The sequence below is a fragment of the Nocardia rosealba genome, assembly GCF_020216065.1.
In the GTDB taxonomy this organism is placed as follows: domain Bacteria; phylum Actinomycetota; class Actinomycetes; order Mycobacteriales; family Mycobacteriaceae; genus Nocardia; species Nocardia rosealba.
On sequence record NZ_JAIWNA010000012.1, the window covers coordinates 1 to 50247 of the forward strand.

Below are 50247 nucleotides of genomic sequence, written 5' to 3' on the forward strand. Positions count from 1 at the left end.
GCGGCCCCTGCGGGGCCGCGCGAACAGCGCTCGAGACTCGCGCCTGCGGCGCATGCGCTTCGAGCGCTGTTCGCGCGGCCGGGCCGCTGCGCCGCTTCGCGGCGGACCCTCCTCGAGGTCGGGTCGTGGGGGCTGGGAGTGCGGTCATGGCGGATTTAGGTGGTGCGGTAGCGGGCGGCTATGGCCTCGGTGATCGTCCGTAGGTGGGCGCGGAACTCGGGTGGAGCGAGGACTTCGATGTGGTCGGCCAGGGGGAGTAGGGCGTGGGTCAGTACTTCGTAGGATTCGGAGGGGATGGTGATGTCGGCCCAGCCGTCGGGGGCGGTGGGGCCGAGGGAGGCCAGTGCGGCGTGGACGGCTGCTGGGTCGTTCATGAGGTGCAGGAGGCCGAGGTGCTCGGTGGCGATCCGGCATTGTGCGCTGACTTTCAGCATGGACCGCCCGAAGTCGACCGCTGCTGCCTGCCAGTGGGCAGCGAGGTCGAAATCGGCTGGGCGGTCGAATGTTTCGCCGGTGGGGGCGGCCGTGTCAATTCGGCTTGCGCGGTAGGAGCGGATATCGGAGCGGACGCGCGCGACGAGATACCAGGTGCCCGCCTTCATCACCAGGCCCAATGGGTCGACCGTGCGTTCGACGACGTCGTCACCCCGCCGGTAGGTGATCGCGAGGCGGCGGTCGTGCCAGACGGCGTCGGCGATGGTTGCGAGGGTGGGGGTTTCGTCGGGGCGGTGGAACCAGCCGGGCATATCGATGTGGACGCGTTCGGCGATGCGGGTGGCCCGGCCGCGCAGTTCCGGTGGCAGCGCGGCCAGCATTTTCAGCTGTGCGGTGGCGAGGACGGTGCCGAGGCCGAGGTCGGCGGCGGCGCCCGGTAGGCCGGCCAGCAACACGGCGTCGGCCTCGTCGGAGGTGAGGCCGGTGAGCCGGGTTCGGTATCCGTCGACCAGTCGCACCCCACCGCCGCGCCCGGGTTCGCTGTACACCGGCACGCCCGCCGCCGACAGGGCCTCCACATCCCGGTACACCGTGCGCACCGACACCTCCAGCTCCCGCGCGAGCTCCCCGGCCGTTGCCCCGCCGTTGGCTTGCAGCAGGAGCAGTAGCTGTACCAGCCTGCTCGCTCGCATACTCCGAGGCTAGCCGCGAACCTTGACACAGGATGTCAAGGTTGCGTCGTAGCGTGGGCGTATGACCACTTGGAGCCAGTTCACCGAGGAAGCGCCGCGCATCTGCGAGCTGTTCCTGCGCAGACACCGAGCCACCGGCAATCTGTGCATGCTCGGCACCCTCCGCGCCGACGGATGGCCACGGATCAGCCCGATCGAGCCGATGGTCTTCGAGGACATGCTGGTGCTGGCGGGCATGCCGGACACGCGCAAGTTCGACGACCTCGCCCGCGACCCCCGCTTCTGCCTGCACACCGCAACCGTCGACACCAACGTCACCGAGGGCGACGCCAAACTCTTCGGCACCGTCACCGACCTGAAGGACGAATCCGTCCACGCCCGCTTCGCGCAGAAACTCTTCGACGACAGCGGTTTCGACATCCGCGGCCAGAAATTCGACCACTTCTACATCGCCGACCTCACCAGCGCCTCCACGGTCGAAGTCGCCGACGACCAGCTCGCCATCACCATCTGGAAACCCGGCGAGGGCGAACGAGTCGTCACCAAACGCTGAATCTCGCCACCGACCGCCGCTGGTCAGCCGATCACCACGCGCTGGTAGCGGCATTGTCCGAGAGCCGCCACCACGGCGTGGTGATCGCGCGTCCGACCGACTATGGACTATGGCTGACTGGTCAGTCATTATTAGCCCATGCCGAAGCGAGTGGATGTGGATGCGCGGCGGACCGAAATTCTGGAGGCGGCCGTCCGGGTCTTCGCCAGAAAAGGGTTCGCCGCATCGCGGATCGAGGATGTGGCGGCGGAGGCCGGGGTCGCGAAAGGGAGTGTCTACCTCGCGGTCAGCAGCCGGGAGGAGCTGCTCACCGCCGCGTTCGACCAATACCGTGCGCGCGCGGAACAACAACTCGCCGCGCCAGGAACCGGGCCCGCGTTGGATCGGCTGGCTCAGTTGATCCGGTCGACCGTGGCGATGCTGGCGGCCCACCCGGATTACGCGCGCGTGTTGCTGGACGTGTGGTCGGCCAGGACGCCGTTGGACATGGCGGCTGTCTACGAGGGCTACCGGGCGGCCGTCGCGGAATTGCTGCGCGCGGCCGACGCCGAGGGGCAATTGCGGGCGGGCATCGGCGACGCGCATGCGGCGGTGATCGTCGGCGCCATCGAAGGGTGCCTGGTGCAGTGGCTGGCCGACGACCGCATCGCGCTCACCGATTTGACCGAACCCCTCGTGCAAGTGTGCGTGGAAGGTATCCGGCGATGACGATCACCGACCGGCTGATCGCGCCGGGAGCGACGAGAAGCGAAGCAGCCCTGTGCTATTCGTCCGCGGTCTTCGGTGGGGTGACGGCTGCGCTGCTCGCGCGAAACGCAGGCGGCTCCGCGCTGATCGTCGCGGTGGTCGCCCTGATCGGCTTCGACCTCTTCGGCGGCGCCGTGGTCAATGCGACAGCATCGGCCAAAAACTGGTTCCACCGGCCCGGCCGAACCACCCGCCATCACCTCACGTTCGTCGCCGTCCACGGCCAACCGTTCCTGCTGGCGCTGGTGGTCCCGGGTTTCGGTTGGTGGGTCGCGGCGGCCATCTACAGCCTCGTCCTCGCGGCGGCCGTCGTCGTGCTCTCGGTGCCTGATCAGCTGCGCGTGCCGATCGCCTTCGCCGCCACAGTATTCGGCGTCGCGATCACCACGACAATGCTCACAGTGCCCACCTTCCTGCTCTGGTTCGGCCCGGTACTGCTGATCAAACTCCTCCTCGCGCACCTACAACCCGATACCGCCGCGTCGGTCCAGGCTATTTCGTGATCCCCAGCAATGCGGCCGTGAACCCGTAGTCCGGGCCGAGGTCATGCGAGTTCCCGGAACGGCAACCGTCGGAATGCATCTGGACACGCTCACAGAACAGACTGACCATCTCGCCGGAGAGCGTGGTCCCGATCAATGCGTGTGAGCGGAAGATCTTGCGCTCGGGGTCCATCGCGCCGTCGATGTTCTGCATCAGCAGGGGCGCGATATCGACGATCTCGATCATCGCGCCGGAGTTGGCGCGCAGCTGGTTGGTGACGTTCGTGATTCCGGTCAACGATTCCGACAACGTGTCGGCGTGCTCGCCGAAGGTCGTGGAGGTGTTGGCCAGGAACCCGTTGAGCTGGTCGAGGGTGGCCTGCAGGCCCGGAGCCTGTTCGGCGAGCAGCCCCGACATCTGGGTGACCTGGTTGCTGAAGTCGCGCACCGACTGGTCGTTGTCGGCCAGCATCGTGGTGAGCTCGTTGAGCTTGATGATGATGTTGGAGATCGCGTCCTTGTTGTCGATACCGACCTTCAGGGCCGAGGACAGGGCATCGAGGGTTTCGCGGATCTTCTGGCCGTTGCCGTTGAGTACCGGGTACAGCACCCGGCCCGAGAGCGGGCCGAGCCCTTCCTGGCCCTCTTCGGGCTCGAGTGCGGCGGCGAACTGGTCGATGGTCTTGATCATCGTGTCCAGCTCGACCGGTGTCCTGGTGCGCGCCTTGGGCAGGTGATCACCGGACTCGAGTGCCTCCCCACCGGTGTAGGGCGGGGTGATCTCGATGTGGCGGTCGGTGACGATCGAGGGGGAGATGATCGCGGCGATCGCCTCCTTGGGGATCTTCACCCCCGACTCGATGGTCATGTGGACCTCGACGAAGGTGCCCTTGGGCACGATCCTGCCGACCTTACCCACCGCGATACCGAGGACCATCACGTCGTTGCCCTCGAAGATCCCCGCGATGTTCTCGAAATCCGCAGTGATCTGGGTCGAGCCATCGCGTGCCTGCTCGGCGCCATGTAGCGAACAGCTCGCGATCATTGTCACCGCCGCTGCAGTGAGGAGGAGGCGAAACCGTCTGTTGTGCAGCAGCTTCACGATGCGGTCCTGCCTCCGTACGCCCTGGCCATGGCGGCCTCGATCACCCGGCGTGGCAACAACCGCTGAGCCAGGAACACGACAGGCGCATTGGAGCCGACGGCGTAGAGCGGCAAAGTGTGCTCGGCGTCGATAGCTTCGAGCACGGTGCGGGCGACCTCGTCTGCCGAGATCCCCGTGGCCTCCTTGGCATCGAGGGCGGCGATCGCCGCGGTGAACCGCGCACGGTAAGGGGAGTCGTCGCCCAGGTACTTCGTGCGGCGTCCGGACAGTCCGGTCGCGATGGAGCCGGGTTCGACGGTGGTGATGTCGATGCCGTACGGCTTCAACTCGTAGCGCGTGGCGGTCGCGAAACCTTTGAGGGCGGCTTTGGTCGCGACATAGGACGATCGGTAGGCGAGCGGGAAGCTCGCGAGCATGGACCCGATATTGACGATCTTGCCGCGACCGCGTTCCCGCATCCCCGGCAACAGCAGCTGGATCAGTTCGACCGCACCGAAGACGTTGAGCTGGAACAACCTCTGCACGGCGTCCATCGGCAGCTCTTCGAGCGGTCCACATTGACTCTCCCCGGCGTTGTTGACCAGCACGTCGACGGCTGTGCTGTCGAGTGCGTCGACGAAACGGGCGATCGAGCCACGATCGGTGAGATCCAGATCGCGGTAGTCCACCCCAGGCACGGGATCAGCCACGGTGGAACTGTCACGGCTCGTCCCGAGGACGTGGTAGCCGCGCGCGACCAGGGCGGCGGCCACGGCCCGCCCGATTCCGGAGGACGCTCCGGTGACGATCGCTGTCTTCATGCCGACTCCTGTCCGGCCGAACGAGCGCGAGCGGAAGACTCACCGGCCTGCGAATGATGTGGTCTACGAAGCACTTCGGTCTGCGGGCCGGTTCGACCAGGGTCTGCGGGCGCGGTCGACAGGGTGGGGCAACTCGGTACGCGGGTATGGAGGGAAGAGGCCGAGCGAGAAGCCGCCAGTACGGTTTTATCGGGGCGCACGATCGCGGCGCTCGCTCGTCCACGGCGCAGCCATTCGCCGAGCTCCGACGACGCCGATACCACCAATATCGCTGCACCGCGCCGGTCGAGTTCGGTCCGCTGTTCGCGGGAGATCGGGGCGGTCGCGACGAAGAGGAAACGCCCGGCAGCGATGTCGTCGACCCGCCTGCCACCCTCGACCAGGCAGTTCGGGCACAGCGATCCGGCCAGGTCGAGCGGCCGAAACGCGCGTCGCGCCACGAACATCGACCGGGTCAGTCGCGGTGTGGCGCTGTCGGTCAGCTTGGCTTCGAGGCCGGGAACCCGGCCGAGCACGGGCCACACCCACTCGCAGGCCAGGGCGCGGGTCGTCGCGCCGCACGTCATCGCCCATCCGACGGCGACGGCCAGCGCGATCATGGACCTGACGTGCGGTTCACGCTCGGTTCGATAAGAGTCGAGTGCGGCGTCGGGCAGTGCCGAGCCGAGGACGGCGACCAGCTTCCAGATCAGATTCTGGGCGTCGCGCAGACCCGCGCCCATGCCCTGCCCGATGAACGGCGGGGTGAGATGCGCCGCGTCACCGAGCAGGAAGATCCTGCGGTCCCGCCACCGGTCGACCACCTGGGCGCGAAAGGTGTATCCGGCGGACCGGATCAGCGTCAGGTGGGGATCGCTCACCTCGCGTAGCCAGGGGGACAGGAGCGGCTCGATGGCGTCGAGTGTGGCGAACTGGTCCGCGGACTCGTCGTCACGCAGACGGAACTCCCAGCGGTAGCGGGCGGCGCCGATGCGCATGTACGTCGCGGCCCGTTCCCGGTCGCACACCTGGTGCACGCCATCCCACTGCCCGAGGTCGGCGTCGGTGGCGATGTCGACCACCAGCCACCGCTGTTCCAGACCGAGATCGCGCATGCGTGCACCGATCGATGCGCGCACGACACTGTTGGCGCCATCGCAACCGAGCACGAAATCCGCTGTGACAGTGCGTGTTTCATCGGCTTCTGCAGTGAGGTATCGCACACGGGCGTGCTCGGGTGTGTTCGCCACGTCCAGCACCTCACAGCCGCCCCGCATTAGGGCGCCCGCCGTCGATGCCAGCCGCGACCGCAGCAGGACTTCGAGATCCGGCTGGTCGAACATGTTGGCCGGCGGGAATCCGTGTGGCATCCGGGCGGGATCGCGGTCGAACTCGGCGAGCGTGGCGATGGCGGAGTCGACCAGCCGAAGGCCGCGGCCGGGCCGGGAGATCCCCGCGAACGCGTCGCCCAGACCTAGGTCGGCGAGAATGCGGTACACCTCGTCGTCGAGGTGCACCGCCCGCGGCTGCGGATACACCTTCTCCCAGCGATCGAGGATCAGACACTCGATGCCGTACCGCGCCAACAGCAATGCGGCGGTCATGCCGGTCGGACCCGCACCGACGATCACGACCGGGTAGTGCTCGATCCGGCCTTGCTCAGTGCCCATAACGCACCCTGGTGCGCTGAACGCCGAGGTCGAGCGCGCCGTCCGGTGTCGAGACGGTCAGCTCGAGCACATCGCCGTCGTGCAGGTAGTCCGGGTTCGATGCCTGCTTGGCGAAGAAGATCTTCCACTTGAGCGCGGGCGGGATCAGTGACCCGAGAATCTCGAGGGGTTTGGCGGGGGCCTTCAAGGCGGTTCCGCCCGGGGTACCGGTGAGCAACAGGTCGCCCGGATCCATACGCTGGAAACCGGTCAGGGCGCGCAGGGTTTCGAGTGGGCCGTAGATCATGTCGGCCACCGTGCTGTGCTGGCGCACCCGGCCATTGACGCGCAATGTCAGGCACAGCTCGTCGAATCTGTCGAACTCGCCCGCTTCGAGCAGCAGCAACACCGGGCCGACCGGCGTGAAGGTGGGATAGGACTTACCCTCGTAGAACTGGGTTTTGGGCAGTTGGACGTCGCGGGCGGAGACATCGTCGGTGATGACCAAACCGGCGATGAAGCCCCCGATATTCGACGTGTCGAGTGTGGTGCCGACCGGCAGCGGCGCGCCGATGACGAGCCCGATCTCGATCTCGTAGTCCAGCAACCGCACGTGCGGCGGTTTGACGATGTCGTCCTCCGGACCGCTGATGGATCCGGACGATTTGCGGAAAAATGTCAGCGGAACCGTCTGCGGGTTCATCCCCGAATCCCGCACGTGCGACACGTAATTGGTCATCTGCGCGACCACCCGGCACGGCGCGGTCACCGGGGAGACCAACGCCAGGGTCTCCACCGGCGTGGTGTCGGTGCCGCGGCGTGCCGATTCGATCGCGGCGCGGTCGGCCAGCAGTTCGCCCGTGGTCACAGCCTCGGTGTCGATTCGGGCAGCGCCGTCTGGGGTCAGTACCCACCATGCGTCGTTGGTGCGCACCACGGAAATGCTCATGAGCCGGCTACTTTCAGAAGGCCCCGCAAGCGCTGGGCGTCGAATTCGTTGTCTCGGTTGAGCGAAGAGAAGAGGGAACGCAGTTCCCGCAGCGAGTTGCGGCTCGGTGCGATACCGAGGAAGTCCTTGGTCGCCGGTGGGCCCCACTGCGCCAGCCCCGAGGCCGTCATCGGTGCCCAGCCGGGTTCCAGTGAGCTGTCGAACAGGTCGCCGTCGGTGAAGTGCTCGACGAGGAAACCGTCGGGATCGCGCCAGTAGTCGAAGATCTGACTGCCCTGGATATGTCGTCCGATTCCCCAGGACCGCCGATAGCCACGTGCGGTCAGGAACTCGCCACCGGCCGCGAGCGCGTCGAGGTCGCACACCTGATACGCCGAATGCACGTAACGATCCGAGGGGCCGAGCGTCATGGCGAGGGTGTGATGGTCAGTCGGCGTGTTCCCGCGGTCGCAGCGGATGAAGGCCATCACCGGCCCGCGTGCGCGCTGTCCGTCGAAGTACAGAAAATCGCTCACGATCAGGCCGAGATGCTCCAGATACCAGTTCAGGTTCTCGAGGAAGCGGGTGCGCGAGACCACGACATGGCCGAGCCGCTCGACACGGGCAGGCACCCGCGGTGGTCGCTGCGTCGCGTTGATCCGTGGGGTGGATGCACCGACGTTGAGTGGGTGCGCGGTCTGCCCCGGTAGCTTTGGCAACTGATGCGTGCCCGCCACGACCCGGACGGTCCCGCCACCCGGGTCGTGCAAGGTGACGCCCGTTCCGCCGAGGCTCTCGGGTAGCCGTCGCACTTGATGACCTGTCGCCTCGGCGAGCCTGAGCAGGTCGGACTCCTCGGCGGCCTGGAACGCCGCGCCCGTGAAGTGAGAGCGCTCTGCCTTACGGACGATCACGCACGGCGTGCCTGCCTGCGTGCCGCGCAGGTGTATCTCCGCCGAGCTGCGGTAGGCGACCGAGAACCCGAAGGCCAGCGCGAACGCTTCGGCCCTCAGCAGGTCGGGCTTGCCGAACTCGAGCCAGGCGAGGCCGGCGACCTTGACGATCGGGTTTCCGGCGCGGCCGGGGTGCTCGCCCGGCAGCGCGCCCTGATCGACATGCAAGCCGCGATGTGTGTCGCTGTGGCCTACCGACATCTCGCCTCCTCCTCGGCATCCGCTAGTTCTGACGATATCGTCAACTATGACTATTCGTTCAGTCAAGGGTTCTGAGGAATTCGTCAGATTTGATGGTGGATAAGATCGCGGCAGGCCGAACCACTGTCGGAAGGTGACCAACGACGATGCCCACCGCAGCGAACCGGCTCGAACGCCGCAAAGCTCGCACCCGCTCGGCGCTGATCGCGGCCGGGCAACGCTTTATCGCCGAGGGCAGGCTCAACGCGCCCATCCTCGAGATCACGCAGGCCGCGGACGTGGGAATGGGCTCCTTCTACAACCACTTCGCCAGCCGGGAAGAACTCTTCGTCGCGGCGGTCGACAGCGCGTTGGAGTCGCTCGGCGACTACCTCGACGCACTGACGGCCGACCTCGCCGATCCGGCGGAGATATTCGCCAAGTCGTTCCGTATCGTCGGGCGACTGTTTCGGCTGCAGCCCGACCTCAGCCGGATCCTGATCAACTCCGCCGCCTCGCTGATCGAATCCGACCACGGCCTCGCGCCGCGCGCCGAACGAGACATCGCCGCCGCGACACGCGCGGGACGTTTCGTCGTCGAGGACACCGACCTGGCGATGGCACTGGTGACCGGATCGCTACTCGGCCTCGGACGCCTGCTGCTCCGGCAACCCGACCGGGACTGTGCCGTGACCGTAGACGAAATGACCGTCGGAATCCTTGTCGCACTTGGCCTCTCGCGTAACGATGCCGAGGAGTTGTGCAGTACACCGGTGTCGCTGGATGCCGTGCCCGGCACGGACCGTGACGGCTGACCGGGTGGTGCCACCCCCGTGCTGTCTTGCGCGGGACTCGCGTGGTCGCACGGGGACACAGGCGGTGCCGGGGATCGGGTGGTGGGCTGTGCCACGATGACCCGCATGGAGCTGCTCGCTTCCGCCGGTGCCGACGGGCCGACGCCGATCGTGTCGCTGTTCTGGATCGCGCTGGTCGCGGTGATCGCGCCGGTGGTGTCGCGCCTGCTGCGCGGATATCTGCCCGATGTGGTGATCCTGCTGGTCGCGGGTGCGGTGCTCGGCCCGTACGTGCTCGGGTGGGCGGGCACCGGGGGCGGCGTCGACCTCGTCAGCGAGCTCGGGCTCGGGATGTTGTTCCTGCTGGCGGGCTACGAACTCGACCCGGCGCTGCTGCGGGGGAAGTCTGGGCGAACGGCCTGGCTGGTCTGGCTGGTGTGCCTGGTCTTCGCGTTCGGGATCGTCACCCTGGCCACCGACCGGTCGACGGGCACCCGCATCGCCGTGGCCATCGCGCTCACCTCCACCGCGCTCGGCACGCTCCTGCCGATTCTGAAACAAGCCGGAATCGCCGACTCGCCACTCGGTCGCGCGGTGATGACGCACGGCGCGGTGGGTGAACTCGGGCCCATCGTCGCGATGTCGGTGCTGCTGAGCAGCCGCGACTCCATGTCGGCGCTCGTCACCGTGCTGATGTTCGTGGTCGCGGCGATGCTCGTCGGCCTGATCCCGGTGCGCATGCTCGACCGGATGCCCGACCTCGGATCGGCGCTCGGCCGGCTCGACGGCGGCACCTCGCAGCTCCCGGTGCGCGGGGTCGTGCTGCTACTCCTCGTCCTCATGGTGATCGCCGAGGAATTCGACCTCGACGTGGTACTCGGCGCCTTCGCCGCGGGCATGATCCTGCGTAAACTCATCGCCGCGGGCCACCCCGACGTGGACGCCTCGCTCGAGGCCATCGGCTACGGCCTGCTGATCCCCGTCTTCTTCGTGGTCTCCGGAATGGGTATCGACGTGTCCGCCGTTGCGGGTAACCCGGCGCTGTGGGTGTGGTTCGTGGTCACCATCGCGATCGCACGCGGTCTGCCGGTGTGGCTGAGCGAGCGTTTCGTGTCGCACGGGCTGAACCTTCCCACCGGCCGTGAGCGGGTGCAGTTGGCCCTCTACGCGGCAACCGGTCTGCCGATCATCGTCGCGGTGACGCAGGTCGCGACCCGCACCGGCCTGCTGAGTAGCGAGGTAGCCTCGATACTGGTGGCCGCGGGCGCCACGACGGTGCTGGTGTTCCCGCTGGTCGCGCGCCTGATCGGGGCACGCGCCGCCGAATCGGTCACACCCGCGCATGAATGAGCTTGCATACTCGTGCATAATCATCACATGGTGGAAACGTCCGGAGGACCCGTATTGCGGGTGGCGGTTGCCGGTGCCAGTGGGTACGCCGGTGGCGAGGTGTTGCGTCTGCTGCTCGGCCATCCCGAATACCGAGCCGGGCGCCTCGAGATCGGGGCGCTGACCGCCGGATCCAACGCGGGCACCGCCCTCGGCGCGCTGCAGCCGCAGCTGCTGCCGCTGGCCGACCGGATCCTGCAGGAAACCACCCCCGAAACCCTGGCCGGGCACGACATCGTGTTCCTCGGCCTGCCGCACGGCCAGTCCGGTGCGATCGCCCAGGCACTGCCCGAATCGACGGTCGTCATCGACTGCGGTGCCGACTTCCGGCTCACCGACCCCGCCGCCTGGGAGAAGTACTACGGCAGCGCCCACGCGGGCAGCTGGCCCTACGGTCTGCCCGAACTGCCCGGCGCCCGCGCCCGGCTCGCCGGTGCCCGCCGCATCGCGGTGCCCGGCTGCTACCCGACGGTGTCCAGTGTCGCGCTCGCACCGGCTGTCGCGGCGGGCATCATCGAGCCCACCGTGAACGTCGTCGCGGTGAGCGGCGCCTCCGGCGCGGGCCGCAAACTCGACATCGGCCTGCTCGGTTCCGAGGTGATGGGCAGCGTGCGCGCCTACAGCGTGGCGGGTGCGCACCGGCACACCCCCGAGATCGCGCAGAACCTCAAAGCCGCAGGCGGCGTGGATGTCTCGGTGTCCTTCACGCCGGTGCTCGCGCCGATGCCACGCGGCATTCTCGCCACCTGCACCGCGCCGGTGAAGGTGGATGCCGCCGAGGCCCGGGCGGTCTATGAAAAGGCTTACGCCGACGAACCTTTCGTGCACCTGCTGCCCGAAGGCATGCTGCCGCAGACCGGTTCGGTTCTCGGCTCCAACGCCATCACCCTGCAGGTCGCCGTCGACGCCGACGCGGGCCTGCTCGTGGTGATCGGCGCGATCGACAATCTGACCAAGGGCACCGCGGGCGCCGCGGTGCAATCGATGAATCTGGCCGTCGGTTTCGACGAGACCGCAGGACTTTCCACCGTAGGAGTGGCACCGTGACAACCCCTGATCCGCACGCGCCGGACCACGGCAAACTCATCCACACCCAGGGCGTCACGGCCCCGCTCGGCTTCCGCGCGGCGGGCATCGCGGCGGGCATCAAGGCCAGCGGCAAACCCGACCTCGCGCTGGTGCTCAACGAGGGGCCCGAATACGCGGCGGCGGGCGTGTTCACCCGCAACCAGGTGAAGGCCGCCCCGGTGCTGTGGTCGCAGCAGGTGCTGAAGTCCGGTCACGTGCGCGCGGTCATCCTCAATTCCGGTGGCGCCAACGCCTGCACCGGCCACGGTGGTTTCCAGGACACTCACAAGACCGCCGAGGAACTCGCTGCGGCACTGAGCAATTGGGGCACCGAGACCGGCGCCGGTGAGATCGCGGTCTGCTCCACCGGCCTGATCGGTGACCGGCTGCCGATGGACAAACTCGTCCCCGCGATCACCGAGATCGTGCACGAGATGGGCGGTGGTCTCACCGGCGGCTCCGACGCGGCCCACGCCATCATGACCACCGACACGGTTCCCAAGGAATCGGCCTTCCACCACGAGGACAAGTGGAACGTCGGCGGCATGGCCAAGGGCGCGGGCATGCTCGCCCCCTCACTGGCCACCATGCTCGTCGTGCTCACCACCGACGCGGTGGCCACCCCCGAACAGCTCGACGAGGCGCTGCGCAAGGCCACGAAATACACCTTCGACCGGCTCGACGTCGACGGCTCCTGCTCCACCAACGACACTGTGCTGCTGCTGGCCAACGGTGCGAGCGGCGTCGCCCCATCCCAGGACGACCTCGACGCCGCCGTGTTCACCGTGTGCGACGACCTGGCCGCTCAGCTCATGGCCGACGCCGAGGGCGTCACCAAGCGGGTACGAGTCACCGTCACCGGCGCGGCTACCGAGGACGAGGCACTCACCGTCGCCCGTGCCGTCGCCCGCGACAACCTGGTCAAGACCGCGCTGTTCGGCTCCGACCCGAACTGGGGCCGGGTGCTCGCCGCCGTCGGCATCGCCCCGGTGACCCTCGACCCACATCGGATCGCGGTGTCGTTCAACGGGAATCCGGTCTGTGTCGACAGTGTCGGCGCTCCGGGCGCGCGTGAGGTCGACCTGTCCGGTGCCGATATCGACGTGCTGATCGAGCTCAACGTGGGCGAGGGCACCGCCATGGTGCGCACCACCGACCTCTCGCACGGCTACGTCGAAGAGAACTCGGCGTACAGCTCATGAACGCCGGTGTCCTGCACAGCCTTTCGGCTCTCGACAAGGCGCATGTCCTGGCCGACGCGCTGCCGTGGCTGCAGAAGTTCCGCGACAAGATCGTCGTCGTGAAGTACGGCGGCAACGCCATGATCGACGACGACCTCAAGTCCGCCTTCGCCGCCGACATGGCGTTCCTGCGCACCGTCGGCGTGCACCCCGTTGTCGTGCACGGCGGCGGCCCGCAGATCAATGCCATGCTGAAGAAGCTCGGTATGGAAGGCGAATTCCGTGGCGGCTTCCGCGTCACCACCCCCGAAGTGATGGATGTGGTGCGGATGGTGCTGTTCGGTCAGGTCGGGCGCGAGCTGGTCGGGCTGATCAACGCGCACGGGCCGTACGCGGTCGGCATCTCCGGTGAGGACGCGCACCTGTTCACCGCCACCCGGCGCACCGTCGCCGTCGACGGGGTGGCCACCGATATCGGGCTGGTCGGCGATGTCACCGAGGTCAACCCCGGCGCCGTGCTCGACCTGATCGACGCGGGCCGCATCCCGGTGGTCTCCACCATCGCCCCCGACGCCGACGGCGTAGTGCACAACATCAACGCCGACACCGCCGCGGCCGCGCTGGCCGAGGGCATCGGCGCCGAGAAGCTCGTCGTCCTCACCGATGTCGAGGGCCTCTACACCGACTGGCCGGACCGCTCCTCGCTCACCAGCCGGATCGACGTCGATGCCCTCGCCGAGTTGCTGCCGAGCCTGGACGCGGGCATGGTGCCGAAGATGGAGGCCTGCCTGCGCGCGGTGCGCGGCGGTGTGCCGAGTGCCCACGTCATCGACGGGCGCGTCCCGCATTCGGTACTACTTGAACTGTTCACCGGAGAAGGAATCGGAACCATGGTGACCCCGGGGGAGGCCGAAGATGAGTGAAGTGGCGAAACTGCAGCAGCGGTGGTCGGCCGCGATGATGAACAACTACGGCACCCCCAAGGTGGCGCTGGTGCGCGGCGCCGGGGCGGTGCTCTACGACGCCGACGGCAAACGCTACGTCGATTTCCTCGGTGGTATCGCGGTCAACAGCCTCGGCCACGGGCATCCGGCCATCCTCGAGGCGGTCACCCAGCAGCTCGGCACCCTCGGCCACGTGTCGAACCTGTATGTCAGCGAACCGGTGATCGAGCTGGCCGAGAAGCTGCTCGCCCACTTCGGTGACGGCGAGGGCAAGGCGTTCTTCTGCAACTCCGGCACCGAGGCCAACGAGGCCGCGTTCAAGATCGCGCGGCTCACCGGGCGGTCCAAGATCGTCGCCGCCGAGGAGGCGTTCCACGGGCGGACCATGGGCGCGCTCGCGCTCACCGGTCAGCCGTCGAAGCGGGCGCCGTTCGAGCCGATGCCGCCCGGCGTCGTGCACGTGCCCTACGGTGACGCCGCCGCCCTGGAAGCCGTCGTCGACTCCGACACCGCCGCGGTGTTCCTGGAGCCGATGATGGGGGAGAGCGGTGTGGTCGTCCCGCCGTTCGACTACCTCGCCAAGGCCCGCGAAATCACCTCGCGGGCAGGGGCTTTGCTGATCCTGGACGAGGTGCAGACCGGAATCGGCCGCACCGGAACATTTTTCGCACACCAGGCGGCCGGCATCGTGCCCGACGCGATCACCCTCGCCAAGGGGCTGGGTGGTGGCCTCCCGATCGGTGCCGTGCTGGCGCAGGGACGGGCGGCCGAACTGCTCACTCCCGGCCTGCACGGCACCACCTTCGGGGGCAATCCGGTCTGTGCCGCGGCGGCTCTGGCCGTGCTGCGCACCATCGACTCCGAGGACCTGCTGAGCCATGTGGAATGGGTCGGCAAGAAGCTCAGCGACGGCATCGCCCTGCTCGAGCACCCCGAGATCGACCACGTGCGTGGGGCGGGTCTGCTAATCGGCATCGTGCTGCGCAACGACATCTCCGCCCACGTGGACGAACGGGCGCGCGAGGCGGGATACCTGCTGAATCCCGCCAAGCCCAACGTGATCCGGTTGGCACCGCCCCTGGTGCTCACCGAAACCCAGGCCGACAATTTCGTCGCCGACCTGCCCGAGATCCTCGACAAGGCCGCCGCCGATGCCAAGGGAGCGACCAAGTGACCCTGCGCCATTTCCTGCGCGACGACGACGTGAGCCAGGCCGAACAGGCCGAAATCCTCGCTCTCGCCGCCGAACTCAAGAAGAACCCCTTCGCGCACCGCCCGCTGGACGGCCCGCGCGGAGTCGGGGTGATCTTCGAGAAGAACTCCACCCGCACCCGGTTCTCCTTCGAACTCGGCATCGCCCAGCTCGGCGGGCACGCCGTGGTCGTCGACGGTCGCGACACCCAGCTCGGCCGTGAGGAAACCCTCGGCGACACCGGCAGCGTGCTGTCGCGCTATGTCGACGCCATCGTCTGGCGCACCTTCGAGCAGTCACGGCTGGACGAAATGACCGCCACCGCAACGGTTCCCGTGGTGAACGCGCTGTCCAACGAGTTCCACCCGTGTCAGGTCCTCGCCGATCTGCAGACGATCGCCGAGCGCAAGGGTTCGCTGGCCGGGCTCAATCTCACCTTCTTCGGTGACGGCGCCAACAACATGGCGCACTCGCTGCTGCTCGGTGGTGTCACGGCGGGGATGAACGTGACCGTCGCCGCGCCCGCCGGTTTCGAGCCGCTGCCCTGGATCATGGAGGCCGCCGCCAAGCGTGCCGCCGAAACCGGTGCGACAGTGGCGGTTACGGGCGACCCCGTCAGCGGTGCCACCGGCGCCGATGTGCTCGTCACCGACACCTGGACCTCGATGGGTCAGGAGAACGACGGGCTCGATCGCGTCGGCCCGTTCCGCCCGTTCCAGCTCAACACCGAACTGCTGGCCGCCGCAAACCCGGAAGCGATTGTGCTGCACTGCCTTCCGGCGCACCGTGGCGAGGAGATCACCGACGAGGTGCTCGACGGTTCGCACAGCGTGGTGTGGGACGAAGCCGAGAACCGGCTGCACGCCCAGAAGGCGCTGCTGGTGTGGCTGCTCGCGAAAGCCGCCGCGTGAGACCGCGATCCGGGGCCGACGCGGAGGGCAGGCGATGAGCGCACCCGAGAAGGGCACACCCGCCATCGCCCGCACCCGCGCCGGCCGCCAGTCACGCATCGTCGAATTGCTCTCGGCGCATTCGGTGCGCAGCCAGACCGAACTGGCCGCACTACTGGCCGCCGAGGGCATCGAGACCACCCAGGCCACCCTGTCTCGTGACCTGGACGAACTCGGCGCGGTGAAGCTGCGGGCCGCCGACGGCGGCGCCGGGGTCTACATCGTCCCCGAGGACGGCAGTCCCGTCCGCGGCGTCACCGGCGGCACCGGCCGCCTGTCGAAACTGCTGGCCGACCTGCTCGTCTCCACCGATTTCAGCGGCAACCTCGCCGTCCTGCGCACCCCACCCGGCGCCGCCCACTTCCTGGCCAGCGCCCTCGACCGCGCCGCCCTGCCCTACATCGTCGGCACCATCGCAGGCGACGACACCATCGCCGTCATCGCGCGCGAACCCCTGACCGGCGCCGAACTCGCCGCCAAGATCGAAAGCCTGGCCTGAGGATCAGTCTTCCGACACCTGCCGCCAGGTCCAGTCGACTCGCACATCGAGAGGGTTGCTCGGTGTGACCATCCTCGGCTCGGTGTTCAGGCCGTCCGGTGGTCCGGATTGTGCTTCGACCGAGAGGGATTCCTCCGGCAATGTCCACACGACCACGTCGGTGACGGGGCTGCTGATCGTGAACTCGAGGAATCCCGGCCAGGTGAGGCGGGCACGGACGCCGTCGGGCATGGCGAAGCAGTCGTCCCACGGTGGGGGAGTTGGTGGGATGTGGCGGCCGGTCGGGAGGTAGTCGGGGCCGCGTTCGTACTGCCAGGCCGGGTGGAAGTCGAGTTCGAGTGGGCCGGTCGCGGGGGCGACGTCGCGCAGGAACCACGGATGCCAGCCGCCTTGGGCGGGGAACGGGTCGTGGTCGGTGGTGATGCGCATCGCCAGGGTCAGGCCCGACTCGGTGAGGGTGAAGGTCTGGACGACCGTGCCCGCGAACGGCCACGGCGCCGTCAACCGGCAACGAAGTATCGCCTCGTTCGCTGTCCTGGAAACGACTTCCCACGCACGGTCGCGGACGGTGCCGTGAATGCTGTGCGGCGGATTGTCGATCGGCAACTGGTAGGTGCGATCACCCACGGTGAGCTTGCCGTAGCCGAGCCGGCCTGCCCATGGCGCCATCACGAAACACCCGGTCCCGGGGTCCTGGCGCAGCAGTTCCGTGCCCGCCACGGTGAGGCTGTGGATCGCACCCCCGTCGTCGGGGGCGATGGTGACTGTCGCGGTACCGGCGCTGAGCCGCACGTCGTCGCTCATGCCGGGGACACTATCGGCGCGGGCGCGTCATCCGGCGCAGCCCGCGCCGAGCGAACATCAGTTGAACGGGTAGTCCCCGCCGCCCGCACCACCGTTGTGGCCCGGTGTGGCGACATCGATGATGTCCTGCACCAGCTCGACCACGGCGCGGCCGACATCGAGCACACCGTTGCCGAGCGTCGAGAATTCCTGCGCGATGTAATGAAGCATCTTGTTCGTCCTCACTTCTGGCGGGCCGAATAGTGCTGTCCCAGAGTGCCGTACACCGTGTACGGCGCACTACCCTGCGAGGGTGCTTCCCGATCTCGCACCCTTCAAACCGCCCGCCGAGCCGGTACGACCGCGTTCAGGACGCGAGGAAATTCAGGACGGCCAGGATCAGTGGTGAGCTGAGGTCGAACAGTACGCGGCCCACGTGCAGGCCGACCGCCGCGCCGGGCTCGTAGTTCTCCATGAGAAATTGCAGGATGGCGTCTTCCATGGTGGCCTCCGGTGTCGAGGGTCAGGCGAAGAAATCCTGGAGAATGGGGGTGCTCAGGTCGAACAGGGTCTTGCCGACGGTCAGGGCGAAATTCCCGACGCCGATGACGACGAGCCCGATGAGGTCGTAGTTGGCCTGAGCGAAATCACGTAATTGCTGCATGTTTACTCCTCGACCCCGACTGGATGAGTAGCTACTGTGACCAGCGTCTCACAGATGGTGTCGGCCGTCGAGGAGTCGCACCCCGGTGATGAATGAGCTTGCATCATCGTGCATAATCATTTGCAGCAACGGCGCGAGCCGTCCACAGACACCAGTTCAAGGAGCGCAACAAACATGTCCGATCGCGTCGTACTCGCCTACTCCGGTGGGCTTGACACCTCCGTCGCCATCAGCTGGATCGCGAAGGAGACCGGTTCCGAGGTCGTGGCCGTCGCCATCGACCTGGGCCAGGGCGGCGAGGACATGAACGTGGTGCGCCAGCGAGCCCTGGACTGCGGCGCCGTGGAGGCCATCGTGGTCGACGCGCGCGACGAGTTCGCCGACGAATACTGCCTGCCCACCATCCAGGCCAACGCCATGTACATGGGCCAGTACCCGCTGGTCTCGGCCATCAGCCGCCCGCTGATCGTCAAGCACCTCGTCGAGGCCGCCAAGTTCCACAACGCCACCACCGTGTCGCACGGCTGCACCGGCAAGGGCAACGACCAGGTCCGCTTCGAGGTCGGCATCGGCGCGCTCGCGCCCGATCTGGAGGTCATCGCCCCGGTCCGCGACTACGCCTGGACCCGCGAGAAGGCCATCGCCTTCGCCGAGGAGAACAAGCTCCCGATCAACGTCACCAAGAAGTCGCCGTTCTCGATCGACCAGAACGTGTGGGGCCGCGCGGTCGAGACCGGGTTCCTCGAGGACCTGTGGAACGCGCCGACCAAGGACGTCTACGACTACACCGCCGACCCGACGGTGAACTTCGAGGCCCCCGACGAGGTCATCATCACCTTCGACAAGGGTGTGCCGGTCGCGATCGACGGCCGCCAGGTCACCGTGCTGCAGGCCATCGAGGAGATGAACACCCGCGCCGGTCGCCAGGGCGTGGGCCGCCTCGACATGGTCGAGGACCGCCTCGTCGGCATCAAGAGCCGCGAGATCTACGAGGCACCGGGCGCCATCGCGCTGATCACCGCGCACCAGGCGCTGGAGAACGTCACCGTCGAGCGCGAGCTGGGCCGGTACAAGCGTCAGGTCGAGCAGCGCTGGGCCGAGCTGGCCTACGACGGCCTGTGGTACTCCCCGCTCAAGCGTGCACTCGACGCGTTCGTCCAGGACACCCAGCAGAACGTCTCCGGCGACATCCGGATGGTGCTGCACGGCGGTTCCGCCGTGGTCAACGGCCGCCGCTCCGAGCAGTCGCTCTACGACTTCAACCTGGCCACCTACGACGAGGGCGACACCTTCGACCAGTCCCTGGCCAAGGGCTTCGTCCAGATCCACGGCCTGTCCTCCAAGGTCGCGGCACGGCGAGACCTCAACCAGAAGTAGTTCAAGGCTCCGACTGATTTCGCGCGAACATGGGTAACTCACCGGGTACGCCCAGAACCGCTGTGGTCCATGACGTGAGCCCGGTGTAGAACCCAGCGACCTCCCCGCGACCGGCAAAAGTCGCGGGGAGGCGGACAGGAGACGGCAGACGATGACCGACGGCGGCAGCACGAACACCGGGGCGCTCTGGGGTGGGCGCTTCGCGTCCGGGCCCGCCGAGGCGATGGCGGCGCTGAGCAAGTCGACGCACTTCGACTGGGCGCTGGCGCCCTACGACATCCGCGCCTCGCAGGCGCACGCCCGGGTGCTGCACAAGGCGGGGCTGCTGTCCGACGAGGATCTGTCCGGCATGCTGGCCGGGCTGGACGCGCTGGCCGCCGACGTGGCCTCGGGGGCATTCGGGCCCGCCGATTCCGACGAGGACGTGCACGGCGCGCTGGAGCGGGGGCTGATCGAGCGGGTCGGTACCGAGCTCGGTGGCAGGCTGCGGGCGGGCCGGTCGCGAAACGACCAGGTGGCCACCCTGTTCCGCATGTGGCTGCGTGACGGTGTGCGTCGCGTGGCCGCTGGTGTGCTCGACGTGGTCGACGCGCTCGTCGCCCAAGCCGCCGCGCACCCGGACGCGGTGATGCCGGGCAAGACTCACCTGCAGGCCGCCCAGCCCGTACTGCTGGCCCATCACCTGCTCGCCCACGCGCACCCGCTGCTGCGCGACCTGGAACGCCTGCGCGACTTCGACAAGCGTGCCGCGATCTCGCCCTACGGTTCGGGCGCGCTCGCCGGCTCCTCGCTCGGTCTCGATCCCGAGCAGATCGCCGCGGAACTGAATTTCACTGCCTCGGCGGCCAATTCGATCGACGCCACCTCTTCGCGTGACTTCGCCGCGGAGGCTGCGTTCGTCCTCGCCATGATCGGTGTCGACTTGAGCCGCATGGCCGAGGAGATCATCCTCTGGAGCACACCGGAATTCGGCTACGTCACCCTCGCCGACGCCTGGTCCACCGGCTCGTCGATCATGCCGCAGAAGAAGAACCCCGACGTCTCGGAACTCACCCGTGGCAAGGCGGGCCGTTTGATCGGCAACCTGACCGGCCTGCTCGCCACCTTGAAAGCCCAACCGCTGGCGTACAACCGGGACCTGCAGGAGGACAAGGAACCCCTGTTCGACTCGGTCGCTCAGCTCGAACTGCTGCTGCCCGCCATCGCCGGCCTCGTCGGCACCCTCACCTTCCACACCGACCGCATGGCCGAACTCGCCCCCGCCGGTTTCACGCTCGCCACCGACATCGCGGAATGGATGGTGCGCCAAGGTGTTCCGTTCCGTGTGGCCCACGAGGCGGCCGGTGCGTGCGTGCGCGCCGCCGAGGCCCGCGGTGTGGGCCTCGACGAACTCACCGACGAGGAATTCGCCGCGATCGACCCCTCGTTGACCGCCGGTGTGCGCGAAGTACTCACCGTCCCCGGCTCGATCGCCTCCCGCAACGCGCGTGGTGGCACCGCGGGCGTCCGCGTCGCCGAGCAACTCGACGAGGTTCGCGAGAACGCCGACGAAGCCCGCGCCTGGCTGAACTGACCAGCCAGCCGCGCAGACATCCCGAGGGCGGCTCGGATCGGTTGCGCGACTGACAGTTCGCCGCCGACCGCGCACCTTCACGCGGTTCGGATGCGCTGGAGATGTCCCTGACCGGTCGAGCACGGCGCCCGTTAGTCTGCCGCCATGACCCTGCTCTTGCTGGCGCTGGCCATCGCATCCGAGGTGACCGCGACCGTTTCGCTGAAACTGTCGGAAGGATTCACCAAACCGGCGCCGTCGGTGGTGGTCGTGCTCGGATACGGTGCGGCCTTCTACTTCCTGTCCCAGGTGTTGAAGCGGGGGATGGGTATCGGTGTCGCGTACGGGATCTGGTCTGCCGTCGGGGTGGCCGCCATCGCCCTGATCGGTGTGCTGTTCCTGGGTGAGCGGCTGTCACTGGTGCAGGTCGGTGGAATCGGCTTGGTCATTCTCGGCGTGCTGGCACTGGAACTCGGTGGCGCGCATTGACATCGGACGGCGCCGACGCGAATCCCGCTCGGCTCACAACTCGGCGCGGACCCGGAATCCCGCGTCGCGCAGTGCGTCCAGCACGTCGTCGCGGTGCGCGGGTCCCCGCATCTCCACGGTGAGTGACACCTCCACCTCGTCGACCGCGAGCCACGTCCCGGTCCTCGAGTGGACGACGTCGACCACACTCGCCCCGGCCTTGCCGACCACTCCGAGTAGCGCGGACAACGCGCCCGGTCGGTCCGAGATGGTCACGCGCATCGCCAGATAGCGCCCGGCCGCGCTCAGACCGTGATTGATCACCCGGGTGAGCAACAGTGGGTCGATGTTTCCGCCGGACAGGATCACCACGATCGGCCCCGGCAGGTCACGCAATTCGGGGCCGAGTAAGGCGGCGACCCCCGCCGCACCCGCCGGTTCGACAATGAGTTTGGCCCGTTCCAGGCACAGCAGCAAGGCCTTGGACAGCGATTCCTCGTCGACGGTGACGATCCGCGACACCAGTTTCGACACATGACCGAACGGCACCGCGCCCGGCATCCCCACCGCGATCCCGTCCGCCATCGTCGACATCCGCGACGCCCGAATGGGCGTGCCTGCCCGCAGCGAATCCGGCCACGCCGCCGCCTCCGCCGCCTGCACACCGATCACGCCCACCTGCGGCGCGAGCTGATTCATCGCGATGGCCACGCCCGCGAGCAACCCGCCGCCGCCGGTCGGAACCACCACGGTCCGCACGTCCGGCACCTGCTCGAGAATTTCCAGAGCGACACTCGCCTGTCCGGCCACGATGTCGGGATGATCGAACGGATGGATCAGCGTAGCTCCGGTTCGCTCCGCGAATTCCTTTGCCGCCACGAGCGATTCGTCGATCGTCTCGCCGACCTGATGCACTTCCGCCCCGTAGGCCCGGGTGGCGACCAGCTTCGGCAACGACGCCCCGATCGGCATGAACACCGTCGAGGTGATTCCCAGCTCCGCTGCCGACCACGCCACCCCCTGCGCGTGATTGCCCGCGCTCGCCGCCACCACCCCGCGAGCCCGTTCCGCGGGCGACAGATTCGCGATCCGGTTGTACGCGCCCCGCGGCTTGAACGACCCGGTTCGCTGCAAATTCTCACACTTCAACCACACCGGCACCCCGGCCCGTTCCGACAGCACCCGCGACCCGACCACCGGCGTCCGCCGCACCACCGCCCCCACCACCCGCGCCGCGGCCTCCACCTGCCCGAACTCAACGCTCTCCATCGCCCCATCGTGCCAGCCGCCGCCTCCCCACGGACCTGGACGCGCGATCACCACGCTCTGGTGGCGTTTGCCACTCGGGCGATGCCGCCACCGAAGCGTGGTGATCGACTGACCGGGTCAGGCGCGGAGGGCGGCCTTGGCGATGTTGTGGGCGATGGTGCCGAGGCGGGTGAGGCGAGCGTCGCCGAGGGGCGTGAGTTTGCCGCCGAGCCGGTTGGTGACGAAGGCGAGGGACAGACCGGTTTCCGGGTCGGCGAAGGCGCCGGAGCCGCCGAGACCGAAGTGGCCGAAGGCCGAGATCGGCTCGGCCCGTGAGGGTTTCATCGGCACGCCGTGGTAGCCCATCGCCCACGGGATGCGGAAGGCGAGCACATAGTCGGGGGTGAAGACCTGCCGGGTGGCGGCGCGGCGAATCGTGTCGGGGGACAGGATACGGGTGCCGCCGAGTTCGCCGCCGTTGGCCAGGGCGCCGTAGACGCGGGCCAGAGCCCGGGCGGAGAAGACACCGTTGACGCCGGGCATCACCGCGTCGTGCACGCGCGGGTCGACGATGAGGTCGGCGAAACCGCGCGGGGTGGTTTCGGCCGCCGCCGCGAATCGGGTGCGGGTGAGCAGGTCGGAACCGCGCTCCCAATCCATGCCTGCGGCGGTGAGGCGGGGGAAGGTGGTGGCGATGCGATGACGTTCCCCGGCGGGCACGCGGAACCAGAGTTCCTCCGCGTCGAGAGGTTCGGCGAGTTCGGTGCGAACCACGTCGACGAATTCGCGACCAGTGACGCGCTGCACCAGCTCGGCGGCCAGGTGCCCGTAGCTGATTCCGTGGTAACCACTGGTGACGAGATGACGCGGGTCCGGGGTGGCGGCGGCGAGCGCGGCGGTGACCGCCTTGTCGTCGAGGAAGGTGTCGATCGGCCCGGAGATCAGGCCGCGCAATCGGTGCAGCCCGGCTCGGTGGGTGAGCACGTCGCGGACCGTGATGCGGCCCTTGCCCGCCGCCGCGAACTCGGGCCAGTATTCGGCGACCGGGGTGTCGTAGTCGAGCTCGCCACGCTCGGCGAGCTGGTGAATCACCGTGGACGCCACGCCTTTTCCGGTGGAGAAGGCCAGCGCCACCGAGTCCGCCGTCCACGGCACACCCGGGCGCGCGTACCCGGCCCAGACATCGACCACCGGTTCGCCGTGCAGGTACACGCACAGCGCGCCACCCCCGTGCGAAGGCTTACGGAACAATTGATCGAACACGGTGACCAGACGGACGAAACGGCGATCCACCGACTGCGCTGTCGAAACTCCCATCATCCGAGCATGCCAAATCACCCATGGGACCGGTCGGTACGGTGATCTTTTCCTGACCGTCACATCCGGCAGCGTGGGCGCAATACTCGGGTCATAGCGTGCACGCATGTCCTCGAGACGACGATCGGCGCTGCTCGCGAGGCTTGTGGTGGACGAACCCGGTAGGCCACAGGTGATCCTGGGCGAACTGCGCCGCGTGATCCTCGACGGTGCCGTCCCGCCGTGCACCGTGATCCCGCTGCGCGAGGTGGCCGTACTGTTCGGGGTGAGTCACATCCCGGTGCGCGAAGCGCTGAAAACCCTGATCGGGGAGGGGCTGGTCACCCACCGCCCGCAGCGCGGGTACCAGGTCGCGCAGCTGACGGCGCGTGAACTACGGGAGATGTACATCGTGCGCGACACCCTGGAATCGGCCTCGCTCGCCGCGGCCGCGCTGTCGGCGGACGACGCCGAACGCGCCGAACTGCTCGCCGTGAACGACCTGCTCGAGCAGGCGATCCTCGACGACGACCCGGCGGCGTATCAGCGCCAGTCACGCTGTTTTCACGTGGCGCTGACCCGCCCGTCGCGCATGTTCCGCCTGTTGCAGATGCTCGAATCCGCCTGGAATGTCACCGAACCCGTGCAATCGATGGTGCACATCGACCGCGCCGACCGTGAGCTCCTGCACACCGACCACCTCGCGATGCTCGACGCCTTCCTCGCCCGAGATGTGGCCCGTCTGCTCGTCACGGCCGAAGAGCACCATCGACGACTCGAATCGGTGATCGCGACCCTTCCCACCGACACCGGTCTGCTCGCGCCGGAGAATATATCTTCGGCGCAATAGCGGCGAAATTCGCGGGAAACCGCAGGGCAACTGCTCAAACCTACGGTCATCGCAGCAGCTGAACCCTTCGGATGGGAACGACCATGACCGATACCATCACCGTCGCCACCGGTGCGCCCGCCACTGATCCGCCCGCCTACGATCCACGATTGACCAACGAGGATCTCGCACCGCTGCGCAAGCAGACGTGGGGCACCTACAACATCTTCGCGTTCTGGATGTCGGACGTGCACAGCGTCGGCGGATATGTCACCGCGGGAAGCCTTTTCGCACTCGGTCTGGCGAGCTGGCAGGTTCTCGTCGCCCTGCTGATCGGCATCGTCATCGTCTACTTCTTCTGCAATCTGGTCGCCAAACCGAGCCAGGTCACCGGTGTTCCGTATCCGGTGATCTGCCGGAGCGCGTTCGGAGTGCTCGGTGCCAATATCCCGGCGATCATTCGCGGACTGATCGCGGTGGCCTGGTACGGAATTCAGACCTTCCTCGCCTCCGCCGCACTGGATGTGGTTCTGGTGAAACTGTTTCCGGGTCTGGCGCCGTACGCCGTCACCGCCGACTACGGTTTTCTCGGTTTGTCGGCGCTGGGCTGGGGCAGCTATCTGCTGTTGTGGGTGGCGCAGGCGTGCGTGTTCTGGCGTGGCATGGAATCCATCCGCAAGTTCATCGATTTCTGTGGTCCCGCCGTGTATGTCGTGATGTTCGTGCTCTGCGGTTACCTGATCTCGCGCGCCGGCTGGAGTGCCATCGACCTGAACCTGGGGGAGGTGACCCACACCGGCTGGGCGTCGGTGCCGGTGATGCTCGGCGCGATCGCCCTCGTGGTGTCCTACTTCTCGGGTCCGATGCTCAACTTCGGTGACTTCTCCCGCTACGGCAAAAGTTTTGCGGCCGTGAAGACCGGCAACCTACTGGGCCTGCCGGTGAACTTCCTGCTGTTCTCCCTGCTCGTGGTGATCACCGCCTCGCTGACGGTGCCCGTCTACGGCGAGCTCATCACCGATCCGGTCGCCACCGTCGCCCGCATCGATTCCACGTTCGCGATCGTGCTCGGCGCGCTCACCTTCACCATCGCCACCATCGGCATCAATATCGTCGCCAACTTCATCTCGCCCGCGTTCGACTTCTCCAATGTGAGCCCGCAACGAATCAGCTGGCGCGCGGGCGGGATGATCGCCGCGGTCGGTTCGATCCTGATCACGCCCTGGAATCTCTACAACAATCCCGAGGTGATCCACTACACGCTCGAGGTGCTCGGCGCCTTCATCGGACCGCTGTTCGGCGTGCTGATCTGTGACTACTACCTGGTGCGCAAGCAGAAGGTGATCGTCGACGACCTCTTCACCATGTCGGAGCAGGGCAGCTACTACTACCGCAAGGGCTACCACCCCGCCGCGATCGTCGCCACCGCGGTCGGCGCGGGAGTCGCGGTGTTCCCGGTGCTGGCCAATGGTTTGCGCGGCATGCACACCGCGGCTCAGTACAGCTGGTTCATCGGCTGCGGCCTCGGTTTCGCCACTTACTACCTGCTCACCGCCGCCAGGCGCCGGACCCGGCCGGAGGTTCTCGCCTGATGCGTATCCGGGTCGTCAATCCGAATACCACCCGGGCGATGACCGACACGATCGAGCAGTGCGCCCGGGCTGTCGTCGGCGCGGGCACAGTGCTCGACGCGGTCACCTCCGCGACCGGACCGGTCTCGATCGAAAGCCACTACGACGAGGCGATGAGCGTGCCCGGGCTGCTGGCGGCCATTCGGCAAGGTGAGGCCGCCGGGGTCGACGGCTACGTCATCGCCTGTTTCGGTGATCCGGGCCTGGACGCCGCACGCGAACTGGCAACCGGACCGGTGATCGGGATCGCGGAGGCGGCGATGCGAACAGCGAGCCACCTGGGCCGGGGCTTCAGCGTCGTGACCACCCTCCAGCGCACCACAGGCCGCGCGGTGGATCTGGCCGAACACTATGGGCTGCAACGTTTCTGCTACGGAGTGCACGCGTGCGAACTACCCGTGCTCGCGCTGGACACCGACCCGGATGCACGCAAGGTCGTCACCGAAGCGTGCCGGGCGGCGGTGCTGGCCGACGGTTCCGACGCCGTCGTCCTGGGCTGTGCCGGAATGGCGGATCTCTGCGCGCACATCCGTGCGGAGATCGGCGTGCCGGTGATCGACGGTGTCGCGGCGGCCACGTTGACCGTGCAATCGCTGCTCACACTCGGACTGCGCAAGTCGGGCAGCGGCGAGTTCGCGACACCGCCGACGAAGCTCTATACCGGGTTGCTGGAATCGTTCGGGTCGGAATAGGTCAGGCGTCGGCCAGCTCGCCGGTCAGGGCGTCGAGCACCGCGTCGAGATTGTCGACGTCGACGACCAGGCGCGTGAAGTCGGGTCCGTTCAGGTCGATGCGGACCGCGTTCCCACCGAAAGTGGTGTCCCAGAACTCTTTCCGGCCCTTGCCCCGGTAGACGCCCGCGGCGATCACGCCGGGGATGAAGGTGCCTGGCGCGCGGACCCACGGCGGGCGCAGATCCACCTCGGCGGTGGCGATCTCGGTGATGGCGGCACGGTCGATCACGACCTGCTGGCGCAGCGCGAGCAGCCGATGCCCACCGAGTACATGGACCGTCACCGTGTCGTTGTCGACCTCGAGCTCGACCATCACTACCTCACTCACCATCTGCGGAAACGTTCCCTGTCGAGAGTGCTCCCGTGGCCTGGCTTGCGACTGTGGCGAAGCTGTGAGTTAGCCAAGGAAGTTCTTCGCATAGCCAAATGTAGATATACGCATCTATCCGGGTTGCGTTCCGAATGCAGCTCGCCGAGGGATGGTCGAGAAAAATGGCAAGGAGGGGACGGGTGTGCCCGGTGGTCGATGGCGACTACCGGGCACTCCGAGGGCATGTCAGTCAGCGGTCAGCAGGCGACCTTGTCCGCCACGATCAGCAGATACTGGAAGCTCCCCTCCCGGTACGCCGTGAGAAACGGCTGTTCCACCCCGGTCGCGAGTTCCGAATGGGTCCGCAGATCCCAGTACGGAATCGTGTCCGGTGTCAGATCGATGACCGTGGTCGGCACCAGACCGTTCTCCGACAGCGCACGGAAGTACTCGCTGCGCGGATGGATCATGCAGCCGTAGTGGGCGTCGATCCAGCTCACCGATGCGGACCGGCCGCCGATGACATCGTTGGAGCAGCCCGTGATGCACACATAGCGCCCACCCGGTTCCAGCACGCGGGAGAACTCCGCGAAAAGGGGGAACAGATCGACGTACATGGTCGTCTCGTTGGTCCACACGGCCCGTACCGACTCGTCGTCGAAACCGGTGTCGAGCATATTGCGGAAGTGGAAGCGCACCCGATCGGAGACACCGCGTTCGACGGCCTGGTCGTTGGCGAATCCGACCTGATACTCGGAGATGCTCACCCCGTCGACCGAACAGCCGAAGCGCTCGGCGGCCATGAAGCTGGTTCCGCCGCGACCCGAACCGCCGTCGAGGAGGCGGTCGGCGGGGGTGATGGCGCCGAGGTTGTCGAGGAGGAGGTCGGCCTGGGCGGTCTCGAGGCGGTGCAGTTCGCGCACAAGGCGCTCCTGCCGGGTGTCCTCGGGACCTTCGATGACCGACCAGTCGGGTTCACCGATGCCGTAGTGGTGGTGGTAGAGGCCGTCCACCTCGCCGAGCTTCGTGTTGACCCGGTCGTCGTTGGGATTGTTGTTCCAGTAGGCAGCGACCGAACGCTGGTAGGTGGTGCGCAGGACGGTGCTGTCGGTGTGGGCGTTCGCGATGGTCATCGGTCGTCCTCTCGTGATGCGGTGTCGTCGTGGTACCGGCGGCTGTCGGCGTGCCAGGCGCGGTTGCCGCCCATCCAGGCCCACAGGCCCGTCAGGAATCGGCGCAATTGCGGTGAACCCGCGGCGGCCAAGGGTGCGGCCTCGCGTTCGAAGCGGTGCATGAGTTCGTCGTGGATCTCGGCGGTGCGCAGCACGGCATCAGCCCGGCTGCACCCCTCCTCGGCGGCGAGAACGGTCGGCAGGTTGAACTCCCGGCCACCCGAAAGGTCTTCGCGCGCCATCGAATACAGATCGTTGACCATCTGTGCGGCCAGTGCCGCGGTGGTGACGACCCGCCGGACGGCCGGGTCGGTGTACTCGGGTGCGCCGAGTTCGTAGCGGCCGACCGCGTCGATCGGCGCCATACACGGCAGGAAACTGTGCGGTTGCCGGTTGGTCAGGTACTCCCACACCGGCGGCATCCGCCCCGCCGCTCGCCAGCCCGCCTCGGCGCCGAGGGCGATGAACCAGCCCGCGATCTCGGTCCGGAGCCTGGCCAGCTGGGCGTCGCTCGCGTACCCCGCCAGATGCGCGAACGAGGTGCGGAACGCGCGCAGGATCGGGTCGGCCTGCATGGCCTGTTCGAGCCGTGGCGCGTAGCGCATGGGCAGGTGCGCCGGGTCCATGGCGGCGGCGGCGAGTTCGAGCCGTGGCCCGAGTTCGGCGGCGGCGCTGGACGGGGTGCCGTCGGGTGCGGTGTCGCCAGGGGCGTCCTCCTCGCAGTAGTAGTCGTCGACCGACCATTCGGCGACAGCGCAGCGCGCCGCGGCGAGCAGCAGATCGGGGTCGTCGCAGTCGGGGTGGGCCAGCATGATGAGCCTGCCGAAATCGGCTTTGCCGAGTTCGTCGAGACGGCCCTCGTACAGGCCGATCTCGGCGGCCCAGGCGAGCAGGCCGACATTGACGGCTTCGGCCAGGGCGGGGTCGTCGCGTTCCGGCGGCGGGCAGTAGAGCGCCGGGATGTCTCGTCTGCCGCTGCTTTCGGGTTGCTCGGTGGGGCGGTGCGCGAGGAGCGAAACCTGCAGGCCCGACGTGCCGAGCCCGGTCGGACCGCGCAGCCGGTGCGCGGTGGGCGGGTTCACCACATCGGACGTGCCGCTCCGTGCCACCGAGGTGGATGCCGCGAGCCGGGGGATTCGACCGATGAGCTCCGTGCCGTGATTCGAGTGGAGCGCGAAGGGCCGGGCGACCGGTGACGCACCCGCGAACACGTCAGCCGGGGCGGTCGCACCGTTTAACAGGGCGACGACCGTCGCGGCGAGGTCGCCGGCCGCCGGGGGAGCGGCGGCTCTGCTGAGCAGGGACATGGCCCGACCGTTCAGTCGGCCCGGCGCGCGACGAGGACGTCGTCGAGCACACCGAGCGCGTCGGGCACCAGCACAGCCGCCGAGTAGTAGCAGCTCACCAGGTACGACATGATCGACTGATCGTCGATCTGCTTGAACCGCACGTTCAGGCTCGGCTCGTACTCGTCGGGAATCCCGGTCTGGTGCAGGCCGACCACGCCCTGGTCCTTCTCGCCGATACGCATCGCCATGATCGAGGTGGTCTGGGTTTCGCTGATCGGGATCTTGCCGCACGGCAGAATCGGCACACCGCGCCAGCCGGGCACCCGGTGACCCTGGAATTCCACCGGGTCGGGGTACAGGCCACGGCGCGAACATTCCCGACCGAACGCGGCGATCGCCTTCGGGTGGGCGAGGAAGAATTTCGTTCCACGGCGCATGCTGAGCAATTCGTCCATGTCGTCGGGGGACGGTGCGCCGGATTCGGTGGTGATGCGCTGTTTGAGATCACAATTGTGCAGCAGGCCGAAGTCGGGATTGTTCACCAGATCGTGTTCGCGACGCTCGTAGAGCGCCTCGACGGTGAGTCGCAGCTGCTGGTCGACCTGGTTCATCGGGTCGTTGAACAGGTCGGCGACCCTGGTGTGGATCCGCAGCACGCTCTGGGCCAGGCTCAGCTCGTACTCGCGCGGACTGGCGTCATAGTCGACGAAGGTGCCTTCGAGCAACGGCTCCCCGGAATGGCCCGAGGCGATCTCGATATCGGCCTCGCCCTTGGAATTCTGGTTCCGGCTCGACGCGGTCGACGTATCCGCCCGGATCCGGGCCAGGCCGGGGGTCGACTCGAGGAACTGCTCGAATTCCTGCCTCGGCAGGCAGAGGACGGTGGTCTTGGTGACTGTTTTCACGGTGTCCGGCCAGATCGCCGACGGGTCGGTGAGCATCTCCTCGCCGTAATAGTCACCGCCGGACAGCAGGCCGAGTTTGGTGGCCTCCCCGTATTCACCCGAACCGATCCTGGCCAATTTCCCGTGGACGACGAGAATGACCTGATCCATCGGATTCCCGAATTCCGCGAGCACGGTTCCGGGGTCGAGATCGTATTGGACGAAACTGTCCGCGAGGGGACGCAAGAGGTCGTCGTCGTCGATTTCGCGCAGCGGGGGCAGTTCGCGCAATTCCTGCGGGATCACCCTGGCCCGGGCGCCGTCGACGACGAATTCGACCTCCCCGTTGCCGACGGTGTGGGTGAGCCTTCGGTTGACCCGGTAGATACCGCCCGCCACCTGCACCCATGGCAGTGCGCGCGAGAGCCAGCGCGAACTGATGCCCTGCATCTGCGGCTCGGATTTGGTGGTGTGGGTGAGCTTCTGTGCTGCGTTGGTGGACAGGCTCTTGCGCACGGAATTATCTGTGGGCAGCGGCATTTCGATGGTCATAGCATCCTCACCTCGAGTGGATTCGGGTACGGCCGATCGACCTGTCGTCGTGTGACGACAGGTTGGGGCGTTGGTGAAGCGAATGCGAATGGTCCTGCGCGGGTCGACCCCGGCGTGTGAAACGTGTTGCACGAAAAGTGATGTGCGGCAGAGCGTTCCGGACGACAACGATGTTAGGTGCTGGACGGCTTGCTCGCGCACGATCGCGAAAAATCGGGTCCTGACCGGGAGATCCCTTGTGCGATAGGCGATTGCGGACACGGCGGTGTCCGTGAACGGCCGGTCGAACACCTGGACTTCCGGCTCCGCAACACGCTCGTTTCGGACCGCGGCCGCGCCGGTGACGAAGGGGCCACCGACCGGCGTGGTGTGACATGAAACGCCGCAACATGCGGCCTGTCACAGCCGACACATAATGGAGGTCCGGTGTGGTTAGCTCATATGAGCACATCGGGGTGTGTGAGGTGCATCACAGTCGGTAGGGTCAGGTGGGAACGGTGAATATCAGTCCAAAAGGTGTGGTCGGGTCGGTGCAGCGATTGCTGGCTACCGCGCAGAACGGGCTGGAGGTGATCCGCTTCGGCGGACTGGCGCACGACGTCGAGTCCTCGCCCTTCGAGGTCGTCGAACGCAGGCGCATGTACCGCCTGCGGCACTACTTCCCGGATGACACGACGCCGGGCCGTCCGGTGGCGCTGCTGGTTCCGCCGCTCATGGTGAACGCCGACATCTGGGACGTGAACGCGGCGGGTGGTGCCGTCGGGATTCTGAACGCGGGCGGAATCGACTGCTGGGTCATCGATTTCGGTTCCCCCGCCACCGAGGAGGGCGGCTGGGAACGCGACCTGGCCGATCACGTGCTGGCCGTGAACTCCGCCATCGACACCGTGTGCGAGGCCACCGGCGCGCAGGTACACCTCATGGGCTATTCCCAGGGCGGCATGTTCGCCTACCAGACCACCGCCTACCGCTACGGCAAGGGCGTCGCCTCCATCGTCACCTTCGGCAGCCCCGTCGACATCGTGGCGGGCATGCCGTTCGGCCTGCCCTACGGCCTGGTGTCGGAGGTGGCCGACTTCCTGGCCGACCACGTGATGCACCGGCTGCCGATCACCGAATCGATGGTGCGCTTCGGCTTCCAGATGCTCGACCCGGTGAAGACGGCCAAGTCGCGCATCGACTTCCTGCTGCAGCTGCACGACCGGGAGGCGCTGCTGCCCAAGGAACGTCAGCGCCGCTTCCTCAACAGCGACGGCTGGGTCGGATACGCGGGGCCCGCGGTCGCCGACCTGCTCAAGCAGTTCGTCGCGCACAACCGGATGATGCTCGGCGGCTTCGTGATTCGCGATCATCCCGTGTCGCTCGCGGAGCTGAAGTGCCCCATCCTCGCCTTCGTCGGCGAGGTCGACGACATCGGCCAGCCTGCCGCCGTCCGCGGCATCGTGCGCGCGGCGCCGCACGCGGAGGTGTACGAGGCCAGCCTCGTCGCGGGTCATTTCGGCCTGGTCGCCGGTTCGACCGCCACCAACCACACCTGGCCGATGGTGCGCGACTGGATCGCCTGGATGGACGGCCACGGTCCGCTGCCCGAGACCATCGCCCCCATGCAGGAACACGTGCCGGGCAACGCCCCGCGTACGGCGGCCACCCGCATGGTGCACACCGCCGCCAGCCTCGCCGAGGCGGGCGCCGGGGTCGGCAAGGCGCTGGAAGGCGTCGCGGGCAGCACGATCCGCGGCTCCATCGAGATGGCGGGCGAGGCGGCGCGCGCACTGCCGCGCCTGACCCGCCTGGGCATGATCCAGCCGCACACCCGCATCTCCCTCGGCAAACTGCTCAGCGAACACGCCAGGCGTGCGCCCCAGAAGGACCTGGTCCTGTTCGACGACCGCGTGCACACCAATGCCGCCGTCGAGCAGCGGGTCGACAATGTGGTGCGCGGCCTGATCTCGGTCGGTATCCGGCCCGCCATGCGGGTGGGCATCGTGATGGAGACCCGTCCGAGCGCGCTGGCCTCGGTGGCCGCGCTCTCGCGGCTCGGTGCCGTCGCCGTGCTGCTCGCCCCCGGCGCCGAACTCGATCGGGCCATCGAACTCACCGGCGTGAAGACGCTCGTCACCGACCCGGAGAACCTGCGCGCCGCCGCCGGGACGAACGCCCGGGTGCTCGTGCTCGGTGGCGGAGACCAGCGCCGGCTCGCCGTGCCGACGAGCGACCGGGTGATCGACCTCGAACAGATCGACCCCGACACGGTTCGTGTCCCCGCGTGGTACCGGCCCAACCCCGGCCTCGCCCGCGAACTGGCCTTCGTGCTGGTGCTCGGCACCGGCGATCGCCTCGAGGCGAAGTACATCACCAACCACCGCTGGGCCCTGTCCGCCTTCGGCACCGCGAGCGCCGCGGACCTGGACCGTCGCGACACCGTGTACTGCCTTGCACCACTGCATCATTCGTCCGGGCTGCTGGTGAGTCTCGGTGGCGCTATCGCAGGCGGCAGCCGCATCGCGCTGGCCAGGCCGATGGACATGGATCCGGGCCGGTTCGCCGAGGAGGTGCACCGCTACGGCGTCACCGTCGTCACCTACACCTGGACCATGCTGCGCGATCTGCTCGACGCGCAGGTCTTCCCGGCCGGGTACAACCATCCGATCCGGTTGTTCATCGGCTCCGGTATGCCGAAGGGGCTGTGGCGAAGGACCATCGAGCAATTCCCGCCGGCGCGGGTGCTCGAGTTCTACGCCTCCATCGACGGTGACGTGGTGCTCGCCAATGTCACCGGCGCCAAGATCGGCGCCAAGGGCAGGCCGGTTCCCGGCACCGCGACGGTGGAACTGGTGGCCTACGACCCGGTCAGCGAGCAGATCCTCGTCGGCGACGACGGTTTCGCCCGGCGCTGCGCCGACAACGAGCCCGGCCTGCTGCTCGGCAAGGCCGTCGACGGCGGCGACATCTCCGATGGCGGGCTGCGCGGGGTGTTCCGCGCGGGCGATGCCTGGTGGCCGACGGAGAATCTGTTCCGCCGTGACGGCGACGGCGACTACTGGCTCGTCGACCGCCGCGACACGGTGATCCGCACCGCCCGGGGCCCGGTGTTCACCCAGCCGATCGTCGACGTGCTCAACGACATCACCCCGGTCGACCTCGAGGTGGCCTTCGCCCTGCCGACCCCGTCGGGAACTCTGGCCGCGGCCGCGCTGAGCGTGCGCGACGGGTTCCGGATCGAACCGGGCGATGTCACCGAGGCGATGCGCGCGCTCGACCGCAGTCAGCGCCCCGACCTGGTCTATGTGGTCGAGGAGATCCCGCGCAGCACGAGCTTCCGGCCGTCGGCGTCGGCGGTCCAGGCGTTCGGATATCCGAAGGCCGGCCCCGGCACCTGGATCTACAACCGCGAGACCGACACCTACGAGGTGCTCACCGACGCGGCCGCGGCGGAACTGTTCGGCGGCAACTGACACATCGACGACGAAGGCCGCCCGGCTGAACCGGGCGGCCTTCGTCGTCTGCGAAACCTAGACGCGGTACTCGGTGACCGCGTCGACGACGCGACCGAGCTGCGCCTCACTGAGCATCGGCCACAACGGCAACCGCACGATGGTGGCCGAGAACTGCGCCGACCGCGTGCACGGCACCGGAGTGCGCCCGTACTTGAGCCCCGCCGGGCTCGAATCGAGCGGAATGTAGTGGAACGGGGCGACGATGCCGCGCTCGGCGAGGTGCGCGATGATCCCGTCGCGGCTGTCCTCGGTCGGCATCCGCAGGTAGAACAGGTGCGCGGTGTGGCCACGGTCGGTGGGCACCGTCATCGGGCGCACGTCGTTGGCGGCGGCCCAGTCGGGCAGCGCGGCCGCGTAGGTGTCCCACACCCGGTGACGAGCGGCCTGGATGGTGTCGAACTCGGCCAGCTGTGCGTCGAGGACCGCCGCATTGAGTTCGCTGGGCAGGTAGCTGGAACCGATGTCCTGCCAGGAGTACTTGTCGACTTGCCCGCGCAGGAAACGGGCCCGGTCGGTGCCTTTCTCGCGCATGATCTCGGCGCGACCCATCAGGATCTCGTCCGACAGCAGCAGTGCGCCACCCTCACCGCAATGTACGTTCTTGGTGTCGTGGAAACTCTGGGTGCCCACCGTGCCGATGGTGCCGAGTTGCCTGCCGCGCCAGGTGCCGCCGAGGCCGTGCGCGTTGTCCTCGATGATCGCCACACCGTGCTGCGCGGCCAGTGCCAGCAGCGGTTCCATGTCGGCGGCGACACCGCCGTAGTGCATCACCACGATCGCCTTGGTGCGCTCGGTGATCGCCTCGGCTGCCGCGGCGGGGTCGATATTGCCGGTCGCGTCGTCGATATCGACGAACACACAGGTCGACCCGCGCAGCGCCATCGCGGTGGCGGCCGAGGTGAACGCGAAACTCGGCACGATCACTTCGTCGTCGGGGCCGAGTTCGAGCAGCAGCGCGCCGAGCTCGAGCGCGTGCGTGCAGGAGGTGGTGAGCAGCGCGTGCTCGGCGCCGGTGATGGCCTTGATCTTGGCCGTCGCCGACTTGGTGAACTGACCGTCGCCGTGGCTGTGATCGGAATCCAGGACGGCCGACAGGTTGGCGCGCTCGGCGGCGGCACGGAACGGCCTGCTGAAGATGATGCGGTCGTTCACTCGCGGAGGTCCTTGTCCGTCACGGCTGCCGGCACCGCGACGTCGACTCGATGGTTGGAGACCGGCGCGTGCATCGTATCCGGGCGCGGTGTCGGGGTCTGCACGGTCAGGTACAGCGGCTTACCGACCAGGATGTGCAGGGCCACACCGAGATACTCCGCGATCAGGCCGAGCGAGAACAGGGTGGCGCCCGAGCACAGCAGCAGTACGACGATGATCGACGCCCAGCCCTCGGGGTCGTGATTGTCCTGGGTGAGCGCCTGCACCACGATGAACGCGGCCATCGCGACACCGGCGAGCGCCAGGCTCACACCGAGCATGCTCACCAGGCGCAGGCCGCGAGTTCCGCTGCACAGCACCATCTTCCAGAACAGCGAGAACAGGCGACGGTAGTTGTAGCCGGACTCGTCGCGCCCCTCGGCGCGCAACACCACCGGCACCGAGACCGTATTGCCGACAACCCAGGTGAGCGCCACGTCCAGGTAGACGCCGTTGGCGGCGACCTCGGCCAGCTGACGGCCGATATCGCCGCGGATCAGCCGGAAGCTCTCGAACCGGGTGGAATCAGGGAAAGCGAACACGGTGGCCAGCACGATCTTCGCGCCGCGTGAGGTGAGGTTGCGCAGGAAGCCGTGCGGGCGGGTGTTGGACGGCTTGGAGTAGACGAGATCCGCGCGCGAGGCCAGTGCCGCGTCGAGGAAGTCGGCGATGAAGGCCGGGTCGTGCTGGCCGTCCTCGTCCATCGTGACGATCCAGTCGCCGCGCGCTGCCGCCATGCCCGCGATGGTCGCCGCGTCCTGACCGAAGTTGCGGCTCAACCACACCGCGCGCACCTGCGGGTAGGAGCCCTCCATTTCCTGCAGCACCACATCGGAGCGATCCGGCCCGTTGTCGTGGACGAGGATGATCTCTTCCACCGCGAACCGCGCACCCGATGGGGTCGTGCTCGGCCCGGTGAGCCCGTCCAATTCGGCGACCAGCGCGGCGATCGTGTCCTCGCCCCGGTAGACGGGGACGACCACCGACACCGAATGCACCGGATGCGAACCGTTGCGCTCGGCGGCGCCCGCGCGTGGCACAGCGCCGGACCGGGACGAATGTGCGGTGGGAAGCGGCATGGGTCGACTTTCGGTGTCTTGGCAGGCGAGGGGTGTGGGCACTCTAACACCGCACGGTGACGGGTCGGCGGTGCCGGATCGGGCTGTGCGAGGAGCTGTCACGCGGGGATGCCTGTAGGGTCTGGTGCTCGTGGTGGAAAGTAGAAACCCGTCCCGACGTTCGGTCTACATCTGGGGCTTGATCACCGCCCTCGGCGTGATCGCGGGCTATGGCGCGGTGCTACTCGCCAACGTCCGGCACTTCTACACCGACGACACCGAATCGCAGTACGTGCCGCTGTGGGTGATGCTCGGCAACCGGCTGCGCGACGGCGATCTGCCGGTGATGGTCCCCGAGCACTGGATGGCGGGCAACTACGCCATCGAAGAAGCGGGCCTGCTGAATCCGCCGCAGCTGCTGATCGATCTGATCGCGCCCTCGGTGGACAACCTCGTGCTCTACGCGACCGTGGTGAAGCTGATCTTCGCGATCATCCTCGGGCTCGGCGTCTACCGGATCTGCCTGGCCTACGGCTCGCGCGTGCAGTGGGCGGCGCTGGCCGGTGTGTCGATCCCGTTCACGGGCTGGCTGCTGTTCTTCGACGAGGCCAGCTGGATGACGGCGTTCACCGGCACCGCCTGGATGGTGCACGCGTGGGCTTCGGGTGTGCGCTACGCGCGCGGAAACAGCGGCCCGATTCCCGTTTTCGTGTATCTGTACCTGGCGATTTCGGTGCAGTACATCTTCCCGGCGGTCGAGGCCGGGCTGATGATCGGCGCGGTCGCCATCGGCGAACTCGTCTACCAGCGGACCTGGCGGCCGACGCTGCGGCTGCTGTTCGTCTCCGGCCTCGCCGCGCTGGCCGGGCTGGCCACCTACCTGCCGAGCATGCTGTCGGCGAAGGTCACCTGGCGCGGAACCGCCCAGATCAACAACGACCAGTTCCTCACCGTGCCGTGGTCGGAGTCGCTGAACGCGAGCCTGCCCACCACGCTGCCCGCGTTCACCTCCTGGTGGGGCTACGTGCAGCCGATGCCGGTGGTCTACATCGCCTGGTTCCTCGTTCCGGCACTGGCGTTCGTGGACTGGAACCGGGCGCGCGGTGCGTGGCGCGAGCTCACCGGCATCGCCGTGTTCGCGATCGCCGCACTGATGTGGACCGCGGGTCCAGGCACCATCGGCCCGCTGCGCTGGCCGGCCCGGGTGCTGCCGATGGTCGCGCTCGGTCTGTTGCTGCTGGTCTGTGTGCTGCTCGGCCGGTTCGCGACCTTCAAGGACTGGCGGGCGCGAGGCATCGCGGCGGCTGTGCTGATCGGACTGCTGTGGGTGCGGTCGTTCTCGGCCGACCCGCACAACTGGATCGCCCACGTCATCGCCGCGCTCGCGCTCGCGGCGCTCGGTGCGGCCGTGGTGTGGCTGGCGGTGCAGAAGAGCACGACCGCCGCGGTCGCCCTCGCGATCATCGCGGTGTTCCCCATCGCCTACATCCAGGTCGAACGCGCCCAGCCGACACCCATGAGCTGGAACCTGCCGAGCGACCGGGCCGCCGCCCGCGCCGCGTTCCCCGAATTCGCGGGCACCACGCTGCAACTCGGTGACCGTGCCCTGATCCCGCCGGGGGAGCGCTCCCTCGACGGCGCCTACGGTTCGCTGGTGTTCGGCAACTACGCCAAGGACATCGAACGCACCTACGTCAGCGGCTACACCCCGAACGGGCACTATTGGTTCGGCGACATGCTCTGCATGCGCTGGGACACCAGCGTCTGCCCCGACGCCTACCGGCGCGCGTTCGCCGTCGAGCCGTCGACGGGCAAGACCGTGGTCGACCTGATGAACATCGACCGGGTGGTCCTGCACCGCGCCCTCTACCCGGACGCCGCCGCCCAACCGGCCCCGACGGGCTGGAAGTGGGTCGACTACCCCGGCCACGAGAAGTACATCGCGGTGCTCGAACGCGAGGACGGCCTGATCTCCACCCGCAACGGCCGCATCTCGGCCGTCGAGAACGCGACCGCCGTCTCCACCTCCGAGAGCGACACCACCAGCAAGGTGCGGGTGAGCTCGGAAAACGGTGGGCGGGTGGTCTTCGCGCGGCTGGGCTGGCCGGGCTACCGGGTGAGTCTCGACGGCAAGGACATTCCGTTCAAGGTGGTCGCCAAGAGCTTCGTCGCCGTCGACATCCCCGCCGGAACAACCGATGCCGAACTCGAACTGACCTGGCGTCCGCCGGGCTGGAAGATCGGCGGCGCCGCGATCGGCCTCGGCCTGCTCGGGCTCGCGTTCTTCCAGTGGCTGTACGTGCGCGGCCGCAAGCCCGAACAGGAAGCGCCCGCCGCGGAAACCATCCCCGACGGCGACGCCGAACTCGCGGACGCGCTGCGATGACCACCGAGGCGGTCCCCGCCGACGGCGTGCTCGCCACGCCGGGCCCACTGCTGCGGATCGTCAAGCGCCAGGAACTGGCGTTCGCGATCGTCGGCGGGTTCAACACGCTGCTCGGCATGGTGCTCGTCGTGTGCTGGCTGCAGGTACTCGGCGACGACCGCCCCGGCCTGTCCGTCGTCGCGGCGTACGCGGTGAGCACGGTGGTGGCGTTCGTCCTGCATCGGACCCTGGTATTCCGGGTCAGCGGCAGACTCCTGCGTGACTTCGTCGCCTTCTGTGGCGTGAACGCGGGCGGGCTCGTGCTGAACGTGGTGCTCGTGGAACTCGCGGTGAAGGCGTTCGGGTTTCCCGCCGAGCCGGCGTCGGTGGTGGTGATGGGTCTGGTCGCGGTGCTCAGCTTCTTCGGACACCGCTACATCTCGTTCCGGCGAGCGCGGTAGGTTAGGCACATGGCGCACGAATCCACCATCGACGCAACCCTGCTCGGCCTGCTGGCCTGCCCCCAGGACAAGGGCCCGCTGCAGCTGGTGCGCACCGAAGCCGGTGCCAGCGTGCTCTACAACCCCCGCCTGCGCCGCGCCTACCCGATCGACAACGGCATCCCGGTGCTGCTGATCGACGAGGCTCGCGACGTCACCGACGCCGAACACGAATTCTTCCTCGCCGAATCCTGAGCCGGTTCAGTTCGGCCCAGCGGCCTCGATCCGGCCCGTCAGGTACCGCTGCATACTCGGCCCGACCGCCGCGACGACCGCGTCGAGCGGCATCGAGGCGAGCGGCTCCACACAGATCACTTTGCGCGCGACCAGGACGCCCATCATCTGGGCCGCCGCCAGTGACACACGGGCCTGACCGTCGTCGTCCGGTCGCGCGATTCGGACGCGCACCCGTTCCAGCACCACCTTCAGCAGGAATGTACGCGTCATGTCCGCGTCGCCGGTGAGCATGCTGCGCACCATGGCGACGATGCCTGGCCCGGCGGGCGAGTCCCATATCCCCACCACCGCGCGCACGATCGCCGCACCGAGCTCGTCCAGCGGCGCCGAATCCACAATGGTGAGGGTGGCTTCCGGGTCGACCGGGAACTCGACGACGGCCGCGAACAACTGCTGCTTGGTGCCGAAATAGTGGTGCACGAGGGCGGGGTCGACCTGCGCGGCGGCGGCAACCGCGCGGATCGAGGTCTTGTCGAACCCGGCTTCGGCGAAGCGCGCACGGGCGGCGTCCAGGATCGCCGCCCGGGTGTCGACATTGCCCGGCCGTCGCCCCGACCGTGTGCCAGGCGATCTCTTCGCGCTCATTCCAGGACTCCTCCACCGACCGACACGCGGACCCGCTCCGCGCCGTGCTCCGCTACGGCGTGCGTCTGCGCAGTGTCGCAGCGCCAAGACACAGTGCCACAATCGCGAACCCGGCAACGACGGCGATATCGCGCCACATCGTCGCGGTGGGTTCGGCATTGATCGACACCTCTTGGAGCGCGTCGACCGCGTAACTCAACGGCAGGACATCGCTGATCGCCTCCAGCCAGCCGGGCAGCCGATCACGCGGAACGAGCAAGCCGCACAGGAAGATCTGCGGCGCGACGATCACCGGCATGAACTGCACCGCCTGGAATTCGGTGCGCGCGAACGCGCTGGCGAGCAGGCCGAGCGCCACCCCGCACACCGCGTCGACCACGGCGATCAGCATCACCCACCCCGGACTGCCCGCCGCCTCTAGATCGAGCAGCCAGAAGGCCACAACACATGCCACGGCGGCTTGCGCGGCGGCGGCCAGCGAGAACGCGGTGCCGTATCCGGCGAGCAGATCCAGTTTGCGCAGGGGAGTGGTGAGCAGCCGTTCCAGGGTGCCCGAGGTGCGTTCGCGCTGCATGGCGATAGCGGTGATCAGGAACATCACGATGAACGGCAGGATGCCGAGCATGGTGATGCCCACCCGGTCGAACAGGGTCAGCGGTGCGTGTGGCGCCTGTGGTGTGTCCTGATAGATGAAGTACAGCAGCGTCATCAGTAGTGCCGGGACGACGAGAATCATGGCGACGGTGCGGTGATCGTTGCGCAGCTGCCGCAGGATCCGGCCGGTGGTCGCGGTATAGGGAGTGCTCATGCCCGCGTTTCCTTCGTGATGAGGGCGAGGAACGCCGTTTCGAGATTCTGTTCGCCGGTGCGTTCCCGGAGTTCGGCGGGGCTGAGCTGGGCGAGGAGCTCGCCGTCGCGCATCAGCAGCAGCCGGTCACAGTGTTCGGCCTCGTCCATCACATGACTCGAGACGAGCAAGGTCGTTCCCGCCGAGGCCAATTCGCGGAATCGCTGCCACAGTTCCACCCGCAGCACCGGATCGAGGCCGACGGTCGGTTCGTCGAGAACCAGCAGCTCGGGCCTGCCGACCAGCGCGCACGCCAGCGAGGCGCGGGTCTTCTGCCCACCGGAGAGCTGGTCGCCCAGCTGGTCGGCATGATCGGTCAAACCGACTGCGGCGAGGGCGGATTCGGTGTCACTGCGGTCGCGCCCGTAGAGCGCCGCGTAGTAGGCGACATTGTCGCGGACGCTGATATCGGCGTAGATGCTCGGCGCCTGGGTGACGTACCCGACCCGGCGTCGCAACCCGCCGCTACCCGCGGCTTCGCCCAGGACGGTGACCGTGCCCGATTCCACCAGCTGGGTGCCGACGATGCTGCGCATCAGAGTGGTCTTGCCACATCCGGACGGCCCGAGCAGCCCGGTGATGGTTCCCGGCTCGATCCGTAGATCCAGTCCTTGGAGCACAGCGCGTTTCCCTCGGCGGACGGTCAGACCTACCACCTCGACGGCGGGTGATGATGCGGTGCGCGACATGGTCGCCTCAATTCATCAAGCGTTGAATTCACTACCTGATGAATTTAACTCCGTACCGGCAGCGCGGCAAGGGTCAGTGCTCGTGACCCGGGAGTGTCGCGGGAGTCTGACCAGACTCGACGACCACGAACTGGCCCATCATTCCCTGGTCCTCGTGCCACAGCAGGTGGCAGTGGTACATGTACGGCGTGTCCGGATCGGCGGGCCCGTCGAACCGCAGTACCAGCCGCGCCGTCGTGTTCGGCGGCAGGAACACGGTGTCCTTGGCGCCGGCCAGTTCGGGCGGTGGTGGGCCGCCGTTGTACTCGGTGATCCGGAATTGCACGTCGTGAACGTGGAAGTTGTGGGCCTGACCGTCGGCATTGGCCACCACCCACGTCTCGGTGGTGCCCCGGGTGACGACGGTGTCGATCCGGTCCATGGCCATCGCGCTTCCGTTGATCGCCGTACCGGCGAGCTCGAACCGCCGTTCGGTCACCGAGTCCTCAGGGTTCGGAAGAGATTGCGGAGCAAGGTATTCCGGGACGGCCGTCGAGGGCCTCAGGGTCTCGGCCGCACGCAGCTCGAGCACGTCGAAACTGTCGTCACCGCCGGAGAATCGGTTTCCCCAGAAGTCCATGCCCACATCCAGCTGACCACTGCGCAACACCGTGCGCTCACCCGGCCGCATCCGCACCACGATCTCGGCGCGTTCGCCAGGCGACAGCCGCACCCGATCCAGAGTCACGGGTCGCTCGAGCAACCCGCCGTCGGTGCCTACCAGCGCGAACTGCCGGGTGTCGTCGAAGGCGAAGGTGTAGACCCGCGCGGTCGAGGCGTTGAGCAGTCGCAACCGGACGAGTTCGTCGCCCACCTCGCGATACGGGTCGAGGGTGCCGTTGACCATCGTCCGATCGCCGAGGAAGCCGGTATTGCGGAAGATCTTGTGCGCGCCGTCGAGCCGGTCGTCGCGCAGCCGCACGTCCTGCACGATCACCGGCAAGTCGTCGACGCCGTAGGTGCTCGGCAGGGCGGCCGGCGGTCCGTCGTCGACGAGGAACATGCCGGCGAGTCCGCGCCGCACGTGGTCTTCGGTTTCACCGTGCGGGTGTGGGTGGTACCAGAGTGTCGAAGCGGGTTGTGCCACTGTCCATTCCGGCGTCCAGATGCGGCCCGGTTCGACCATCTGATACGGCCCGCCGTCCATCTCGGCGGGCAGGTGCATTCCGTGCCAGTGCACGGTCGAGGCCTCGGGCAACTCGTTGCGCACCCGCACCCGGACCTTCTCGCCCCGGTTCGCACGCAATGTCGGCCCGAGATAGCTGCCGTTGAATCCCCATGTCTCGGTGGCTTCACCGGACTCGAATTCTGTTGTCCCCGTGCGCATATCGAGGGAGAAGACCCTGGTGCCGTCGGCATCGATGCTGCTGTCGGCCAGGGGTGGGATATTCAGCGGTCGGGTGAACTCTGTTGTGCCGACCGTCGATACGTCGGCCGACGACCACGTCCACGTCACCACGCTCGCGATCACTGTGACGAAAGCGATCGCGAGCGCGCAGCTGCCGAGGACGAGCCGACGGAGAGTTCGCATGTCACGACGGTAGGTCTGCCCGACCCACCGTCACATCGGGAGCGTCACCCATTCGGACCCTGACTTTCCGTCGCTGTGATGCGGGTCACTTCGGTGGGTTGTCACGTTCGAGGGTCCTGTCTTGTCCCATGCACGACTTCACCGAAAAAGGAGCAGGACATGACCACAACCACGCACCGCATCGTCGTCCTCGGCGCCGGCTACACCGGCTTGCTCGCGGCCGTCCGCCTGGCCCGCCGCACCAGGAAAACGAACGTGCACATCACCCTGGTCAACCCGTCGGCCCGCTTCACCGAACGCCTCCGGATGCACCAGATCGCGGCCGGTCAGGAGTTGGCGCACCACGACATCCCGACGATCCTCGACGGCACCGGAATCCGGTTCGTCCAGGGGTTCGCCACCGCCATCGATCCGGACGCCCGCCGCGTGTACGTCGACGGGTTCGGTGACATCACCTACGACGAACTGATCTACGCCCTCGGCAGCAGCACCGACACCTCCCTGGTTCCCGGCGTCGCCGACCACGCCTGGACACTGAACGATCCCCGGCGCGCGCACGACTTCGCGCGCCGGGTGGCCGCCTGCCGCACCGTCACCGTGTGCGGCGGTGGTCTCACCGGGATCGAGGCAGCCACCGAGATCGCCGAAAGCCACCCGGACGTGCGCGTCACCCTCGTCAGCTCCGGCGAACTCGGCGCCATGATGGGTACCAAGGCCCGCGCCTATCTGAACACCGTGCTCGACCGGCTCGGCATCGTGCGGGAGATCGGTCAGCGGGTGACCGAGGTGACCGCCGATTCCGTCGTCCTCGCCGACGGCCGACAGATCGACACCGATCTCACCCTGTGGACCAGCGGCGTGCGCGTATCACCCCTGGCCGCCGAGTCCGGGATCGAGACGGACGAACGCGGACTGATCGTCGTCGGGCCCACACTGAAGTCGGTGTCGCACCCCACGATTCGCGCCATCGGCGACGCCGCCGCGATCCGTCAACCGTGGGGGCAGATCCACGGCACCTGCCAGAGCGGCCTGCCCTCGGCCACCTACGCCGCCGATGCGATCGCCGCCGAGATGCGCGGAAAGACCGTGCGTCCCTTCCGCTTCGGCTACTTCCACCAGCCCGTCAGCCTCGGACGCCGCGCCGCCGTCATCCAGTTCACCCGCGCCGACGACACACCGGGCCGGTTCTACCTCACCGGCTGGGCCGCCCGGACCTACAAGGAGATGGTCAGCAGCAGCCCGGTCCCGGCGATCAAGGCGACCAAGCGGGTGCCCGTCGATCTGCAACTGTCCAAGGGCGGCGCGGCGACCCGCGATCTCGTCCGTCATGGTTGAGCACATGCAGGAGCACGACCCGTTCGTCGACCATCGCAGGCTGCTGTTCGCCACCGCCTACCGCATGCTCGGTACCGTCACCGACGCCGAGGACGTCCTGCAGGACGCCTGGCTGAAGTGGCACGAGACCGACCGGTCGGCGGTGGCCAACCCCCGCGCCTACCTGGTCCGCACCGTCACCAATCTCGCGCTGAACCGGCTCACCAGCGCCCGCGCCGTCCGTGAGAAGTACGTCGGTCCGTGGCTGCCCGAGCCGGTGCTCACCACACCCGACATCGCCGAGGACACCGCATTGGCCGACACCGTCTCCACCGCCATGCTCGTCGTACTGGAAACACTGACCCCGGTGGAACGGGCGGTCTTCCTGCTGCGCGAGGTGTTCGGCTACTCCCACGCCGAAATCGCCGAAACACTCGACCGCTCCGAGGCGGGCGTCCGCCAGATCGCGCACCGTGCGAAGAGCCACGTCCAATCACGACGCCCCCGCTTCGACGCCGACAAGGCCGCTCGCGCCCGCGTCACCGAACAGTTCATGGCCGCCTGCTCCGGCGGCGACCTCAACGCCTTGATGAACCTGCTCGCTCCCGACGTGACCTGCTGGTCCGACGGCGGCGGCATCGTCACGGCCGCTCGCCGCCCCCTGCACGGCCCCGATCATGTCGCGCGCTGGATCCTCGGCGTGCTCGCCAAACCGTCCTCGACCGGTGCCGAACTCGCCGCCACCGACATCAACGGTGAACTCGGCGCACTCATCACCTTCGCGGGCACGCCGGGTGCCGCCTTCACCTTCGACCTGGTCGACGGCCGGATCCAGAACCTGCGTTTCCAGGTCAACCCGACCAAACTCGCCGGCCTGAACGAGGGTCGCGACCTGCTCGGCTGACGGGGTGTGGCGCTCGCGCGGATCGTTGCGGGTGAGAATGGGCGTCGTGTCTGCTCAGGAACTCGCTGTCGACCCGGCCGCCGCGGCGTGCCGGATACTCGGATCGGTAATGAGGTCGGGGCCGGTGGCGATACGCATCGTGGAAGTCGAGGCCTACGGGAGCGATGCGACCGGGCCGTGGCCGGATCCGGCGGCGCACTCGTGGCCGGGACCGACCGCGCGCAACGCGGTGATGTTCGGCCCCGCCGGGCGGCTCTACGTGTACCGCTCGTACGGAATTCACCTGTGCGTCAACGTGACCGCAGGCTTCGACGGTGTCGCGTGCGCGGTGCTCGTCCGGGCCGGGGAAGTGGTCGAGGGCGCCGAGATCGCCCGTGAACGCAGGCCCGCCGCACGCACCGACGCCGACCTCGCGCGGGGACCGGGCAATGTGGGCAGTGCGCTGGGAATCAGCCTGTCCGACTACGGAACCGAGCTCTTCGACCCGTTCTCGCAGGTACGGCTCGAACTGAAGCCCCCGGTGCCGCTCGCCGAGATCGCCTCGGGCCCACGCGTGGGCGTGAGCCTGGCCGCCGAGGTGCCTTGGCGGTTCTGGTTGCCCGGCTCGTCGGCCGTCTCGACCTACCGGCGCAGTCCGCGTGCCACCAAACCCGTGAGCTAGCCGAGATTTCGAAATTCTTCGCCGACAGCGATGAGTTCTGCGGCGACGGCCCGTCCTATCAGTTGAACGCGCTACCCACCGAGCGCGACCGACCAGAAGGACGACAAGATGACCACCGCCACGCTTTCCGCGAACTCCACCTCCGCCGCCACCTACCGCCCCGGCAAGATCCGCAACCGCGTCCTGTGGACCCTGCAGATCGTGCTCGGCCTGTTCTTCATCATCGCCTCGGGCGGCCCCAAGCTGGTGATTCCGCACATTCTCATGGAGAACCCGCCGGCGAACATGACGATCCCGCTTGGGCTGCTCATCTTCATCGGCGTCGCGGAGGTCGCGGGCGGAATCGGTCTCATGGTGCCGCGCGTGTCCGCGCTGGCCGCCGCCGGTCTCTCGGTGCTCACCGTGCTCGCCGCCGCCACCCAGGCCTTCATCGCCGACCTGCCCGGAATGGCGATCTTCCCGCTGGTGCTCGCCGCGATCTTCGCCTGGATCGCCTACGAACGCCGCGCCACCATCACCGCGCTGACGCGATGAGCCACAACCCGACACGCTGACGATCACCGGACACCGAGTCCGGTGATCTCGGCGTGTTCGGGGCAGTCCCGCGACCGAATGGTGGGTTCGGTCGCGGGAGACAAAGTGTCGGCGCCGATCTCGTCTGCGAAGCCACTGTGGCGCGCGCCACGTAGGTGCGACGATCAGGGACCGGTTCGAGATCGCATCCCAGGAGCGCCCGTGTTCAGTTTTTCCAGCACCGACGGCACCGAGATCCATGTGCGCAGCTGGCTGCCGTCGGACACCGAACCGCAGGGCATCGTGCAGATCGCCCACGGCATGGGCGAACACTCCGAGCGCTACGGCCATCTCGCCGAGCGGTTGTCCGCTCTCGGCTTCGCCGTCTACGCCGACGATCACCGAGGCCACGGCCTCAGCATGGGCGAGGTACCGGGCGAGCTGGGCCCCGACGGCTGGAACCTGCTCGTCGCCGACCTGGTGGCGCTCACCGAGATCCTGCGCGAACGTCACCCCGGCCTGCCGGTGACGCTCTTCGGCCACAGTCTCGGATCCTTCGCCGTGCAGCAGTACATCCTCGATCACGCCGACCTCGTCGACGAGGTCGTGCTCTGCGGGTCGACCGCCGTCGACGGGCTGTTCGCCGAGATCGCCGCGGCGGGCGGTGACCTGACCGCCTTCTTCAACGCCCGCGTCCAGCCGACCCGCACCGACGCCGACTGGATCAGCCGCGACGAAGCCCAGGTCGACGCCTACATCGCCGACCCCTGGTGTGGCTTCGCCATCGACCCGACAAACCTGGGCGAGCTGGCGGCCGTCGCCACCGAGCGGCTGGCGAAGCCGGTGGTGCGTCCCGATCTGCCCGTCTATGTGATGGTCGGCGACCAGGACCCGCTCAACGCGGGACTGCGATTGAGCGATCTGCTGGTCCAGCGCTACCGCGACGCGGGCCTGACCGACCTCACCTATCGGGTCTACGCCGGTGCCCGGCACGAGGTCCTCAACGAAGTCGACCGCGACGAGGTCGAAGCCGAGTTGGCCGCCTGGATCACCCGCGCCCGGACCTGAGGACATAACCGGGGTGCGCCCGGCCGACGCGATGCGCAAAGATAGATCCTCGTGACCGGCGACATCTTCGACGAACTGACCTGGCGCGGCCTGATCGCGCAGTCCACCGACCTCGACGAGTTGCGCGCAGCCGCGGCCGCGCAGCCGTTGACGCTGTATGCCGGCTTCGACCCCACCGCCGCCAGCCTGCACGCGGGCCACCTCGTCCCGCTGCTCGCACTCAAGCGTTTCCAGCGCGCGGGGCACCGCCCGATCGTGCTCGCCGGCGGCGCGACCGGCCTCATCGGCGACCCTCGCGACGTGGGCGAGCGCACCATGAACTCGACGGACACGGTCGCCGAATGGGCTCAGCGCATTCGCGGCCAGCTCGAGCGGTTCGTCGACCTGGACGATTCGCCGACGGGCGCGGTGATCGTCAACAACATGGACTGGACCGGGCCGCTCACCACCGTCGACTTCCTGCGCGATATCGGTAAGCACTTCTCCGTGAATGTCATGCTCGCCCGCGACACCGTCAAACGACGTCTCGAAGGCGAGGGCATCTCCTACACCGAGTTCAGCTACATGCTGCTGCAAGCCAACGACTACCTGCAGTTGCGCCGTGAACACGGCTGCACACTGCAGGTCGGTGGCTCCGATCAGTGGGGCAACATCATCGCCGGCGTCGAACTCAACCGGCGGGTCGACGGGGCGCACGTGCACGCGCTCACCGTCCCCCTGGTGACCTCGGCCGACGGCAAGAAGTTCGGCAAGTCCACCGGCGGCGGCAGCCTCTGGCTCGACCCGGAACTCACCAGCCCCTACGCCTGGTACCAGTACTTCGTGAACACCGCCGACGCCGATGTGGTCCGGTACCTGCGCTGGTTCACCTTCCTGAGCCACGAAGAACTCGACGAGCTGGAAGAGGCCACCGCCGAACGGCCCTTCGCACGCGAGGCCCAGAAGCGGCTGGCCGCCGAAATGACGACCCTGGTGCACGGCGAAGCCGAGACCCGGGCGGTGGAACTGGCGAGCCAGGCCTTGTTCGGCCGTGGTGATCTGCGCGAACTGCCCGAGTCGACGCTCGGCGCGGCCCTGCGCGAGACCGCGATCGACGGCAAGGTCGCCGAGGTCGCGCCCGGTGAGCCCGACACCATCGTCGATCTGCTCGTGGCCTCGGGACTGTGCGACAGCAGGGGAGCGGCACGGCGCGCGGTAAACGAAGGCGGTGCCTCGGTGAACAACGAGCGCATCAGCGACATCGACTGGACCCCGTCGGACACCGACTACCTGCACGGCCAGTGGCTGGTGCTGCGTCGCGGAAAGAAGAACATGGCGGGCGTGCGTCGGATAGCCTGATCCACGAGCGGAGGCCTGAATCACATTCGTGTGATTCAGGCCGGTTCCGCTGCGTCGGTCGTGGCGCTGACCTGCGGGAATGCGCTGGCATCCAGGCGATTTGACGTTGCGTTATCCGGCGCGTAACTTATTGGAAGTCAGAGCGACACGGACGCAAGAGCCGGAGAGCGCCTGACAGGCCAAGATCAAGTGACCAGGGTAACGATTGACATCGCCTGGAAGCGTGGTTAGGCTGGAACAGTTGCCCAGCGGAAGATCTGAAGAGATTCGGTGATCTGCTTGTGCGTGTGTTCTTTGAGAACTCAATAGTGTGTCGATGAATGTCAGTGCCAATATTTTTATTGGTTCCAGCCTTCGCGTACCCCCCGGTCGTGGGAGGTTGGACATTTTGAACAACAGCGAATCTTAATTTGCTGGTGTTCGCTTTGCTAGATTTTTCGGACTCTAGTTAGATATTTCTGATTCGCCCCTTTTGGGGTGTTTCGAGAGTCTTCAACGGAGAGTTTGATTCTGGCTCAGGACGAACGCTAGCGGCGTGCTTAACACATGCAAGTCGAGCGGTAAGGCCCTTCGGGGTACACGAGCGGCGAACGGGTGAGTA

At 67.6% G+C, this 50247-nt stretch carries 49 protein-coding genes and 1 rRNA gene; 28 read left to right on the forward strand and 22 right to left on the reverse strand.

Annotated elements, in window-relative coordinates:
- Positions 1–155 precede the first annotated feature (155 nt).
- Entirely contained in the window at positions 156–1127 is a 972-nt protein-coding gene (locus LDL21_RS28995) for a helix-turn-helix transcriptional regulator (protein WP_225282575.1), read from the reverse strand.
- Between the two features lie 61 nt (positions 1128–1188).
- Between LDL21_RS28995 and LDL21_RS29000 the strand changes: the two genes are divergently transcribed.
- From LDL21_RS29000 to LDL21_RS29010, 3 genes are all read left to right on the forward strand, one after another.
- Positions 1189–1680 (forward strand): pyridoxamine 5'-phosphate oxidase family protein, encoded by a 492-nt coding sequence (locus tag LDL21_RS29000; RefSeq protein WP_225282576.1) that lies wholly within the window; start codon positions 1189–1191, stop codon positions 1678–1680.
- Positions 1681–1818: 138 nt separating this feature from the next.
- Positions 1819–2388, forward strand: coding sequence for a TetR/AcrR family transcriptional regulator (locus LDL21_RS29005; protein WP_225282577.1), 570 nt, complete (start codon positions 1819–1821; stop codon positions 2386–2388).
- On the forward strand, positions 2385–2930 hold the full coding sequence (locus tag LDL21_RS29010; protein ID WP_225282578.1) for a hypothetical protein: 546 nt from the start codon (positions 2385–2387) through the stop codon (positions 2928–2930). The genes LDL21_RS29005 and LDL21_RS29010 overlap by 4 nt, the downstream gene beginning before the upstream one ends.
- Here the strand turns inward: LDL21_RS29010 and LDL21_RS29015 are convergent.
- From LDL21_RS29015 to LDL21_RS29035, 5 genes are read right to left on the reverse strand one after another with little or no spacing between them, the layout of a single operon-like run.
- Entirely contained in the window at positions 2920–4005 is a 1086-nt protein-coding gene (locus LDL21_RS29015) for an MlaD family protein (RefSeq protein ID WP_255675718.1), read from the reverse strand. The two genes, LDL21_RS29010 and LDL21_RS29015, sit on opposite strands and share 11 nt — an antisense overlap.
- A gap of 2 nt (positions 4006–4007) precedes the next feature.
- Entirely contained in the window at positions 4008–4814 is an 807-nt protein-coding gene (locus tag LDL21_RS29020; protein WP_225282580.1) for an SDR family NAD(P)-dependent oxidoreductase, read from the reverse strand.
- Positions 4811–6463: a bifunctional 3-(3-hydroxy-phenyl)propionate/3-hydroxycinnamic acid hydroxylase MhpA gene (gene mhpA / locus LDL21_RS29025; RefSeq protein WP_225282581.1), complete on the reverse strand. Its 1653-nt coding sequence runs from the start codon at positions 6461–6463 to the stop codon at positions 4811–4813. Before mhpA ends, LDL21_RS29020 begins: the two co-directional genes overlap by 4 nt.
- Positions 6453–7391 carry a fumarylacetoacetate hydrolase family protein gene (locus tag LDL21_RS29030; RefSeq protein WP_225282582.1) on the reverse strand — a complete coding sequence of 313 codons (939 nt, stop codon included), beginning with the start codon at positions 7389–7391 and terminating at the stop codon, positions 6453–6455. Before LDL21_RS29030 ends, mhpA begins: the two co-directional genes overlap by 11 nt.
- The gene (locus tag LDL21_RS29035) at positions 7388–8524 is read right to left on the reverse strand and encodes a VOC family protein (RefSeq protein WP_225282607.1); all 1137 of its coding nucleotides are present in this window, start codon (positions 8522–8524) and stop codon (positions 7388–7390) included. The genes LDL21_RS29030 and LDL21_RS29035 overlap by 4 nt, the downstream gene beginning before the upstream one ends.
- 146 nt (positions 8525–8670) lie before the next feature.
- On the opposite strand from LDL21_RS29035, the gene LDL21_RS29040 reads away from it, so the two are divergent.
- From LDL21_RS29040 to LDL21_RS29075, 8 genes are all read left to right on the forward strand, one after another.
- The gene (locus LDL21_RS29040) at positions 8671–9318 is read left to right on the forward strand and encodes a TetR/AcrR family transcriptional regulator (RefSeq protein WP_225282583.1); all 648 of its coding nucleotides are present in this window, start codon (positions 8671–8673) and stop codon (positions 9316–9318) included.
- Between the two features lie 105 nt (positions 9319–9423).
- Positions 9424–10647 (forward strand): cation:proton antiporter, encoded by a 1224-nt coding sequence (locus LDL21_RS29045; RefSeq protein ID WP_225282584.1) that lies wholly within the window; start codon positions 9424–9426, stop codon positions 10645–10647.
- Positions 10648–10674: 27 nt separating this feature from the next.
- Complete coding sequence (gene argC, locus LDL21_RS29050) at positions 10675–11733, forward strand: N-acetyl-gamma-glutamyl-phosphate reductase (RefSeq protein ID WP_181697746.1); 1059 nt, start codon at positions 10675–10677, stop codon at positions 11731–11733.
- Entirely contained in the window at positions 11730–12956 is a 1227-nt protein-coding gene (argJ, locus tag LDL21_RS29055; RefSeq protein ID WP_225282585.1) for a bifunctional glutamate N-acetyltransferase/amino-acid acetyltransferase ArgJ, read from the forward strand. The genes argC and argJ overlap by 4 nt, the downstream gene beginning before the upstream one ends.
- Positions 12953–13858, forward strand: a complete 906-nt coding sequence (gene argB / locus LDL21_RS29060; protein ID WP_225282586.1) for an acetylglutamate kinase — start codon at positions 12953–12955, stop codon at positions 13856–13858. The genes argJ and argB overlap by 4 nt, the downstream gene beginning before the upstream one ends.
- Positions 13851–15053, forward strand: a complete 1203-nt coding sequence (locus LDL21_RS29065; protein ID WP_181697749.1) for an acetylornithine transaminase — start codon at positions 13851–13853, stop codon at positions 15051–15053. Before argB ends, LDL21_RS29065 begins: the two co-directional genes overlap by 8 nt.
- Positions 15050–15982, forward strand: a complete 933-nt coding sequence (gene argF, locus LDL21_RS29070; protein ID WP_225282587.1) for an ornithine carbamoyltransferase — start codon at positions 15050–15052, stop codon at positions 15980–15982. Before LDL21_RS29065 ends, argF begins: the two co-directional genes overlap by 4 nt.
- 34 nt (positions 15983–16016) lie before the next feature.
- Positions 16017–16520, forward strand: a complete 504-nt coding sequence (locus LDL21_RS29075; RefSeq protein WP_181697751.1) for an arginine repressor — start codon at positions 16017–16019, stop codon at positions 16518–16520.
- Between the two features lie 3 nt (positions 16521–16523).
- Here LDL21_RS29075 and LDL21_RS29080 read toward each other — a convergent pair whose 3' ends face one another.
- From LDL21_RS29080 to LDL21_RS29090, 4 genes are all read right to left on the reverse strand, one after another.
- Positions 16524–17324 (reverse strand): aldose epimerase family protein, encoded by an 801-nt coding sequence (locus tag LDL21_RS29080; RefSeq protein WP_225282588.1) that lies wholly within the window; start codon positions 17322–17324, stop codon positions 16524–16526.
- Between the two features lie 57 nt (positions 17325–17381).
- Complete coding sequence (locus LDL21_RS29085) at positions 17382–17534, reverse strand: hypothetical protein (RefSeq protein ID WP_157102182.1); 153 nt, start codon at positions 17532–17534, stop codon at positions 17382–17384.
- 136 nt (positions 17535–17670) lie between these two features.
- Positions 17671–17805 carry a hypothetical protein gene (locus tag LDL21_RS29930; RefSeq protein ID WP_255284058.1) on the reverse strand — a complete coding sequence of 45 codons (135 nt, stop codon included), beginning with the start codon at positions 17803–17805 and terminating at the stop codon, positions 17671–17673.
- 21 nt (positions 17806–17826) lie between these two features.
- The gene (locus LDL21_RS29090; protein ID WP_166655845.1) at positions 17827–17967 is read right to left on the reverse strand and encodes a hypothetical protein; all 141 of its coding nucleotides are present in this window, start codon (positions 17965–17967) and stop codon (positions 17827–17829) included.
- A gap of 174 nt (positions 17968–18141) precedes the next feature.
- Between LDL21_RS29090 and LDL21_RS29095 the strand changes: the two genes are divergently transcribed.
- The 3 genes from LDL21_RS29095 (at position 18142) to LDL21_RS29105 (ending at position 21385) form a co-directional block, all read left to right on the forward strand.
- Positions 18142–19344 carry an argininosuccinate synthase gene (locus tag LDL21_RS29095; RefSeq protein WP_181697753.1) on the forward strand — a complete coding sequence of 401 codons (1203 nt, stop codon included), beginning with the start codon at positions 18142–18144 and terminating at the stop codon, positions 19342–19344.
- 151 nt (positions 19345–19495) lie between these two features.
- The gene (argH, locus tag LDL21_RS29100) at positions 19496–20917 is read left to right on the forward strand and encodes an argininosuccinate lyase (RefSeq protein ID WP_067644424.1); all 1422 of its coding nucleotides are present in this window, start codon (positions 19496–19498) and stop codon (positions 20915–20917) included.
- 144 nt (positions 20918–21061) lie between these two features.
- Positions 21062–21385, forward strand: coding sequence for a DMT family transporter (locus tag LDL21_RS29105; protein ID WP_181697755.1), 324 nt, complete (start codon positions 21062–21064; stop codon positions 21383–21385).
- 33 nt (positions 21386–21418) lie between these two features.
- On the opposite strand, the gene ilvA is transcribed toward LDL21_RS29105, so the two are convergent.
- The gene (gene ilvA, locus LDL21_RS29110; protein WP_225282589.1) at positions 21419–22633 is read right to left on the reverse strand and encodes a threonine ammonia-lyase; all 1215 of its coding nucleotides are present in this window, start codon (positions 22631–22633) and stop codon (positions 21419–21421) included.
- A 117-nt stretch (positions 22634–22750) separates the two neighbouring features.
- Positions 22751–23929 (reverse strand): serine hydrolase domain-containing protein, encoded by a 1179-nt coding sequence (locus LDL21_RS29115; protein ID WP_225282590.1) that lies wholly within the window; start codon positions 23927–23929, stop codon positions 22751–22753.
- Positions 23930–24035: 106 nt separating this feature from the next.
- Between LDL21_RS29115 and LDL21_RS29120 the strand changes: the two genes are divergently transcribed.
- The 3 genes from LDL21_RS29120 (at position 24036) to LDL21_RS29130 (ending at position 27060) form a co-directional block, all read left to right on the forward strand.
- Positions 24036–24758 (forward strand): GntR family transcriptional regulator, encoded by a 723-nt coding sequence (locus LDL21_RS29120; RefSeq protein WP_225282591.1) that lies wholly within the window; start codon positions 24036–24038, stop codon positions 24756–24758.
- Positions 24759–24841: 83 nt separating this feature from the next.
- Complete coding sequence (locus LDL21_RS29125) at positions 24842–26329, forward strand: NCS1 family nucleobase:cation symporter-1 (protein ID WP_225282592.1); 1488 nt, start codon at positions 24842–24844, stop codon at positions 26327–26329.
- Positions 26329–27060 carry an aspartate/glutamate racemase family protein gene (locus tag LDL21_RS29130; protein WP_225282593.1) on the forward strand — a complete coding sequence of 244 codons (732 nt, stop codon included), beginning with the start codon at positions 26329–26331 and terminating at the stop codon, positions 27058–27060. The genes LDL21_RS29125 and LDL21_RS29130 overlap by 1 nt, the downstream gene beginning before the upstream one ends.
- A 1-nt stretch (position 27061) precedes the next feature.
- Here the strand turns inward: LDL21_RS29130 and LDL21_RS29135 are convergent, their stop codons facing one another.
- From LDL21_RS29135 to LDL21_RS29150, 4 genes are all read right to left on the reverse strand, one after another.
- Positions 27062–27433 carry a hypothetical protein gene (locus LDL21_RS29135; protein WP_225282594.1) on the reverse strand — a complete coding sequence of 124 codons (372 nt, stop codon included), beginning with the start codon at positions 27431–27433 and terminating at the stop codon, positions 27062–27064.
- Between the two features lie 236 nt (positions 27434–27669).
- Positions 27670–28545, reverse strand: coding sequence for a geranyl diphosphate 2-C-methyltransferase (locus LDL21_RS29140; RefSeq protein ID WP_181697761.1), 876 nt, complete (start codon positions 28543–28545; stop codon positions 27670–27672).
- Positions 28542–29891, reverse strand: coding sequence for a family 2 encapsulin nanocompartment cargo protein terpene cyclase (locus LDL21_RS29145; protein ID WP_225282595.1), 1350 nt, complete (start codon positions 29889–29891; stop codon positions 28542–28544). The genes LDL21_RS29140 and LDL21_RS29145 overlap by 4 nt, the downstream gene beginning before the upstream one ends.
- A gap of 11 nt (positions 29892–29902) precedes the next feature.
- A complete protein-coding gene (locus LDL21_RS29150) occupies positions 29903–31309 on the reverse strand; it encodes a family 2B encapsulin nanocompartment shell protein (protein WP_181697763.1) in 1407 nt (468 codons plus the stop codon).
- Positions 31310–31806: 497 nt separating this feature from the next.
- On the opposite strand from LDL21_RS29150, the gene LDL21_RS29155 reads away from it, so the two are divergent.
- Positions 31807–34764, forward strand: coding sequence for an AMP-binding protein (locus LDL21_RS29155; RefSeq protein ID WP_225282596.1), 2958 nt, complete (start codon positions 31807–31809; stop codon positions 34762–34764).
- 57 nt (positions 34765–34821) lie between these two features.
- Here the strand turns inward: LDL21_RS29155 and rffA are convergent, their stop codons facing one another.
- Together rffA and LDL21_RS29165 are read right to left on the reverse strand one after the other, a co-directional pair.
- Positions 34822–35958: a dTDP-4-amino-4,6-dideoxygalactose transaminase gene (gene rffA, locus LDL21_RS29160; RefSeq protein WP_225282597.1), complete on the reverse strand. Its 1137-nt coding sequence runs from the start codon at positions 35956–35958 to the stop codon at positions 34822–34824.
- Positions 35955–36995 (reverse strand): glycosyltransferase, encoded by a 1041-nt coding sequence (locus tag LDL21_RS29165; protein WP_225282608.1) that lies wholly within the window; start codon positions 36993–36995, stop codon positions 35955–35957. The genes rffA and LDL21_RS29165 overlap by 4 nt, the downstream gene beginning before the upstream one ends.
- 214 nt (positions 36996–37209) lie before the next feature.
- Here LDL21_RS29165 and LDL21_RS29170 point away from each other — a divergent pair, with 214 nt between their 5' ends.
- From LDL21_RS29170 to LDL21_RS29180, 3 genes are read left to right on the forward strand one after another with little or no spacing between them, the layout of a single operon-like run.
- Positions 37210–39441 carry a hypothetical protein gene (locus LDL21_RS29170; RefSeq protein ID WP_308017179.1) on the forward strand — a complete coding sequence of 744 codons (2232 nt, stop codon included), beginning with the start codon at positions 37210–37212 and terminating at the stop codon, positions 39439–39441.
- A complete protein-coding gene (locus tag LDL21_RS29175; protein ID WP_067499127.1) occupies positions 39438–39881 on the forward strand; it encodes a GtrA family protein in 444 nt (147 codons plus the stop codon). Before LDL21_RS29170 ends, LDL21_RS29175 begins: the two co-directional genes overlap by 4 nt.
- A gap of 9 nt (positions 39882–39890) precedes the next feature.
- The gene (locus LDL21_RS29180) at positions 39891–40115 is read left to right on the forward strand and encodes a Trm112 family protein (RefSeq protein WP_181697768.1); all 225 of its coding nucleotides are present in this window, start codon (positions 39891–39893) and stop codon (positions 40113–40115) included.
- 6 nt (positions 40116–40121) lie between these two features.
- Here LDL21_RS29180 and LDL21_RS29185 read toward each other — a convergent pair whose 3' ends face one another.
- From LDL21_RS29185 to LDL21_RS29200, 4 genes are all read right to left on the reverse strand, one after another.
- Positions 40122–40742 carry a TetR/AcrR family transcriptional regulator gene (locus LDL21_RS29185; protein ID WP_225282599.1) on the reverse strand — a complete coding sequence of 207 codons (621 nt, stop codon included), beginning with the start codon at positions 40740–40742 and terminating at the stop codon, positions 40122–40124.
- Positions 40743–40794: 52 nt separating this feature from the next.
- On the reverse strand, positions 40795–41550 hold the full coding sequence (locus tag LDL21_RS29190) for an ABC transporter permease (RefSeq protein ID WP_225282600.1): 756 nt from the start codon (positions 41548–41550) through the stop codon (positions 40795–40797).
- Entirely contained in the window at positions 41547–42278 is a 732-nt protein-coding gene (locus LDL21_RS29195; RefSeq protein ID WP_225282601.1) for an ABC transporter ATP-binding protein, read from the reverse strand. The genes LDL21_RS29190 and LDL21_RS29195 overlap by 4 nt, the downstream gene beginning before the upstream one ends.
- 73 nt (positions 42279–42351) lie before the next feature.
- The gene (locus tag LDL21_RS29200; RefSeq protein ID WP_225282602.1) at positions 42352–43848 is read right to left on the reverse strand and encodes a multicopper oxidase family protein; all 1497 of its coding nucleotides are present in this window, start codon (positions 43846–43848) and stop codon (positions 42352–42354) included.
- A 159-nt stretch (positions 43849–44007) separates the two neighbouring features.
- Here LDL21_RS29200 and LDL21_RS29205 point away from each other — a divergent pair, with 159 nt between their 5' ends.
- The 7 genes from LDL21_RS29205 to LDL21_RS29235 form a co-directional block, all read left to right on the forward strand.
- Positions 44008–45183 carry an NAD(P)/FAD-dependent oxidoreductase gene (locus LDL21_RS29205; RefSeq protein WP_225282603.1) on the forward strand — a complete coding sequence of 392 codons (1176 nt, stop codon included), beginning with the start codon at positions 44008–44010 and terminating at the stop codon, positions 45181–45183.
- A 4-nt stretch (positions 45184–45187) separates the two neighbouring features.
- Positions 45188–46066: an RNA polymerase sigma-70 factor gene (locus LDL21_RS29210; protein WP_220139268.1), complete on the forward strand. Its 879-nt coding sequence runs from the start codon at positions 45188–45190 to the stop codon at positions 46064–46066.
- A 37-nt stretch (positions 46067–46103) separates the two neighbouring features.
- The gene (locus LDL21_RS29215) at positions 46104–46727 is read left to right on the forward strand and encodes a DNA-3-methyladenine glycosylase (RefSeq protein WP_225282604.1); all 624 of its coding nucleotides are present in this window, start codon (positions 46104–46106) and stop codon (positions 46725–46727) included.
- 108 nt (positions 46728–46835) lie between these two features.
- A complete protein-coding gene (locus tag LDL21_RS29220) occupies positions 46836–47261 on the forward strand; it encodes a DoxX family protein (RefSeq protein WP_181697775.1) in 426 nt (141 codons plus the stop codon).
- A gap of 201 nt (positions 47262–47462) precedes the next feature.
- Positions 47463–48308 (forward strand): alpha/beta hydrolase, encoded by an 846-nt coding sequence (locus tag LDL21_RS29225; RefSeq protein ID WP_225282605.1) that lies wholly within the window; start codon positions 47463–47465, stop codon positions 48306–48308.
- A 51-nt stretch (positions 48309–48359) separates the two neighbouring features.
- A complete protein-coding gene (gene tyrS, locus LDL21_RS29230; protein WP_225282606.1) occupies positions 48360–49646 on the forward strand; it encodes a tyrosine--tRNA ligase in 1287 nt (428 codons plus the stop codon).
- 492 nt (positions 49647–50138) lie between these two features.
- Positions 50139–50247 (forward strand): 16S ribosomal RNA (locus LDL21_RS29235); the annotation flags it as partial.

Excerpts from the sequence above, each read along its gene's own strand:
- LDL21_RS29030 (WP_225282582.1), bottom strand. The coding sequence starts at position 7,391 with ATGAGCATTTCCGTGGTGCGCACCAACGACGCATGGTGGGTACTGACC.
- LDL21_RS29040 (WP_225282583.1), top strand. The coding sequence starts at position 8,671 with ATGCCCACCGCAGCGAACCGGCTCGAACGCCGCAAAGCTCGCACCCGC.
- LDL21_RS29210 (WP_220139268.1), top strand. The coding sequence starts at position 45,188 with ATGCAGGAGCACGACCCGTTCGTCGACCATCGCAGGCTGCTGTTCGCC.
- LDL21_RS29220 (WP_181697775.1), top strand. The coding sequence starts at position 46,836 with ATGACCACCGCCACGCTTTCCGCGAACTCCACCTCCGCCGCCACCTAC.
- LDL21_RS29185 (WP_225282599.1), bottom strand. The coding sequence starts at position 40,742 with ATGAGCGCGAAGAGATCGCCTGGCACACGGTCGGGGCGACGGCCGGGC.
- mhpA (WP_225282581.1), bottom strand. The coding sequence starts at position 6,463 with ATGGGCACTGAGCAAGGCCGGATCGAGCACTACCCGGTCGTGATCGTC.
- LDL21_RS29215 (WP_225282604.1), top strand. The coding sequence starts at position 46,104 with ATGGGCGTCGTGTCTGCTCAGGAACTCGCTGTCGACCCGGCCGCCGCG.
- LDL21_RS29045 (WP_225282584.1), top strand. The coding sequence starts at position 9,424 with ATGGAGCTGCTCGCTTCCGCCGGTGCCGACGGGCCGACGCCGATCGTG.
- LDL21_RS29140 (WP_181697761.1), bottom strand. The coding sequence starts at position 28,545 with ATGACCATCGCGAACGCCCACACCGACAGCACCGTCCTGCGCACCACC.
- LDL21_RS29130 (WP_225282593.1), top strand. The coding sequence starts at position 26,329 with ATGCGTATCCGGGTCGTCAATCCGAATACCACCCGGGCGATGACCGAC.
- LDL21_RS29090 (WP_166655845.1), bottom strand. The coding sequence starts at position 17,967 with ATGCAGCAATTACGTGATTTCGCTCAGGCCAACTACGACCTCATCGGG.
- argC (WP_181697746.1), top strand. The coding sequence starts at position 10,675 with ATGGTGGAAACGTCCGGAGGACCCGTATTGCGGGTGGCGGTTGCCGGT.
- LDL21_RS29195 (WP_225282601.1), bottom strand. The coding sequence starts at position 42,278 with ATGTCGCGCACCGCATCATCACCCGCCGTCGAGGTGGTAGGTCTGACC.
- LDL21_RS29020 (WP_225282580.1), bottom strand. The coding sequence starts at position 4,814 with ATGAAGACAGCGATCGTCACCGGAGCGTCCTCCGGAATCGGGCGGGCC.
- LDL21_RS29190 (WP_225282600.1), bottom strand. The coding sequence starts at position 41,550 with ATGAGCACTCCCTATACCGCGACCACCGGCCGGATCCTGCGGCAGCTG.
- LDL21_RS29120 (WP_225282591.1), top strand. The coding sequence starts at position 24,036 with ATGTCCTCGAGACGACGATCGGCGCTGCTCGCGAGGCTTGTGGTGGAC.
- LDL21_RS29175 (WP_067499127.1), top strand. The coding sequence starts at position 39,438 with ATGACCACCGAGGCGGTCCCCGCCGACGGCGTGCTCGCCACGCCGGGC.
- LDL21_RS29105 (WP_181697755.1), top strand. The coding sequence starts at position 21,062 with ATGACCCTGCTCTTGCTGGCGCTGGCCATCGCATCCGAGGTGACCGCG.
- LDL21_RS29005 (WP_225282577.1), top strand. The coding sequence starts at position 1,819 with ATGCCGAAGCGAGTGGATGTGGATGCGCGGCGGACCGAAATTCTGGAG.
- argH (WP_067644424.1), top strand. The coding sequence starts at position 19,496 with ATGACCGACGGCGGCAGCACGAACACCGGGGCGCTCTGGGGTGGGCGC.
- LDL21_RS29010 (WP_225282578.1), top strand. The coding sequence starts at position 2,385 with ATGACGATCACCGACCGGCTGATCGCGCCGGGAGCGACGAGAAGCGAA.
- LDL21_RS29180 (WP_181697768.1), top strand. The coding sequence starts at position 39,891 with ATGGCGCACGAATCCACCATCGACGCAACCCTGCTCGGCCTGCTGGCC.
- LDL21_RS29035 (WP_225282607.1), bottom strand. The coding sequence starts at position 8,524 with ATGTCGGTAGGCCACAGCGACACACATCGCGGCTTGCATGTCGATCAG.
- LDL21_RS29085 (WP_157102182.1), bottom strand. The coding sequence starts at position 17,534 with ATGCTTCATTACATCGCGCAGGAATTCTCGACGCTCGGCAACGGTGTG.
- LDL21_RS29205 (WP_225282603.1), top strand. The coding sequence starts at position 44,008 with ATGACCACAACCACGCACCGCATCGTCGTCCTCGGCGCCGGCTACACC.
- LDL21_RS29125 (WP_225282592.1), top strand. The coding sequence starts at position 24,842 with ATGACCGATACCATCACCGTCGCCACCGGTGCGCCCGCCACTGATCCG.
- LDL21_RS29200 (WP_225282602.1), bottom strand. The coding sequence starts at position 43,848 with ATGCGAACTCTCCGTCGGCTCGTCCTCGGCAGCTGCGCGCTCGCGATC.
- LDL21_RS29000 (WP_225282576.1), top strand. The coding sequence starts at position 1,189 with ATGACCACTTGGAGCCAGTTCACCGAGGAAGCGCCGCGCATCTGCGAG.
- argB (WP_225282586.1), top strand. The coding sequence starts at position 12,953 with ATGAACGCCGGTGTCCTGCACAGCCTTTCGGCTCTCGACAAGGCGCAT.
- LDL21_RS29075 (WP_181697751.1), top strand. The coding sequence starts at position 16,017 with ATGAGCGCACCCGAGAAGGGCACACCCGCCATCGCCCGCACCCGCGCC.
- LDL21_RS28995 (WP_225282575.1), bottom strand. The coding sequence starts at position 1,127 with ATGCGAGCGAGCAGGCTGGTACAGCTACTGCTCCTGCTGCAAGCCAAC.
- ilvA (WP_225282589.1), bottom strand. The coding sequence starts at position 22,633 with ATGGAGAGCGTTGAGTTCGGGCAGGTGGAGGCCGCGGCGCGGGTGGTG.
- LDL21_RS29145 (WP_225282595.1), bottom strand. The coding sequence starts at position 29,891 with ATGTCCCTGCTCAGCAGAGCCGCCGCTCCCCCGGCGGCCGGCGACCTC.
- LDL21_RS29930 (WP_255284058.1), bottom strand. The coding sequence starts at position 17,805 with ATGGAAGACGCCATCCTGCAATTTCTCATGGAGAACTACGAGCCCGGC.
- LDL21_RS29065 (WP_181697749.1), top strand. The coding sequence starts at position 13,851 with ATGAGTGAAGTGGCGAAACTGCAGCAGCGGTGGTCGGCCGCGATGATG.
- LDL21_RS29115 (WP_225282590.1), bottom strand. The coding sequence starts at position 23,929 with ATGGGAGTTTCGACAGCGCAGTCGGTGGATCGCCGTTTCGTCCGTCTG.
- LDL21_RS29135 (WP_225282594.1), bottom strand. The coding sequence starts at position 27,433 with ATGGTGAGTGAGGTAGTGATGGTCGAGCTCGAGGTCGACAACGACACG.
- LDL21_RS29095 (WP_181697753.1), top strand. The coding sequence starts at position 18,142 with ATGTCCGATCGCGTCGTACTCGCCTACTCCGGTGGGCTTGACACCTCC.
- LDL21_RS29080 (WP_225282588.1), bottom strand. The coding sequence starts at position 17,324 with ATGAGCGACGACGTGCGGCTCAGCGCCGGTACCGCGACAGTCACCATC.
- LDL21_RS29150 (WP_181697763.1), bottom strand. The coding sequence starts at position 31,309 with ATGACCATCGAAATGCCGCTGCCCACAGATAATTCCGTGCGCAAGAGC.